The sequence below is a fragment of the Nonomuraea solani genome, from assembly GCF_900108335.1.
In the GTDB taxonomy this organism is placed as follows: Bacteria; Actinomycetota; Actinomycetes; order Streptosporangiales; family Streptosporangiaceae; genus Nonomuraea; species Nonomuraea solani.
Genome location: NZ_FNVT01000028.1, coordinates 76,719 through 118,554 on the forward strand (window position 1 = coordinate 76,719; position 41,836 = coordinate 118,554).

The window sequence follows — 41,836 nt, forward strand, 5'->3', positions numbered from 1 at the left end:
TGGTCAACGGCACCCTGGCCGAGCTCAAGCAACTGCTCCCGCCCGCCAAGGTCGAATACGTCGAAAAGCAGCCGACCCTCGAAGACGTCTTCCTCACCCTCGTCGGCACCAAGGCTTAAGGAATCACGATGAGCAAGCATTTCTTCGGTGACACCACCGTTCTGTTAGGACGATCGCTGCGCCACATCATCCGCAGCCCGGACACCATCATCACGACCGCGGTCATGCCGATCGCCATGATGCTGCTGTTCGTCTACGTGTTCGGCGGCGCGATCAACACCGGGTCCGAGTCGTATGTGAGCTACATGCTGCCCGGCATCCTGCTCATCACGATCGCCTCGGGCATCGCCTACACCGCGTACCGGCTGTTCGTGGACATGAAGGGCGGCATCTTCGAACGCTTCCAGTCCATGCCGATCGCCCGCTCGTCCGTGCTGTGGGCGCACGTGCTGACCTCGCTGGTCGCCAACCTCATCTCGCTCGTGGTCGTCGCGCTGGTCGCCCTGCTCATAGGTTTCCGCTCCGGGGCGGGGCCGCTGGCGTGGCTCGCGGTCGCCGGCATCCTCATGCTGTTCACCCTGGCGCTGACCTGGATCGCCGTCATCCCCGGTCTCACGGCCAAGACCATGGAGGGCGCGAGCGCGTTCTCCTACCCGCTCATGTTCCTGCCGTTCCTCAGCTCGGCGTTCGTGCCGACCGACACCATGCCGGGGCCGCTGCGCGTCTTCGCCGAGAACCAGCCGGTGACCTCCATCGTCAACGCCATTCGCGCCCTGTTCACCGAGCAGCCGGTCGGCACCGACCTCTGGATCGCGCTGGCCTGGTGCGTCGGGATCATCGTCGTCGCGTACGCCCTCGCCATGAACACCTACCGCCGCAAGATCTCCTAAGGGAACACCATGGAATTCACCACGCTGCCCACCGCGCGCCGGCCCGGCTGCCCCTTCGACCCGCCGGCCGAGCTGATCGAAGCCCGCGAACACGGCCCCATCAGCCGTTTTCCGTTCCCCGACGGGCACGAGGGCTGGATGGTCACCGGCTACGACCTGATCCGGTCGATCCTGGCCGACCCGCGCTTCAGCTCCCGCAAGGAGCTCATGAACCACCACCCGCTGATGGACCTCAGCGAGATCGAGATCCCGCCGGCGCCGCCCGGCGAGTTCCTGCTCATGGACGACCCGCGGCACAGCCGCTACCGCAAGCCGCTGGTCGGCAAGTTCACCGTCCGCCGCATGCGGCTGCTCACCGAGCGGGTCGAGCAGGTCACCGCCGAGCACCTGGACGCCATGGAGAAGGCGGGAACGTCGGCTGACCTGGTGACCGCGTTCGCCAAGCCCATCCCCGCCGTCATCATCTGTGAGCTGCTCGGGGTGCCGTACGAGGACCGGGACCGCTTCCAGGAGAACATCGACAAGTTCCTCGGCGGCGAGGTCGGCGACGAGGAGCTGATCGCGGCCTACCTCGCGACCCAGCAGTACCTCGCCGAGCTGGTGGCCGCCAAGCGCGCCAATCCCACCGACGACGTGCTCTCCGACCTGCTCGACAGCGATCTCACCGACGAGGAGCTGAAGGGCATGGCCCTGATCCTGCTGTCGGCCGGTTTCGACACCACCGCCAACATGCTCGCCCTGGGCACCTTCGCGCTGCTGCGGAACCCGGAGCAACTGGCCGCGCTGCGCGCCGACCCCACGCTCACCGACGGAGCCGTGGAGGAGCTGCTGAGATATCTGACCGTCGCCAAGACCTCCTTCCGTACGGCGCTGGAGGACGTCGAGGTGGGCGGCCACACCATCAAGGCCGGTGCGATGATCTTCCTGTCGCTCTCCACCGCCAACCGCGACCCCGAGCGCTTCACCAACCCCCACACCCTCGACATCCAGCGTCAGGAGGGCGGTCACCTGGCCTTCAGCCACGGCATCCACCAGTGCCTGGGCCAGCAGCTCGCCCGCGTCGAGCTGCGCGTCGCGCTCCCCGCCCTGCTCGACCGCTTCCCGACGCTGCGCCTGGCCGTACCGGCCGACGAGGTCAGCCTGCGCCCGGAGACCGCCGACATCTACGGTGTCAAGAGCCTCCCGGTCACCTGGGACGCCTGACCGCGACCGTCTCGGATGTGTCACGAGGGTGTCAAACGGCACATCAAAGATCACACTGGTCGCATGATCGAATCGCGCACCGCCGTCTTATCCCGGCCATGGCGGCTACCCCTGATGGCACTCACCCTCCTGCTCACGATGCTCGTCTCCGTTCCCGAGGCTGCGGCCGCCCGGGTCGACGACCCGGCCGCCCAGGCCCTCGACCGGTTGATCGGGACGGCGCGCGCCGAGCAGGTCACCCTGCGCGCGATCGACAGGGGCACGGGACGGGACCGTTTCGAGGTGTCGGCCGAGAACGGCCGCCTCGTCGTCGCCGGTACGACGCCCGCCGTGCGACTGACCGGCTTCGGCTACTACCTGCGCCACGTGGCCCACGCCGACATCTCGATCAACGGCTCCCAGACCGACTTGCCGGAGCGGCTTCCGCTCCCCGCGGCGCCCATCGCCAAGGACTCCTCGGTGGATCACCGCTTCGCGCTCAACGACACCAACCAGGGGTACGCGGGGCCGTACCTGAGCTGGGAGGAATGGCAGCGACGGATCGACGTCATGGCGCTGCACGGCATCAACGAGGTGCTCGTCTACGAGGGCCAGGAGGCGGTCTACCAGCGCACGTTCACCCAGTTCGGCTACTCGGACCAGGAGATGCGCGCCTGGATCCCGCAGCCGGGCCACCAGGCGTGGTGGCTGCTGCAGAACATGTGCTGCACCGACGGCCCGGTCTCCCAGCAGCTCATCGACCAGCGGGTCGAGCTCGGCCGCAAGATGACCGACCGTCTGCGTTCGCTCGGCATGGTGCCCGTGCTGCCCGGCTACTTCGGCACCGTGCCCGCCGACTTCAAGTCCCGTAACCCGACGGCCAACACGGTCGCGCAGGGCACCTGGAACAAGCTGGCCCGCCCCCACTGGCTCGACCCGACGAACGCCGTGTTCGCGCGCGTCGCGGCCAGGTTCTACCAGGTGCAGACCGAACTGTTCGGCGACAGCACGATGTACAAGATGGACCTGCTGCACGAGGGCGGCACCGCCGGGACGGTCGACGTCGCCAAGGCCTCGCAGGCCGTGCAGCGGGCCCTGAACACCGCCCACCCGCAGGCGCTGTGGACGATCCTGGGCTGGCAGAAGAACCCGCTGCCGGCGACGCTGCAGGCGATCGACCGCGGCAAGATGTTCATCGTCGACGGCATCAGCGAGGAGCCCGGCATCACCGACCGGGACAAGGACTTCCTCGGCACCGGCTACGCGTTCGGCACCATCTGGAACTTCGGCGGCCATTTCAACCTCGGCGCCCGGCTGACGGTGTGGAACGAGAAGTTCCACGCCTGGCGCGCCAAGGCCGGGACGGCGATGAACGGCATCGCGCTGATGCCCGAGGCCATCGACAACAACCCGGCCGCGGTCGCGTTCTTCGCCGACATGCCGTGGCAGGACGGCCCCGCCGACATGCGCGCCTGGTTCGACGACTACGCCACCGCCCGGTACGGCGGCGACGATCCGCACGCCAAGGCGGCCTGGCGCGTTCTGCTCGACACCGTCTACAGCTGGCCGGCCGGCGCCGACAGCCGGCACGTGACCGGCCTGTACGACGACGAACCCGGCCTGGCGAACACCGGCTACCCGCTGCCGTACGACATCGCCGCCTTCGACAAGGCGCTCGACGAGCTGCTCCAGGTTGACCAGAGCCTGCGCGGCTCCGGCGCCTACCGCTACGACCTCGTGGACGTCGCGCGGCAGGTGATGGCCAACCACAGCCGGCTGCTGCTGCCCAAGATCCGCGCCGCGTACCACGCCAAGGACATCGGCCGTTTCGAGCGCCTCACCGGCCAGTGGGCGGACTGGACGCGACTGCTGGACCGGCTGCTCGGCACCGACCCGAACTTCCTGCTCGGCGCCTGGCAGGCCGAAGCCCACCGGCAGGCCGCCACCCCGGCCGAGGCGGCGACCCTGGACTACAACCTGAAGTCGCTGGTCACGCTCTGGGCCACCGGCACCGACCTGCAGGACTATGCCCGCAGGGAGATGAACGGCCTCGTCGGGCAGTATTACGCCAAGCGGTGGGAGCTGTTCTTCGACAGCCTGGCGGCCGCGCTGCGCTCGGGCAAGGAATATCCCCAGCCGATCGACTGGCAGGCCGTCGCCCAGGACTGGTCCAAGGCAGGCACCGAGCTGGCCGCGGAGCCCAGCGGCGACGCCTACGCCGAGGCGAGCCGGGTGGCCCGGCTGCCGTACGGTTCGGTGAGCGTCGGAGTCGACCACAAGGGCGTCAAGCCGGGCGGCACGGTGAAGGTCACCGCCACGTTCACCAACGACAACACCCTGCGGCCCGCCGACCAGGTCGCGCTCCGGCTCGACGCCCCGGAGGGCTACCAGGTGGCGCCCACCTCCCCGACCGGCAGCGACCAGGTGGCCGCGCGCGGCACGTTCTCGGCGACCTGGACGGTAACCGTTCCGGCCGGTCAGACCCCGGGTCACACACCGGCGCTGGACGTCACCGCCTCCTGGGGGGCCGGCGACGTTTCACAGGACAGTGCCTCCGTGAGCCTGCTGATCGCCGGCGCCGCCCCCGCGTCGTACAAGACCATGACCAGCACGCGGGCCGAGTTCGCCCCCGTCAGCGGCGGCGTCGCGATCGCGGCGGGTGGCGCGGACCTGTGGCGGGCGACCAACGAGCTGGCCACCGCCTACCGCAAGGACGCCCTGGCCAACGCCCGGCAGCTCACCAGCACGGTGCGGCGGCAGGACGGCGCGGCCGACTGGACCCGGGCCGGGCTGGTGGTGAGCAACAACCTGGCCGCCACCGGGTCCGCCGGTTACGCGAACATCGCCGTCACCCCTGGGCGCGGCTGCGTCTTCGGCTGGGATTCCGACAGTGACGGGCAGCTCGACTCCTACAGCGAGGTGGGAGGGTTCACCCCGCCCGTACGGGTGCGCATCGGCAAGTCCGGCGACCGGCTCACCGGCTCCTGCAGCGGCGACGGCAAGAACTGGTCGGTGGTCGGGTCGGCCCGCGTGCCCGGCGCGGAGGCCACGCTCGACGCCGGCCTGTTCCTCAGCGCGGCCAACCGCCACACCGGCCAGGAGGCGATCGCGATGCTGACCGATCCGGTGGCGGCCCCGTCGACCGCCCGCGACAGCACGGGTGACACGCTGCGCAGTCTCCGCAAGCCGGTCAAGGCGCTGAGCTGGGAACCGAACCGGAACCCGGAACACGCGGTCGACGGCGACCGGGACAACTCACCGTACTTCGCCAGCCAGATGGACTGGGGCGCCACCTGGTGGCAGGTCGACCTGGGAGCGGTCAACAACCTCTCACGCGTCAACGTGCGCAACTACGTCGCCGGCGAGCGGTACTACGAGTACCGGCTGGAGGGCAGCCTCGACGGCACCACCTGGTACACCATCGGCGGCCGCCGCGGCACCCAGCCCGCGACCGACGCGGGGGACACGCTGAACATGGAGGCCAAGGCTCGGTATGTGAGGGTCCTGGGCACGTACAACAACGCGAACCTGGCGTTCCACCTCACCGAGGTCAGTGTGTACGGCAAGCAATGAACCGTGTTCTTCCCCCGGAACCGCCCGGTTCCGGGGGAAGTCATGGCAAGATCATCCCCCAGACGTGGTGAAAGGGGCCGGCATGCGGATGCTCGTCGCGGGGGCGATCGTCGTCTCATCGCTCGGAGGTGGGCCCGCCGCGGCGGAGGCGGACCCGGCCTGCGCGGGCGGCATGCTGAACGCCGTCACCGACGCGGGCGCGAAGGGCGACGGGCAGAGCGACGACACCGCCAGCGTGCAGAACGCGATCACCACGGCGTACGCCTCGGGACGCTGTGTCTACCTGCCGCGCGGGGTCTACCGGATCACCGGCGGCCTCGACTGGAGCAGGCCCGCCTCGATCGTCGGCGACCCCGGCGCGCCCGCGATCCTGCGCAGCCCGGCGAACGCGGCGCTGGCCGACACCGTGTACGCCAACCGCTGGGACCGTACGCCGGTGCTGGACAACGTGGTGTTCGACGGGTTACGCGTGGACGTCAACGGCCCCTACAAGAGCGGGCCGGTGATCCGGCGCAGCGTGTTCGTCAACCGGCTCGGCGAGGGCGAGACGCCCGCCGGCGGCGACCAGCAGACCACGACCCCGGCGCAGGTCGCCGTCGCGCTCACCAACGTGCGCGGCGCGCAGGTGCTCGACTCGGTGTTCCTGTCGGACCGGCGCGTGGACGGCGGCGCCCCGCTGTTCACCTACCGCACCCAGGACCTCACCGTCAGCGGCAACATCCTGGGCGCGGACCTGTCGTCGCTGTCCTGGCTGAGCGCGTGGGCCGGCCGCGGCTCCTGGAGCCAGGACCCCGCCGCCCGCCTCACCGAGGTGCGCGCCCGCACCGGCCTGCCCGCCGCCCTCGGGCACCTCCAGCGGGGCATCAGCCTGAAACTGGACGTCAACGCCACCGTCTCCGGCAACGTCGTCAACCGCGACCCGCGCAGCCAGGCCAAGAGCGACCACGCCGTGTACGCCTGGGGCTTCAGCGGCCTGCGGGTCACCGGCAACTGGACGCGCGGCTGGCCGCAGGACGCCAGGGGCGGGCTCAAGGTGCGCAACGGCACCGGCGCGACCATCGCCGGCAACCTGCTGAACGGCACGGCGGTGCTGCTCTACACCTACGACGTGACCAACGCCCCCAAGGTCTTCCAGGACGTCGTCGTCTGCGGCAACGTCTACGACATTCGCGGCCACACCCCCGCCGCGGACCACAGCGGGATCATGTACTGGCGCAACTTCCCCGGCACGGGGGCCGAGCTGGCGATCGCCGTCTTCGGCAACCGCTTCCTCGACCCGCGGGCGGGCGCGGCGGGCCGCCCAGACATCTCCCAGGTCGCCGGTGACGCCGCGGCCTTCACCGCCTCCGGCAACACCTACGCCGACGGCCGCGCCGTCCCCGTCTCCGGCATGCGCGAGGCCGCGCCCACCGCCGCCCAGCGCGCCCGCTGCGCCGGCGCCACCGTCCCGGCGCTCTCCATCCCCGGCTATCAGGGCTGACGACGGTGGGCGGCGCCCGGGTGGGTGGCGGGGAGGCGGTGGACGCCCGGCCCGAGGAGGCGTTCGCGCAACGTCGAGTCCTCGTACGACGTGCGGTAGCGGCCACGGCGCTGCAGCTCGGGCACGACCAGCTCGATGAAGTCCTCGGCGGTGCCCGGTGACAGGTACTGCATGAGGTTGAAGCCGGTGGCGCCGGTCTCGTCGGCCCAGCGCTCGATCTCGTCCGCCACGCGCTCGGGTGTGCCGGCCACGAAGAACGGGCCGCCCTGGCCGACCCGGCCGACGGAGTCGAGCACGTCACGCACCCGCAGCCCCCGGCCGGCCAGCGGGCGAATGGCGCGCTCGGTGAAGTCACCGCCGCGCGCCACGATGTCGTCGATCAGCTCGCCGGGGTCGTAGGCGGCCAGGTCGATGCCGCTCCCCCGCTGCGCCAGGAAGCCTTCTGGCCGGATGTGCCGCTGCAGGTCGGCGAGCTTGGCGTCCACTTCGAACTGGGTCCGCGCCACGATCACCGACGCGCTGGGGAAGAACGTGATGTGCTCCGGGTTCCGCCCGTACGCGGCGGCGCGGCGCCGGGTGTCGGCGATGTCCTCGCGCACCGCCTCCAGCGAGAACGCGCCGGTGAAGACCGCCTCGGCGTGCCTGGCCGCGAACTCCTTGCCCCGCTCGGAGTTGCCCGCCTGGTAGATGACGGGCGTGCGCTGCGGCGACGGCTCCGACAGGTGCGGCCCGGCGACCCTGAAGTGCTTGCCGACGTGGTCGATGGGGTGCACCTTGGCGGGGTCGGTGTAGACGTGGCGGTCCCGGTCGCGGAGCACGGCGCCGTCCTCCCAGCTCCCCTCCCACAGCTTGTAGAGCACTTCTAGATACTCCTCGGCGATCTCGTACCGCCGGTCGTGCTCGATCTCGTCGTCCAGCCCGAAGTTGCGGGCGGCGCTGCGCAGGTAGGAGGTGACGACGTTCCAGGCGACCCGGCCCTTGGTGAGGTGGTCGAGGGTGGACATGCGGCGGGCGTGCGCGAACGGCGGCTCGTACGTGGTGGAGAACGTCACCGCGAACCCCAGGTGCCGGGTCACGGCCGCCATGGCGGGCACCACGAGCAGCGGGTCGTTGGCCGGGATCTGCACGGCCTCGCGGATCGCGGTCTCGGGACCACCCCGGAAGCGGTCGTAGGCGCCGACCACGTCGGCCAGGAAGACGGCGTCGAACAGGCCGCGTTCGAGCAGTTTCGCCAGGTCGGTCCAGTAGTCCAGGTCGGTGTAGCGGTGGCGGTTGTTGGCGGGGTGCGTCCACAGGCCGTGCTGGATGTGTCCGACGCAGTTCATCTCGAACAGGTTGAAGTGGATGATGCCGCTCATCGCGGATAGCTCCTGGGGGCGATGCCGTTGAGGTGGTAGTTGCCGACGTCGTGCACTTTGGCGCGCCGCGGGTCGTGGACGGTGTGGGTGCGGGCGTTGCGCCAGTGCCGGTCCAGGTTGAGCGGGCGCAGCGCGGCACTGGCCCCGGCCAGCTCGAACCACTCGCCGGTCACCCGGTTGGCGGCCCGGTCGGCCTGCGCGCGGGCCGCGGCCATCGCGACGGCGGCCTCGCCGGCCAGACGCTCGAACTCCTCCGCGGCCGCCGCGCGGGCTCGGTCCACGGCGTCGCCCGCGCTCTCCAGCAGCGCCCTGGCGGCCCTGACCTGTACGGACAGCTCGCCGAAGAGCTGCACCACGACCGGGTCGTCGACGACCTTCTCCGCCTCGTTGCCCGGCCAGCCGCCCTTCCGGTACCCGCGCAGGAAGGCGGCGGCCTCGGCCAGCGCGCCCTCGGCGATGCCGGTGTCGATGGCGGCGTGGATGAGCAGCCCGAAGCTCCGGAACGTGCTCACCCCGTCCCGCCGCACCCGCATCACCCGGCCGGCGGGCACGTACACGTCGTCGAGCAGGACCGTGCCGCTGGCCGTCGTACGCTGCCCGATGCCGTCCCAGTCGTCCACGACGGTCAGCCCGGGCGCGTCGCGCGGCACGAAGGCGACACTGTGGGAGTCCTCGTCGAGCGCGGTCACCGGGATCCAGTGCGCGAACAGCGCGCCGGTCGAGTAGACCTTGCGCCCGGAGATCAGGTATCCGCCGGCGTGCGGGCGCAGCACCGCGCGCGAGCGGGTGCCGTCCGGCTCACGGGCGTCCACGGCGGCGTTGCCCAGGCGCCGTCCCTCCAGCACCTCCCGGTAGAAGAACGCCCGCAGCTCGGGGGTGCCGTGTTCGCGGAGCGAGTCGACGTACCAGAAGTGGTTCTGCGGGATCTGCCCGATGCTGCCGTCGGCCGCCGACAGCTCCCTGATCACGGCGCCGAGCGTGGCGGTGCGCACGCCCGCGCCGCCGTGCGCGGCGGGGACGGTGATGGCGAGCAGGCCGCTCTCCGACAGTGCCTCGATCTCGGCGACCGGCAGGATCCGCCCGGCGTCGCGGCGGGCCGCGCCCTCGGCGAAGCTCCGGGCCAGCTCGCGGGCGGCCTCGACGGCCTCCTCATCGGTCTTGATCACATGTGTCACGTCAGACCGCCGCCAATCTCGGGACCGCCGCCACCAGTTCCCGCGTGTACGGGTGCGCGGGCTCCTGGAAGACCGTCCCGACCGGGCCCTCCTCGACCACGCGGCCGTCCTTCATCACCAGGACCCGGTCGCACAGGTGGTGGACCACGCCCAGGTCGTGCGAGATGAACAGGTAGGCCACGCCCGTCTCCCGCTGCACGTCCTCCAGCAGGTCGAGCACCTGGGCCTGGACGGACACGTCGAGCGCGGAGACCGGCTCGTCGCAGACGATCACCGACGGCCCGGGGGCCAGCGCCCGCGCGATGGCGACCCGCTGCCGCTGCCCGCCGGACAGCCGCAGCGGCCGCCGGGCCAGATGCTCCTCGCCGAGCCCGACCAGTTCGAGCAGCTCGACGGAGCGCGCCCGCCGCCGCTCGCGCGGCACGTCAGCCACGGACAGCGCCTCGGCGAGCACCTTGGCCACGGTGTAGCGGGGGTCGAACGAGGCGAGGGTGTCCTGGTAGACGACCTGGACGTCCCGCTTCCGCCCGTTCACCGCCACGGTCCCGGTGTCGGGCGCCGTCAGTCCGAGCGCGATCCTGGCCGTGGTCGTCTTGCCCGAGCCCGACTCGCCGACGATGCCGAGGGTCTCGGCCGCGCGCAGGGTGAACGACACGTCCTGTACGGCGGCCCGGCCACCGAAGGACTTGCCGATCCCCTCGGCCCGGACGACGACCTCGCCGGGAGCGCGCCGGGGCCCGGCCGGAGCGGCGCCGGAGAGCCTGGTGCCCTTGGTGTGCTCGGCCGGGATCGCCCGGAGCAACTGCTTGGTGTAGTCGTGCTCGGGCTCGGCCAGCACCCGCCGGGTGGGCCCGTGCTCGACGATCACGCCGTCCTTCATCACCGCCACCCGGTCGGCCAGCCGGGCGACCACCGCGAGGTCGTGGCTGATCACCAGCAGCGACCTGCCCTGGCCCTTGATCGAGGCGAGCAGGTCCAGCACCTGCGCCTGGATCGTGACGTCCAGGGCGGTGGTGGGCTCGTCGGCGACGACCAGCTCGGGATCGGCGGCGAGCGCGGTGGCGATCAGCGCCCGCTGGCGCAGCCCGCCGGACAGCTCGTGCGGAAGCTGCGCGGCCCGCAGCTCGGGCTCCGGCACGCCGGCTGAGGCGAGCAGTTCGATCACCCGGGCCCGGCGGGAGGGTCCGGAAAGGCCGGTGTGGGCGGCCAGGACCTCCTCGATCTCCTTGCCGACCTTGCGCAGCGGGTCCAGCGACACCAGGGCGTCCTGGAGCACGAACCCGATCCTGCCGCCGCGCAGCCGCCGCCAGGCGCGCTCGCGCAGCCCGGTCAGGTCCTGCCCGGCGAAGGTCAGCTCACCGGCGCTGACTCGCGCGCCCTCGCCGGTGAGGCCGACCAGTGTGCGGGCGGTGACGCTCTTGCCCGAGCCGGACTCTCCGACCAGGGCCAGGCACTCCCCCGCCCCGATCTCGAACGACACTCCGCGCACGACCTGCGCCGCCCCGAAGGCGACGCGCAGGTCGTCCACCTTGACGACGCTCACCAGGTCCTCCCTTCCGATCGCAATCTGAGTGCCCGGCCGACCACGGTCACACTGATCACCGTCAGCGTGATCGCCGCGCCCGGGAAGACGCCGTACCACCAGGCACGCGAGATGAAGTTGCGGGCGGTGGACAACATGGAGCCCCATTCGGGTTCCGGCGGCGGTGTGCCGAGCCCGAGGAAGCTCAGCGCGGAGCCCGCCACGAGGGCGGTGCCGACGCCGATGGTGGCCAGGATCAGCACCGGTTTGACCGCGTTCGGCAGCACGTGCCGCAGGATCACGCGGGGCGCGGACAGCCCCAGCGCGTACGCCGCCTCGACGTAGCTCGACCTGCGCACCGCGAGCGTCTGCGCGCGCACCAGGCGGGCGTAGCCGGGGATGTTGGCCACGCCGATGGCGATCACGGCGTTCGTGGTGCCGCCGCCGGCCACGGTGATGACCACGAGCGCCAGCAGCAGTTCGGGGAAGGCGAGCCCGATGTCGGACAGCCGCATGATGACGTTCTCGACGATCCGGTTGCCCAGCCCGGCGGCCAGTCCCAGCAGCCCGCCGAAGAGCAGCGCGACGGCGATCGCGCCGAAGCCGAGGAGCAGCGAGGTCCGGGTCCCGTGCACGATGCGGGCCAGCACGTCCCTGCCGTTCTCGTCGGTGCCCAGCAGGTGCTCGGCGCTGGGCGGCCGGAGCGTCTGCCCGCTGTCCACGGCCAGCGGATCGTGGCCGCTCAGCAGACCGGGTACGAGGGCGGCCAGCACGAGCACGGCCAGGACGGCGACGGCCAGGTAGAGGCCGAGACGCTTCACGCGGCCTCCTTCAGCCGGGGATCGATGACCAGGTAGAGCAGGTCCACCACGAGGTTGACCAGCACGTAGACCAGGGCGGACAGCAGCACGACGCCGAGCACGACCGGCAGGTCCTTGGCGTTGACCGCGGAGACCAGCAGGCGGCCGATGCCCTGCCGGGTGAAGAGCGTCTCGGTGATGACGGCGCCGCCGAGCAGCGCGCCCACCCAGTAGCCGGTCATGGTGACGAGCGGGGTCAGGGCGTGCCGGAGCGCGTGCCGCAGCCGTACGGTCGTCTCGCCCAGCCCGCGGGCGCGGGCGCTGACGATGAACGGCTCGTCCAGCACCTCCTCCAGCGCCTCGCGCAGCACGTGGCCGAGCACGCCCGCGATCGGCAGCGCCAGGCAGAGCGCGGGCAGCACCAGGGAGGCCAGGCCGTGGCTGCCGGTCGCCGGGAACAGCCGCAGCCCGAAGGAGAAGACGGTCAGCAGCACGATGCCCAGCCAGAACGTCGGCGTCGAGGCGACCAGCAACTCCGCCCCCGAGGCCAGGCCGCGTAGCCAGCGCCGCCGCTTGGCGGTGGCCAGCGCGACGGTGACGGCCAGGACGAGCCCGACCACGGCGGCGGCCAGCGCCAGTTCGAGGGTGGCGGCGGCCTGCTCGCCGATGGCCTGGGTGACCGGGGTGTGCAGGCGGTAGGAGGTGCCGAAGTCGCCGGTCACGATGCGGCCCAGGTGGGCCGCGTACTGGACGTACCAGGGCCGGTCGAGGCCGTATTCGGCGGTGACCTGGGCGAGCACCTCGGGGGTGGGCGCGGCGCCCTCCCCGCCGATGATGGCGTCGGCGGGGTCGCCCGGCGTGAAGTGCACCACCAGGAAGGTCAGGGTGGCCGCGCCCCACAGCACGCCGGCCCCGGCCAGCAGCCGCCAGCCGATGAATCTCAGGGTCGTCATTCGTCCAGCCAGGTGTCGTAGAAGTACGGCGACGGGTAGGCGGGCGTGAAGGCCAGGTCACGGACCTTCTTCTGGTACGAGACGGGCCGCGGGTCGTCGTAGAACGGGATGGCGGGCGCCAGCTCCAGCAGCCTGGCCTGCGCCTGGTTGTACAGCTCCGCCGGCTCCGCGGACTCCCTGGCCCGCTCCAGCAGGTCGTCGAGCCTGGGGTCGGACAGGCGGGCGACGTTCTGGCCGCGCCGCTTGTCGGTGGTGATGTTCTTCGAGGAGTACTGGATCCACAGCACGTCGGGCGTGTTGGTGGCCCAGAGGCCGGAGGTCAGGTCGTAGTCGCCCTTGACGTTCCGGTCGGTGAGCTCCTGCTCGGGCGGCGTCTGGATCTGGATGTCCAGGCCGATCTTCCGGGCGGCGGCCTGCGTCTGGACGGCGATCTGCATGCGCTGGGCGGGGAAGTTCGCCGCGATGGGGAAGTACGCGGTCAGCCTCTTGCCGTTCTTGAGCCGGATGCCGTCCTTGTCCTTCTCCATCCAGCCGGCCTCGTCCAGCAATTTGCTCGCCTTCGCCGGATCGTGGGCGATGGTGCCCGCCAGGCCCTTGGCGTAGCCGGGTGTGGAGGTGGTGACGAAGCCCTGCGCCACCTGGTACTGGCCGAACGAGATGCCCTTGATGATCGACTCGCGGTCCACGGCGGCCAGCAGCGCCTGGCGCACCTTGACGTCGTCGAACGGGGCGCGCGAGGTGTTCAGCCAGAACGCCATCGGGTGTCCCGGCCTGACCACGCTGAGGAAGCCGAGGTCGGGGTTGGCCTTGACGTCCTCGACGTTCTGCGGCGGCGTGAAGTCGATCGCGTGCACCTCGCCGGCGGCCAGCGCGTTGTAGCGGGTGGCGTCCTCGGTGAGGAAGCGGATCTCCAGCTTCTCCAGATACGCGGGCCCGGTGTGCTTGGCGCTCTTCGGGCCCCAGTTGTAGTCGGGGTTGCGGTGGTAGGTGACGCTCTGGCCCTTGGTCCACTTGTCGAAGATGAACGGGCCGGAGCCGATCGGGTGCTCGCAGATGCTCTGCGGGGCCTCCTTGATCTGCTTGGGCGAGATCATGCCGAGGTAGCCCTGGGCGAGGATGTCGAGGAACGGCGCGTACGGCGACGACAGCCGGACTTCGAGCGTGTGGTCGTCGACGACCTTGGCGTCCTTGTACGGCGCGATGTACGCCGCCGCCAGCGGTGACTTGGTCGCCGGGTCCTTCATGTGCTCGAAGTTGACCTTCAGCGCCTCGGCGTTCCAGACCGCCCCGTCATGAAATTTCACGCCCTGCCGCAGCTTGAACGTATATTTCAGGCCATCGTCGGAGATCTTCCAACTGTCCGCCAGCCACGGCTGGATCGTGCCGTCGGCGTCGAACCACACCAGCGAGTCGGCCACCGGCACCGTCGTCACCGGGCCGTCGGAGCTGGAGTTGCCGTGCGGGTCGAGGCACGGCGGCTCCTGCCCGTTCTCGCCCAGGACCAGCGTTCCGCCGGACTTGGTGGCGCGGGTGCTCGCGGGCGCCGTACCGCATCCGGCGAGCAGCAGCGCGGCGGCGAGAACGGCGAGTGTCTTCGTCATGTGTCAGCTCACCCAGGTGTCGTGGAAGGTGACCGCGCCATAGGCGTAGTCCCAGGTCAGGCCGTGCACCGTCTTCTGCGAGGAGACGAGGCTGGGGCGGTTGTAGAGCGGGATGGCGGGCGCGAGCTCGATCAGCCGTTCCTGCGCCCGGCCGTAGATGGCGGCGCGTTCGGTGGCGTCGGTGCTCTTCCTGGCCTGTTCCAGCAGCTTGTCGATCTGGTCGTCGTCGAGCCTGGTGGTGTTCTGGCCGCGCCGCTCGGCGGTGGTGATGTTGCCGGAGGCGTACTGGATCCACAGCACGTCGGCCGTGTTGGTGGTCCAGATGCCGGCGGACACGTCGAAGTCGCCCTTCGACGTGCGGTCGGACGAGACCTGCGCCGTGACGTTCTCGATCTTGAGCTCGATGCCCGCCTTGGCGGCGGCGGCCTGGGCCTGGACCAGGATCTGCGTGTTCTGGGGGTTCACTCCCGTGTCGAGGGCGGTGGCGGTCAGCCGTTCGCCGTTCTTGACGCGGATGCCGTCCTTGTCCTTGGCCGTCCAGCCGGCCTCGTCCAGGAGCGTGTTCGCCTTGGCGGGGTCGTAGGAGATCCGGCCCGCTTCGGCGTGGTCGGGGGTAGAGGGGGTGACGAAGCCGGTGGCGAGCTTCCACTGGCCGAACGAGACGCTGTCGATGATCGCCTTGCGGTCCACGGCGAGCGTGAGCGCCTGGCGGACCTTCGCGTCGCCGAAGGGGGCGCGGCCGGTGTTGAGCCACACCGAGAACGGGTGGCCTGGCCGGTCGATGGTGGCGAAGGCCAGGTCGGGGTTGGCCTTGACGTCCTCGACGCTGGCCGGCGGGGTGTTGTCGATCACGTTGACCTCGCCGGAGAGCAGCGCGTTGTAGCGGGTCGCGTCCTCGGCCAGGAACCGGATCTCCAGGCGGTCCAGGTAGGCCGGCCCTGAGCGTCCGGCCGGCCCCCAGGCGTAGCCGGGGTTCTTGCGGTAGGTGATGCTCTGGCCCTTGGTCCACTTGTCGAACACGAACGGCCCGGAGCCGACCGGGTGCTCGCAGGTGCTCGCCGGGCTCTCCTTGAGCTGCTTGGGCGAGATCATGGCCAGGTACGACTGCGCGAGCACGTTCAGAAACGCCGAATACGGCGAGGTCAGGCGCACTTCGAGGGTCCTGGCGTCCACGACCTTGGCGTCCTTGTACGGCGCGATGTAGGCGGCGGCCAGCGGCGACTTGGTGGCCGGGTCGCGCATGTGGTCGAGGTTGGCCTTGAGCGCCTCGGCGTCCCACACCGCCCCGTCGTGGAACGTCACGCCCTCGCGCAGGGTGAACGTGTAGGTCAGGCCGTCGTCCGAGACCTTCCACGCGGACGCCAGCCAGGGCTTGAGATCGCCCTCGGCGTCCTGCCACAGCAGCGAGTCGAAGATCGGGCGGCCCACGACCGTGGTGTTGGTGGTCGAGAGCTGGTGCGGGTCGAGGCAGGCGGGCTCGTCGCCGTTCTCGCCCAGCACGAGCGTGCCTCCGGACTTGGGCGTACCGGTCGCGGCGGGGGTGCCCACGGTGTCAGAACCGCAGGCGACCAGCGCGAACGTTGACAGGGCCAAGACCGTGGCGAGCGGCAGTTTCGAGCGGTTGAGCATGGAAGTCCTCTAAACAGGTATTGCCTACCGACATTGTAGGGATTACGGTGAACCATAACGTAACACGCAGAACGGACGAAACACATGACCCACGTGATCGCCGACGACGCCGAGGCGTTGACGGCGGCCCGCGACCTCGCCGGTGAGCTCGCGGCCGAGGCGGCGATCCGCGACGCCGAGCGCCGCCTGCCCGGCCCGGAGCTGGACCGGCTGTCGGCAGGCGGCCTGCTCGCGATCACCGTCCCCCGCGAGTACGGCGGCGCCGACGTCTCGGCGCGCACCGTCGCCGAGGTGTTCAGGCTGCTGGCCGCCGCCGACCCCAACATCGCGCAGATCCCGCAGAGCCACTTCGTGTACATCAACGTGCTGCGCCGGCAGGGCACGCCTGACCAGCGCACATTCTTCTTCGCCGAGGTCCTGGACGGCAGGCGGTTCGGCAACGCGCAGTCGGAGGCGGGCACCAGGCACGTCCAGGACTACCGGACGTCGCTGGTCGCCGCCCCCGGCGGCGGATTCCTGCTGAACGGCGTCAAGCACTACAGCACCGGCGCCCTGTTCGCCGACTGGATCCCGGTCCTGGCCCGGCGCGAGGACGAGACGCTGCACGTGGCGTACGTGCCGCGCGACGCCCCCGGCCTGACGGTCGTCGACGACTGGAACGGCATGGGCCAGCGCACCACCGCCAGCGGCACCGTCCGCCTGGAAGACGTCGCCGTGCCCGCGGACCGGGTGGTCCCGCACCACCTGACGTTCCAGGGGCCGCAGTTGCACGGCGCGTTCGCGCAGCTCCTGCACGCGGCGATCGACGTGGGCATCGCCGGAGGCGCCCTGGAGGAGGCCGTCGCCTTCGTGCGTACCAAGGCCAGGCCGTGGTTCGAGAGCGGGCAGGAGCGCGCGGCCGACGACCCGCTCGTCCTCCAGCGGGCCGGGGAGCTGGCCGTCAAGGTGCGGGCCGCCGAGGCGCTGCTCGACGCGGCGGGCGCGGCCGTGGACGCCGCCCGCGCGGACCTGACCGACGAGTCGGCCGCCGCCGCCTCGATCGCGGTGGCCACCGCCAAGGCGTTCGCCGACCCGGTGGCCGTCGAGCTGGGCAACGCGATCTTCGAGCTGGGCGGCACCCGTTCCAGCCTCGACGGGCTCAACCTGCACCGCCACTGGCGTAACGCCCGTACCCACACCCTGCACGACCCGGCCCGCTGGAAGATCCAGCACATCGGCCGCTACGTACTGAACGGCCAGCCGCCGCCCCGGCACGGCCTGCTTTAGGAGAAACGATGAGTCTCACGTTCCACTGGTTCCTGCCCACGTACGGCGACAGCCGCGACGTGGTGGGCGGCGGCCACGGGCTGCCCGCGGGCGCGGCGAGCGGAGCCCGGCCGGCCACGCTGCCCTACCTGCGCCAGATCGTGCACGCGGCCGAGCAGCTCGGCTTCGTCGGCGCGCTCACGCCCACCGGCGCCTGGTGCGAGGACGCCTGGCTGACCACCGCTCTGCTGGCCGGCACCACCGAACGGCTGAAGTTCCTGGTGGCCTTCCGTCCCGGCCTGGTCTCCCCCACGCTCGCCGCGCAGATGGCGGCCACCTTCCAGTGGCATTCGCGCGGCCGGCTGCTGCTCAACGTGGTCACCGGCGGGGAGAGCCACGAGCAGCGCGCCTACGGCGACTTCCTGGACAAGGACGCCCGCTACGCGCGTACCGACGAGTTCCTGCACGTCGTGCGGTCGCTCTGGCGGGGCGAGACGGTGAGCTTCACCGGCGAGCACCTCCGGGTCGAGGAGGCCCGGCTCAACCGGCTGCCCGACCCGGTGCCCGACGTGTACTTCGGCGGCTCCTCGCCCGCCGCGGGCCGGGTGGCGGCCCGGCACGTGGACGCGTACCTGACCTGGGGCGAGCCGCCGGAGGCGGTGGCCGCGAAGATCGCCTGGGCGAACGAGCTGGCCGCCGCCGAGAGCCGTACCCTCAGGCACGGCATCAGGCTGCACGTGATCACCCGCGACACGAGCGAGCAGGCGTGGGCGCAGGCCCGCAGGCTGCTCGACGGCATCGACCCGGCCACGGTCGAGAAGGTGCAGGCGGGCCTGGGCCGCGGCGAGTCGGAGGGGCAGAAGCGGATGCTCGCCCTGCACGGTGGCAGGCGCGACGACCTGGAGATCTACCCGAACCTGTGGGCCGGCGTCGGGCTGGTGCGCGGCGGGGCGGGAACGGCGCTGGTCGGCAGCCACGCCGAGGTCGCCGACCGCATCGAGGAGTATCACCGGCTCGGCCTCACCGAGTTCGTCCTGTCCGGATATCCGCACCTGGAGGAGGCGTACTGGTTCGGCGAGGGCGTCCTGCCGATCCTGCGCGAGCGCGGCCTGTGGCGGCACCCGGACGCGCCCGCCGCCGGCGAATCCGCCGGCGAATCCGTCGGCATCCCGTTCGCCGCGGCGGGAGCCCGATGACCACCCTCGGCGAACTGCGGCGGCGCGCCGCGGACGTCCTTCCCGAACTGGCGGCCGGGGCGGCGGAGCGGGAGCTGGCCCGCGAGCTCCCGCGCGCGCAGGTCCGCGCCCTGGCCGCCGCCGGCCTGTTCACCTTCCGGATTCCGGCGGCGTACGGCGGGGCCGGCTCAAGCGTCGAGGAGGTGTTCGCCTTCATCGTCGACCTCGCCGCCGCCGACTCCAACGTCGCGCAGGCGGTCCGCTCCAGCTTCGGCCGGGTCGAGCACCTGCTGACCGCCGCCGAGCCGGAGCGGGAGCGCTGGTTCCCGCGCTTTCTCGCCGGGGACGTCTTCGGCAACGCCGGCTGGGAGGTCGGCGGCCCGAACGGGGCGGTGCGCACCCGCATCAGCCGCGACGGGACGGTGAACGGCAGCAAGTACTACAGCACCGGCGCGCTCTACGCCGACTGGATCAGCCTGGTGGCGGTGGACGACGACGGCGAGAGGGTGTTCTTCACACTGCCGCGCGACCGCGAGGGGCTGGAGCTGCTCGACGACTTCGACGGCATCGGGCAGCGGCTCACCGCCAGCGGCACCACCCGGCTGACCGGCGTCCAGGTGCGGCCCGACGAGTTCGTCAAGCGGCCGGGCGGTGGTGAGCGGCCGGGTGGCGCCGTCCGATCTCCGGTCAGCCCGTTCATGCAGCTCTACCTGGCCGCCGTCGAGGCCGGGATCGCCCGTAGCGCGCTCGCCGACGCCGTGGCCTTCGCGCGCGAGCGTGCCCGGCCCATCGAGCACAGTGACGCCGGGCGGTCGGTGGACGACCCGTACGTGCGGCACGCCGTGGGCGAGATCTCCGCGCGGGCGTACGCGGCCGAGGCCGCGGTGTTGCGCGCCGCCGCCGCCATCGACCGGGCCTGGGCCGGTGGACTCACGTCCGAGCTGCTCGACGAGGCGTCCGCCGAGGTGGCCCAGGCGCAGTTCGCCGCCGTGGAGTCGGCGCTCAAGGCGGCCGAGCTGGTGTTCGACGTGGGCGGCGGCTCGGCCGTGGCCCGCCGGCACAACCTGGACCGGCACTGGCGCAACGCCAGGACCGTCGCCAACCACAACCCGCGCGCCTGGAAGGCGAGCGTGGTCGGCGCCTACCGGCTCAACGGCACCCCGCCCCCGCTCAACGGCCTGTTCTGACGGAGCGACCACTGTGACCTCTTCACCCCCCACCACCCTCCCCGTGCGGGAGCCCCTCGATCCCCCGCCCGCGCGACGGCCTGCCGGGACGCGGGCGGCCCGGCGGGTGGGTGTGCGCGTGCTCGCCGCCCTGGCGCTGCTCGGCCTGTGGCAGCTCGCCGCCACCGCGGCGGACAACCCGTCGTTCGTGCCGGCGCCCGCCGCGGTATGGGATCAGCTCGTACGGTTGTCCACGACGCACGACGGCGTCCGCGGCTACAGCGGCGGCCTGCTCATCGAGCACCTCGGGGTGAGCCTCCGGCGCATCCTCATCGGGTCGGTGATCGGCGTGGCGGGCGGGCTGGTGCTGGGCGTCGTCCTCGGCACCGTGCCGTGGATCCGCGTCGTGGCCGAGCCGGTGGTCACGTTCGTGCGGGCGCTGCCGCCGCTTGCGTACTTCAGCCTGCTCATCATCTGGTTCGGCATCGACGAGACGCCCAAGCTGTGGCTGCTCGCCATCGCGGCGCTGCCGCCGGTCGCCGTGGCCACCGCGGCCGCCGTGCACGGCGCGCCCGCCCACCTGGTGGAGGCGGCCAGAGCGCTCGGCGGCTCGCGGTGGGACGTCATCAGGGACGTGGTGCTGCCCAGCGCGCTGCCGGAGATCTTCACCGGGGTACGCCTGGCCGTCGGCCTCGCGTACTCGTCCGTGGTCGCCGCGGAGACCGTGAACGGGGTGCCGGGCATCGGCGGCATGGTCCGTGACGCCCAGCGTTATCTGCAGACCGACGTCGTCGTGCTGGGACTGTTCGCCATCGGCCTCTCCGGCCTGCTCATCGACGGCCTGCTGCGGGCCGCCGAGAAGCGGTTCATCCCCTGGAGGGGCCGCTCATGACCTCGACAAGAAAGGCCGCCATGCGCCTCAGACTCCTGCTGCCTCTGGTGCTGACCTTCGCCCTGGCCGCCTGCGGCAACGGCACCGCCTCGGGCGGCGGCGGTACGGCCACCAAGAGCATCCGCATCGCCTACCAGGCGTTCCCCAGCGGCGACCTCATCGTGAAGAACAAGAAATGGCTGGAGCAGGCGCTTCCCGGCTACAGCATCCAGTGGACCAAGTTCGACTCCGGCGCCAGCATCAACACCGCCTTCGTGGCCAAGAGCGTGGACATCGCCGCCATCGGGTCGAGCCCGGTGGCGCGCGGGCTCTCGGCTCCGCTGAACATCCCGTACCAGGTGGCGTTCGTGCTGGACGTGGCCGGCGACAACGAGGCCCTGGTCGCCAGGAACGGCACCGGCATCGAGAAGATCGAGGACCTGCGCGGCAAGAAGGTCGCCACATCGTTCGCCTCCACCTCCCACTACAGCCTGCTCGCCGCCCTGAGCCAGGCGAAGATCCCCGAATCCGCGGTGACCCTCGTCGACCTCGAACCACAGGACATCCTCGCGTCCTGGACGCGCGGCGACATCGACGCCGCCTACACCTGGCTGCCGACGCTGAAGGAGCTGAAGAAGGGCGGCAAGACGCTGATCAGCAGCCGCCAGTTGGCGACGGCGGGCAAGCCCACGCTGGACCTCGGCGTGGTCTCCACCGCGTTCGTCCAGGCGCACCCGGACGCCGTGGACGCCTGGCGCAAAGCCGAGGCCAGAGCCCTTCACCTGATCGCCGACAACCCCGACGAAGCGGCCACGGCGGTGGCCGCCGAGCTGAACCTCGCCAAGGACGACGCCAAGGACCAGCTCAGCCAGGGCGTCTTCCTCAAGCCCGCCGACCTGGCCTCCGCCGAATGGCTCGGCACCCCGGACGCCCCCGGCGGGCTGGCACAGAACCTGGTCAGCGCCGCCCAGTTCCTCAAGGACCAGCGGAAGATCGACGCCGTGCCCGACCTGGAGACCGTGCGGCGGGCCATCTACACCAAGGGGCTGCCCGGTGTCCTCGACTCCTGACGCGGTCCACGCCTCTGAGGTCGAGCACGTGTACGGCCGGGGCGCCGACGCCGTGACCGCCCTCGGGCCCGTCTCACTCGATGTGCCCCAGGGATCGTTCCTCGTGATCGTCGGCGCGTCCGGCTGCGGCAAGAGCACGCTGCTGCGCCTGATCGCGGGCTTCGAGCGGCCCACCTCCGGCACCGTGCTCACCAACGGCGGCCGCCCCACGCCAGGGAAGGGCGCCGGGATCGTCTTCCAGCAGCCCAGGTTGTTCCCGTGGAAGAGCGTGGGCGGCAACGTGGAGCTCGCCCTGCGCTACGCGGGCGTGCCCCGCGATGAGCGTGCCCGCAGGGTCCGGGAGCTGCTGGAGCGCGTCGGTCTGCGCGACGTCGCCCACCGCCGGATCTGGCAGCTCTCCGGCGGTCAGCAGCAGCGGGTGGCCATCGCCAGGGCGCTGGCGGCCGACGACCCGCTGCTCCTGCTCGACGAGCCGTTCGCCGCTCTGGACGCGCTCACCCGGGAGCGGCTGCAGGAGGATTTGCGGCTGGTGAGCGTACAAACCGGCCGGACCTCGGTGTTCGTCACCCACAGCGTCGAGGAGGCCGTGTTCCTCGGCAGCCGGGTCGTGGTGCTCACCAAGCGGCCCGGCCGGGTCGCGCTCGACCTCGACATCCCCCTGCCGCGTACCGGCCTCGAACCGGACGAGCTACGCGCCCTGCCCGAATACGCCGCCCTGCGCGCCACGGTCAGCCAGGCCGTACGCGCCGCCGCCTGATCGTCAAGGAGCCCCACATGTCCGCCTCGCTCACTCTTGACCCGCTCGGACCACACTTCGGCGCCCGGGTCGAAGGGCTCGACCTGGCCACCGCCCACGACGACGACCTGGTCGCGGTACGAGCCGCGCTCATCGACAGGAAAGTGCTCTTCTTCTCCGGGCAGACCCTCGACCCCGACGGCCAGATCGCCCTGGGGCGGCGGCTCGGCGAACTGACCGCCTCCCATCCCGTCGTCGGCGGAGTGGACGAGGCGCACCCGGAGATCTACGCGCTCGACAGCGCCGACAACGGCTTCGCCGACGTGTGGCACACCGACGTCACGTTCATGCCCCGCCCGCCGCTCGGATCGATCCTGCGCGCCGTGACCCTGCCTCCCAGCGGCGGCGACACGAGCTGGGCCGACAGCCAGCTCGCCTACGACTCCCTGTCCGCGCCGGTACGCGACCTGGCCGACCGGCTCACCGCCGTGCACGACGGCAACCGCGAGTTCGGCTACTACCTGGCCCAGCGGCGCGGCGGCAAGGGCAGCGTCTGGGACGGCGAGGTCGTGACCCGGCTGGACCCGGTGGAGCACCCCGTCATCCGCGTCCACCCCGAGACCGGCCGCAAGGGCATCTTCGTCAACCCCGGCTTCACCTCCCACATCGTCGGCGTCTCGGAGGCCGAGAGCCGCGCCATCCTCGACCTGCTGTACGCGCACCTCACCAAGCCCGAGCACATCGTCCGCCACCGCTGGAAGGAAGGGGACGTCGCCATGTGGGACAACCGCTCGACGGCCCACTACGCCAACCGCGACTACGGCACCGCGCACCGGGTCATGCACCGCATCACCCTGCGCGGCGACCGCCCGCTGGGCCCGACGGCCTCTGGCTGATCTCGCGCCCGAGATCGGCCGGACCGAGATCGGCCGGACCGAGATCGGCCGGACCGAGATCGGCCGGACCGGGACCGGCCGGCCGAAGGGCCGCTCAGGCCGCCGCGTGCAGCCAGGATCCGGCGACCTGGGCAAGCACGGTGCGGGACAGGGCGTCGGCCTGCCGCAGCAGTTCCGCCGGGCCACCGGGGCTGTCGAAGCCGGCGGCGCCGCCGAGGGTCCAGGAGCCCAGGGCGAACCGGCGGCCGTGCGCGGCGCCGGTCCGGCTCACCAGCCGGCGGTCCGGGAGACGTACGTCCAGCAGGCCCGCCGTCTCCCGGCACTCGCCCCTGGCGTACAGGCCGGCGATCAGCGGGTCGGAGCCGCCGGGCGGGTCGGCTTCCACGAGCGTGCGCGCCACCGTGGAGCCGGGTACGGTCGGGCTGGTCGCGCGCCACATTCCGGACTCCTCGTCCTGGCGGACGCGCAGGTCGGCGCCCAGGAAGGTGACGACGCCCGCGCGGGCGAGCGCGCGCAGTTCGGCCTGGCGGGCGAGCGACGGACCGTCTGCGAGGAGGCCGGCCAGCCCTTGGAGCCAGGGGTCGTCCGCCCGGACGGTGCGCGCGGACAGCAGCCAGTGGATCATCGCCAGGTCGGCGCTGAAGGCCGGGTCGGCGCCCCGCTCCAGGTCGGCGGCGAGGTAGCCGTGCATCCACCGCTGCAGCCCGGCGAGGTCGCCGAAGCGCATGCCGTGCAGCGGGCGTTCCAGCCGGTCGAGGCGCAGGCGGTCGGCGAAGCGCGGCACCGCCTTCGTGATCAGGGCGCGCATCTCCTTGCCACCCCACTCGGCCGCCTCGAAGGCGCTCTCGAACGCCTGCCACGTCGTCCGGGTGCGGGTCGAGTGCCGGGTGAACAGCTCGTGATAGTACGCGTACGCCAGCCCCTTGGCCTCCGCGTGTCCGTCCACGCTTGGAGGTGGGCCCGCGAGGCGGTAACCGGGGCGGGCGTGGTGCGGGACGCCGTGTCGTGAGCCCGCGTACAGCAGCGGCTCCGCACCGCTCGGCCGGTAGACCGGCTCGCCCCGCCGCCCCTCGATGAACCGGCCACCGCGCCCGACGGTGAGCAGGGCCACCAGGTCGGCGAACGACCGTCCGGTGCCACGCACCAGCACCGGCCGGCCCGCTGGAACGGCGTCCAGATCCAGGCCGTCGGTCAGGTAGGCGGGCCCGTGCGGGCCGGCGGGCCGGTCGGCGGACGCGTAGGCGAGCCCGTGCCGGTCGGCGGTCAGGTAGGTGAGCCCGTGCCGGTCGGCGAAGGCGATCTCCGCTGTGGGCGGGGGCGCCTTGGGGCGTCCGTGCGCCAGCACCACCGCGTCGGCCTCCAGCGACCCGCCGGTGGACAACGCCACCCGTTGCCTGCCCGCCGCCCCAGTGAGACCGACCGCCCTGGCCTCGTGCACGCGCACCCGGACGTCGCGGGGCGCGAGGCGTACCGTGCGCTCGAACGCGTACCGCAGATATTCGCCCACCTGGGACCGCGAGGCCGGCTGCCCCGGCCCGCCGCCCAGCCAGTCCGCCAGCGACGGCCCCTCGCCGTCGCGGAAGACGGTGAGCTCCTCGGCCGCCGAGCCGGCCCGCAGCGCGTCGGACTGCCCGCTCCGCCATAAGCGGCCCCCACCCGGCGGGTACGGGTCCACCACGTGCAGGTCCAGCACTCGTCCCCCGCCGATCCGGGCGTTGGCGCAGATCCGCTCCACCAGGGACGTTCCGGACGGACCGGCTCCCACCACCACGACCGCGCTCATGCGCGTCCTCCCCGCGTATGTCGTTTTCCGCTGCCACTCAGGTCGTGCGGGTCAGCGACATTGCGCGCTGGCGACGCGCACGAGGTCCACGTGCGGGCGCGTCGTCAGGAGAAGGCCGTGGATCATGAACCCCAAGCTACACACCGGCCGCCAAATAAGCAATATTACCTACTGGCTATACATGAAATCACAGGCGCCTTGCGCGGCAAGCAACTGGGACCGCATGCCATTAGAGGGATATTCATCCGACCTACTGGCGGACATGGCGGGCCGATCGTGCCGCAACGCACCCCCCACCGCCCACCCGGCCAGGAAATCCTTGACCACATCCGATGTTTCCTCTACGTTACGGGGCATATTGAAGTTGCGAAAGATTTCGCAACTACATCCCTTCGTTTGAGGTATGGAGTGCCGCATGCCCTCCCCCCACCGTTGCCTGGCCGGCGCTGATCCTCTTCCTGTACTTCAAGTACATCCCGATGGCCCAGGGCATGTGGCTGAGCTTCTTCAAGGTGCAGCCGTTCCTGGGCAACGAGTGGCTGGGGCTGGAGAACTACCGCAGGGTCTTCGCCGAGGAGGCCTTCCGCGACGCGACCGCGCACACGCTGATCTACTCGGTCGGCCAGACCGTGGGCTCGATCCTGGTCGGGTTCGGGCTCGCGCTGCTGCTGGAGGGCAAGGCCAGGACGTTGTGGTTCGTCCGTACGGCCGCCTTCCTGCCGGTGGTCACGGCGACCGCGGTGGTGGCGGAGGTGTGGCGGCTGCTGTACTTCCCGGGCGACGAGGGCATGCTCAACACCCTGCTGAGCTGGTTCGGCAGCGACACGCGGCGCTTCCTCGACGATCCGGACGGCGCGCTCGGCTGGGTGGTCCTGGTCGGGATCTGGAAGGGCGCGCCGTACGACATGATGATCATCCTGGCCGGGCTGGCGGGCATCGACCGGCAGCTCTACCACGCGGCCGCCATCGACGGCGCGGGCCTGCTGCAGCGGATCCGGTACGTCACCATCCCCGCGCTCAGGCCCGTCGTGACGATCCTCATCATCCTGGCCTGCGTCCGCAGCCTGCGGGTGTTCACCGAGATCTACGTGCTCACCGGCGGCGGCCCGGCGGGCGCCACGGACGTGATCATGACGCGGATCTTCGCCACCGGCTTCCGCAACGGCGACATGGGCTTCGCCACCGCCGCGTCGGTCGTGCTGTTCATGGCGACGCTGCTGCTCACGGCCGTGGTCACGCTCTACCGCAGACGGAAGGAGCGCAATGTTTGAGACCACGCTCAACTGGTCCTGGGGCCGCAAGCACCCGCTGGCCTCCGCCGCCCGCATCCTCGTGTACGCCGTCGTCCTGCTCGTCTTCTGCGGGCCGCTGCTGGCGATCTTCACGGGCGCCTTCGACCGGAGCAGCGACCCCAGCCGGATGTCGTTGTTCCCGTCGAACCCGACGCTGGTGAACTTCGAGGTGGCCGCCGATCAGGGCCTGTGGCGGTTCTTCACGAACTCGCTGGTCATCACCGGCGGCGGGCTGCTGCTCCAGGTGACCGTGAGCGTTTTCGCGGGTTACGCGCTGGCCCGAAAGAAGTTTCGGGGCCAGGCCGCGGTGCTGGTCGCCGTCCTGGCCACGATGATGATCTCCGACGAGGTCATCGCGATCCCGCTCTCGCTGGTGCTGAACGACCTGCCGCTGCTGGGCGTCTCGCTGCGCGGCTCCCTGCTCGGCATGATCGTGCCGCTGGGCGCGTGGGGCTTCTCGATCTTCGTGATCAGCGAGTTCATGAAGGAGATCCCGGCCGAGCTCGAAGAGGCCGCCCGCGTGGACGGCGCCGGCGAGCTGCGCATCTTCCTGCAGATCATCCTGCCGCTGTGCCGCCCGGCACTCGGCGTGATCACGATCTTCGGCTTCAACATGGTCTGGGACCAGTACCTGCTGCCGCTGATCGTGGCTCAGAGCCCCGACAACTATCCGATCGGCGTCGGGCTGTCGATGCTGCGCACCAACCCGGAGATCGGGCCGGGCCCGCTGCTCGCCGGGGCGCTCGTCGCCATGCTTCCCAGCCTGATCGTCTATCTGGCCTTCCAACGTACGTTCCTGTCCGGCCTGGTCGCCGGCGCCGTGAAGGGGTAGCACGACATGACACACGATCTCAGCCGCCGTTCCCTGCTGGCGGGCGCCGGTGGCGCGCTCGCCCTGAGCCTCACCCCGTCCCCCGCGTACGCCGACGCGTGGCGTTCGACCCTCGTCTACCGCAGGGGCGAACGCCTCGTCTACGGCCAGGACGCCGAGCACAACCGCGTCCCCGACTTCAGCCACGCCGGCTACCAGGGCGGCGAACGACCGATCCCGCACCTGCCGGTCGTCAAGACGATCGGCCCGGTCGAGGGCGACAACACCGCGCACATCCAGGCCGCGCTCGACGAGGTCGCGGCGCTGCCGATCCGCAGGCGGGGCGCGCTGCTGCTGCGGCCGGGCCGCTACCCGGTGTCGGGCACGATCTACGTACGCTCCAGCCGGACCGTGCTGCGCGGCTCAGGGGACGGCGACGATCCCGCGTTCAACACCGTCATCCTGGCGACGGCGGCCGGGCCTGCCGACCGGACGGTGATCGTCGCCGGTGGCGGGGGCCCGATCGACTGGGCGGCCTGGCGCGGCGAGGTGCCGGGCACGCGTACCGACATCACCTCCGACTTCGTGCAGGTGGGCGCGCGCTCCTTCGAGGTCGCGAACGCCGGCGGGCTGCGGCCCGGCGACAACGTCGTCGTCTTCCACCCGTGCTCCGACGCCTGGCTGCGGGCCATCGACTACGGCGGCCATGACACGGGCCGGCCGTGGAACGTGGACGAGGAGCCCATTCTCTACAACCGGTTCGTCACCGACGTCTCGGGCAACCGGGTCACCGTGGACGCCCCGGTCTTCAACCACCTCGACCGGTCGCTGTCGCAGTCGTACGTCTACAAGACCGACGGCGCCGGCGTGGTCACCGAGGTCGGCGTGGAGCGGCTGCGGGTGGACGTCGAGTTCGACGGCGACCCGTTCGCGGCGAAGTCGGTGATGCAGAACGCGATCCGTATCTTCCGCGCCCGCGACGCCTGGATCCGCACGTGCACCGCGCTGCGGTTCTGGCAGGTGGGCATGGAGGCGTGGGAGGCGACCCGGGTCACGATCGAGGACTGCCGCGCGCTGGAGCCGACCGGCTCGACCTCGACGGGCGGCAACCGGTACAACTTCTGCGCGCACCCGTTCGCGCAGAACGTGCTGTTCAAGGACTGTCACGCCTCGAAGGCCAGGCACGCGTTCATCGACAACGGCGCCGCCTCCTCCTCGGGCATCGTGTTCCTGCGCGGGCTCTCCGAGGAGACGTACAACACCAGCGAGGGCCACCGGCGCTGGAACACCGGCCTGCTCTTCGACGGCCACCGGGAGCTGAACCCGCACCGCGCGCTGACGCTGGGCCTGTACAACCGGGGCTGGTGGGGTACCTCCCACGGCTGGTCGGCGGCCCATTCCGTGGCGTGGGGGTGCGACATGGGCGGCAGCCAGATCGTCGTGCAGAAGCCGCCCACGGCGCAGAACTACGTCGTCGGTGCCAGGAGCGCCACGGTGAACGCCAACGGCCCGTTCGCGCAGCCGGTCGGCCACATCGAGGGCACAGGCGAGACCCGGTTGGAGATTCCGTCCCTGTACGTCGCTCAACTGCGCCAAAGAGGTTTCCAGAATGCCTAGGATCGACGCCTTCAGGGAGCGACGGTTCGGGCTGTTCGTCGATCCTGGTCGTTTCGGAGCTGTCCGCCGAGCAGGGGCGCATGGGCATCCCGTTCATCATCGTGCGGCCTTCGGAGAACGAGCCCCGACAGCTCGACGAGCCGGCAGGGCGGCTTGTCGGCCATCCGCCACCTCATCGAGCTGGGCCACGAGAGAATCGCGATGATCACCGGTCCGGCCGGGCGGCCGACCTCGCGGGTGCGCCTGGACGGCTACCGCGCGGCCCTCGACCGGGCCGGGATCACCCCGGACCTGGGGGGCTGATCCGGCACGGCGGCTACTCCCACGAGCCCGCCTACCAGGCGTCGCTGGAGCTGCTGCGACTGCCCGGCCGGCTCATCAACGGCGCGGAGCCGGAGACGCCGCGCGTCGACCTGGCCACCCGTCTGGTCGTACGCGAAAGCACCGGCCCGGTGCCCTGATCGCTCAGGACGGGACGCGCACGCTGCGCCCCTGCCCGATGTCCACGGGACCGGCCCCTGGCCTGACCACCCGGACGACGGTGCCGGTGCAGCCCGGCTCCTGGAAGACGGCGACCGAGACGTCGGTCCTGTTGGTGATGCTGGTGAAGACGGGTTCGGGAGAAATGCATCCCGCCTTGGGGTTGGGAATGGCGGCGTCGGGCCCGTCGGGGAAGTGCAGGATCAGGGAACCCGTCGCGGCATTGGCGGTCGCCATATTGACCGACCAGGCCATTCCGGTCAGCGCGAGTGCGGCTATGAACATTCTGGCAAGCTTCATGGAACGCTCCTTCTTGTGGATGGTTTTCGTCGCGTTCAGCATTCGACGATTTAGCCCCGGCCTGGCCGCGCTCAGTATGGGCAGATGAAAACCAGCCGAGCAAGAGCGATTTTCCCGCCGCGACACTCTGAGTCTGAGGTTTTGTCCGGCTCATCGCTCAACGATCCCGCGCTGTGACCAGCAGAATCACCGCCACGCCAGTGCGCGCCCGCTCCTCGCGTTTCCCGCCTGCACAGGCCGATTTTGTGCTAATCGAGGGCGACGACATGCTACCCGGAGCGACGAGACTCGACTTAGGTTTGACACCACCGGCCGGCACTTTGGAGGACTCATGCCACCTTAAAAGGGCCGTTCAATCCCACCACACCACGACCGAAAGACCTCGCGACGCGGCTCCTTCATAGAAGTCCCTCAGCGCGCTGAAGTGACCCGTCAGATATTCGGCCGGATCACCGGTGAACCCCGTGCCGATCAGCCCGCTCACATCCGCTTGATCATCGGACAAGGCCACCCGCAATGCCCCCGCGTCCATTGTCCGAAGTCCTCGCACGATATCCACGACGGCGCTGGAGCTCAGGGCCATCACCGGGCCGTAGGCTCCGGCGCCGATCCGCACCTCTCCGTCCAGCGCCCGCTTGACCGCGCTCAACGGGGCCGGCCCGGGATCGAGGTGTTCGCACGTCCGCAGCAGCGGCAGTCGCGCCCAATCCAGGTCCAGGTGGTCGCCCGGCCGGCCGGTCTCGAACGACAGAATCCGCTCCAGCCACTCGGGCGTCGAGTGGACCTCGGCGAATTCGATATCCGGAACTCGGGCGAGCTGCTGCGTCACGGCCATGATCGGAGTTTGCCGGCTCGCTCAGGGCATGGGCGACTGCTTTCGGTGGAGGGTCGCTCGTGCGCGGAACGTCGTCACCGAGTCCAGTTCGGGCGGGCGAGCGCTCGCGGTGCGGAGGTGATCGAGGAAGTCACCGGTCGGGGCCAGGCCGTGTTCGCGGAGGTAGTAGGCGAGGGCATCCGACCAGATCCATGCCCCGTCCGTACGGAAGTTCCAGGGGACGGTGGCGCGGCGTGCGGGGTCGACGATGTCGTCGCGGAGCACGTCGTTCGCCCGCACGAGGGTCGCCGAGGTGAGGTAGCCGGTCAGCCTCTCGCGCAGGTAAATGTCGGTCAGGAGTGGATGGTCGGGGGCGAAGCGGGGGCCCGTGCCGGGGTCGATGGTGTCGTACACGGGCGCGCGGTGGATGAGGTGCGGCGGGGTCGAGGCCCACAGGAGGGATGACCAGGCGCGGGCGGTTCGCTGGTAGAGAGGGAGGGGGGATCCGCTGGCATAGGTCTCGATCTGGGGGCTGATCTCTCCTTGGTCGCTCAGCGCCACCTGGGCGCGGAGGGCCAGCATGGAGGGGTCGGTCCGGGGGGTCACCTCGATGAGATAGACCCGGCGGCCGGGCGAGCCGGTGGGCGGGAAGCGCCATGTTCGCCACAGGCCCAGGCATCCGGGCCTGCCGGCCACCAGGTCGATCATGGTCCGGTCGCGGTCGTCGAGCAGGTCGGGCGAGATCGTCAGGTCCTGGTCGTCGGTGAGGTCGAGGCAGCGTCCGATCCGGTCGCCGCCGGTGCGCAGCGCGGTCAGGGGGGCGGGGGCGAAATCCCAGGTGGGAACGGGTTCTGTTGCCTGGCGTGGCACTCTGGACAACGGACCGGCGTCGAGGCCGCAGCCTGTCAGGACGCCGGCGAGGAGGTCGGCGTCGCGGTCGGTCAGCGGGACGCCGCGCTCGACGACCGCCAGGCTGACGGTCCTGGCCAGGCTCTGCAGGTCCTCGGCGACGAGCCGGTCTCTGGCCTCGCTGATCAGCCCGTCCGGTATCCAGCCGGAGAGCCGGAGCAGCATCGCGTGACACTCCGCGACAAGCCGCGGAAATCGGTAGGAATATTGGTTCACCCTGCTCTCCTTTCTCATCGCTCGGAGTCTTCGCGGGCCGGGTTCATGCCGGCGGCTATGTCGGCGAGGGTTTCCAGCGGGACAATGCGCCGGTAGAGGTCGATGGCATCGCGGTACGGCATATTCGGGTCGCCGAACAAGTGGGGTGACGCCACTTCGATGCCCCGGACGATCTCATACACCGAATGGTCTTCCATGGAGAGCATCCAGCCCAGAAGAGCACGGGTGAAGTGTTCCTCGGTGACGCCCTCAGGACGTATCCAGAGGAAAAGCGAATGCAGCCGGGCGGCCGTACCCGATATTCCGGCGACAAGGGGCAGGTTGCTTTCGCCGGAGACCTCGCGGACCCATGGGTGGTCGGTGTGCATTCCGTAACGGCCGGTGCCCAGCAACCATTCGAGTGGGGCATGCGGGTCGGGGGCGTCATTGTGCGAGTCCGTGAGCCGGGACCAGTCTTCCCCATCGGCCGGGTCGTCGAACCGGTTGCTTACGTCCTCGGTGCGCGGTGGTTCCGCGGCCGGGGGCTCCGGCACTGGGTCTTCGTACTGTGATCTCAGGTGGCGTTGGTGCGCGTCGATCTCGAGGGCGTGCATGGGGATGTCGCGGTTCACGAAATCCTGGGGCGTCACGCGGAACGCCTCCCGATCCTCGACGGTACGTGTCCATCGGGCCGCCTGGCTCTCCTCGAACTCCGCCACGGCGCGATCGGTCTCGCGCGAGTGCGTGCCCAGGTTGGGGACCTCGAAGATGTCCCTGGAGATGGTGAGGTCGCCTTCCAGGGCGGGCGCCAGGCGAGAGACGTCCAGGCCGGCGCGGTCGGCGATGGCGGGCCAGTCGGGGTGCGTACGCAACTCGAACAGGGTTCCCTGCACGGCGAGGTCGTCCTTGCTGAAGAACGCGGCGTTGTAGATCGCGGTCATCAGCATCCGCAGGTTGCCGTCCCGGCGCAGGTCGGCCAGGGAGATCGTGTCCCGGCCGACCTGTCCTGGGCTGGTCGGGTCGTCCTTGAAGAACGTCCGTTCGGTACGGGCCTCCGGGGCCTGGTAGAGCTCCTCGTGCAGGGAGATGAGGACCTCGCGCAGGCGGCCGATCATCCGGTCGGCGGCGACGCGGGCCTCGGGGTCGTTGGACAGGAAGTCCCCGATTCTGCGCTCGAATTCTCTCGATCTCTGCGGCGACCAGTCGGTGGCGTCGGGCGTCATCCCGAGGATATCGCGGAGGTAGTCTCCGGCTCCGTCGTGACTGAGCCACGGCTCGGCCATGGCCGCCACCTCGTCGGCCTCCCGGGACAGGCGATCGTAGGTCGCGGCGTCCTCGGGATGCTGCTGCCGCTGGTGTTCGAGCAGGGCGCGCAGGTTGTTCAGGCGGCGGGTGAACTCGGCCCGTTCGGCCGCCGTCCAGGGGCGTTCGCGTTCCGCGCGGAGGGCTTCCTGGGCGCCGGTCGTCCCCGTCCATTCTCCGTCGGGGCCGCGTTCGTTGACGAAGACGGCCTCGCCGTCGCGGAGCCGGATTCGTACCGCGTCGACCGTGGCCGGCGGGTCGGCCGACTCCAGGCTGCCGATCACCTCGGCGGATCCGAAGAATCGGACGTCGTGGTCGCCGCCCGGCACCAGGCGGCCGGCGCCTTCGCTGATCTTCTCGCTCAGATAGCGGGTGAGGAGCGACAACCGGCTCTGCGCGCGGGCGGTCGCGACGAGTTCCGTCTCGATGCGGTAGCCGTGCTCCTGGAAGAGGCGGATGAACGCGGCGGCGTCCTTGGGGTTGCCCAGAGTGGCTTCGACGATCACGTTGTAGCCGTTGGCGATGGCGTAGTCGAAGGCCATCGACTGCCACTTCTTGGCGATGGGCTGGACGATGTTGTTGGTCTCGATGTCGTTCCAGGCCCTTAGCTGGTCGTAGTCGGGATAGAAGCGTTTGTACTCGTCCATGATGATCTGCAGGATGCCGCCGCGGTCCCGGAATCCCTCGTGCAGGCGGGCGATCGTGGTCGACTTGCCCGCGCCTGGCTGGCCACCGACGACGATCATGGTGGGTTCCGGGGAACGGGTGGCGCCGGTGAGCATCTCGGGGATGATCACGTCTTCGAAGATCGTCCGGAGTTCCTCGTCGGTGGGGGTGCGGTGGAAGGCGGGTGGCCGGGTGTCCAGGCTTGCGGGATGATCTTGGACTCCGCCGGTTTCGGCTGTACGTCCTGGGCCGCTCGGAGAGCCTGCGGGCGAGGCCGGATCCGCCGTGCCGCCGGGTCGTTCCGGGGGTGTGGCCCGTACGGGTTCGGCGGCGGTGACGGTCGTGTCCGGACGTGCGCCTTCGGCCGGGCGTTCGGGCGCATGGGCGGGCGTATTGGCGGGCGTATTGGCGGGCGCGTGGGTAGGGCCGGTGTCCGGTCGTGCCTGGGTGGTGTCGTGGTTGAGGAGCCGTTCGATGCGGCTGATGGGAGGCTGTCCGGGTTCCTGGCGGGTTGGGGTGGGATCTGGCCGGTCTGGGTGGCGGAGGGTGGGGGTGGCACCCGGGTCCTGGGGCGTGGAGCGGCTCTGAGCCAAGGCCTCCGCGATGGGGCCGCCCCTCGCGGCGGCGCCCTGGTTGGGAGACGGGTGGGCCGGCGCGGTCGCAGGAGAATGGGTGCTCGGCTGGGCCGGGTGCTCGGGGCTCGCCTGCGGTGGTGGGGCCTGGTGAGCGGTTTGGTGGGCGGGGTCCGCGACGTGGCCGGGGGCCTGGCTCAGCGTCGTGTCGCGCGACTCGTTCGACGAGACCCGGGTGCCGTCGCCGTCAGCGGCTCGCGAGGCACCGCCGTCAAGAGATGAGCCACGGTCGGGAGACAGGCCGCCGTCCGGGGGCGGGCCACCGTCTGGGGACGGGCCACCATCGACAGACGGGCTACCGTCTGGGGACGGAGCACCGTCTGGGGATGAGCCGCCGTTGGTGGACGAGCCGCCTTCGGGGGACGGGCCGCCGTTGGTGGACGAGCCGCCGTCCGGGGGTGGGCTGCCCGCTGGGCTCGGGCCGTTGGCTGAGCCGCCATGGGGCAGGGACGTGGTCAGGTGCTGGCCGTCGGCGCCGAGGGCGCTGGAGGTGATGCCCTTGGCCAGCATCTCCCAGCTGAAGTTGCCCTCCGCCAGCAGGGCACCGGCCGTCGCCATGCCGCCGGTCACCGCGTACTGGGCGGCCTGACCGTACAGAGAGGAACTGGCGGCGGCCAGGAGCTTCTCGGCCACGCTCATCTCCGCCCGGGTGAGCCCCGCGCGCAGCGCCGGCGTCGCCAGGCGGGTCAGGCCGCCGGACAGGACGCCCATGAGGCCGCCCATCGCCCCGCCGGTCAGCGCGGAGACGCCGAGCTGGCGCAGGTCGATCTCGTCCCTGCGCCCCTGGACCAGCTGCAGCAACTGGACACCGCCGTCCATGGCGGCCACGATCGCGGCGAAGAGGGCGATGTTGCGCAGGGTCTGCCTGGCGATCTGGGCGACGGTCAGGCGGGCGAGCCGCACGCGGGGCGGGATGAGCGCCAGGCTGGCCCCGGAGCTGGCCAGCGCGGCCGCCGTCAGGTAGAGGATCTGCCCGGCCAGCAGCCAGACCGTGACCTCGATCATGTACTTGGCGTACTGGATCTGCACGCCGACGTTGTTCAGCGCGACCGCGGTGTTGACCAGCCGGTTGACCAGGTCGGCCACCTTGCCGCCGACGGCCGTGGTGACGTGCTCAGCGAAGGCCAGATGGGCGTCGCCCTCCCAGTCGGCACCGATCTTGGCGGCGTTCCACGGCTGGTCGGCCGGTGTCCCCTCGACCAGCCGGTACGCGGCCGTCACGCACGCGTCCGCTAATCGGAAGCAGCCGGTTTCGTCCCCTTCCGGCCAGTCCATGCCCACGACCCAGCCGATGTACGGCTTGACGCAGTCGGGCACCAGAAACCCATCGAACCCCATGGACGATCAGGCCCTGTCGGCCTCTCCGTAGTTGCCCTGGCTCCTGTGCAGGCCGGAGGAGACGCCGTCCAGGTCGTCGATGTAGTTCTTCAGCGCGGTGAAGATGCCCTCCTCGATGGCGGGCATCTGCTTCTCCAGCTCGGCGCCGTACTCGTCGCCCCCGAGCGCGCGCCGGTCCCGGTCGAACGCCTCGCGCAGGATGTCGCGGATCTCGGTGACGTCGAGCTTGTGCGCCCCGTAGACGGCGGCCTGGCTGCGCAGCGCCGACCGGCGGACGCGATAGCCGTCGTGCTCGCTCACATCGACGGTTCCACCGGACGGGGCAGGAACGCCTCCAGTGTGGCGTTCTCCCCGAAAGTCTGCTCGAACGGCAGATCGGCCGGCATCAGCGGCTGCATGAGCCGCCTGGTCTGTTCGGCGACGTCCCCCGTGGCCGCGGCGACCTGCTCCATGATCGCCTGGGCCAGCTCGGAGGGCGACAACTTGCGGTAGGCGCGCGGGTCCAGCTTGAGAGAGCGAAGCTGACCGTTCTGCCCGACCGTCACCTCCACCATTCCGTCCTTGGAGCGTGCCACGGCCCGCAGCCGGCCGAGCGCTCCGTACGCCTCCTTGACCCGCTGGACCTGCTGGTTGTACTCCCCTGCGAGTTCCTCGATCGTTGCCCGTAACGCGTCCGTCACACCTGCGCCTTTCGCCACTGTCTGCGTGGAGACGGACAAAATACCGCAAGGTAGATCAAGTTGACTCGCAGATGAACGAACTACAACGTCAGCGGACGGTCCCGTCCCACTGCCAGTGGTCCCGGCGGCCGTGACCGGGAAGATCGGCGCGGCCGGTGCACCACAGAAGGATCTCGGTCGCGTCCTCGCCGTCCGGAGCCTCAGGGAAGAGGCGCCGCACCGCGGGGGCGCACAAGTGCTCCGGTGGCCGCCAGTCGAGTCCGAGAGCGCGGCTGATGTCCGTACCGTGGACGAGCAGTTCGACGATCCCCATGGCGGCGAAGCCGGGGCCGTCGGAGTGGCCCCACGGATGCCAGGCGCGTACGTCATCGCCGGCCTCGCGGACGGCGGAGGCCAGGATGTGCGCCGCGATGCCGATCCCCTCCAGGCAGTCGCCGATGGGAGCCTGCGGGTCGAGCGAGGCGAAGAGGGTGATGTACCGGTCGGCCGGGCGGGCGATCAGCAGGCCGGCATAGCCGACGACGCCCAGGGCGAGGTGGTCGAGCGTGGTCCGGCAGGTCCACTCCAGCCCGGCGGCGTTGCGCGTCCAGTCCTGGCCGGCGCCCTTGTCCAGAATCGCGGTGGTTTCGCGGGCCGCCTCGACGACGAGGGCGGCCCAGGACGTGGCGGTCAGAGGGCCGTTCATGCCGCCGGAGCCCTGAAGTGGTCGATGATGCGGGCGTAGCTGTCGAGGGCGTGGCCGCGGCCGATCGCCTCGGTGAGGAGTTTCTCGGTGTACTCGGCCATGGTCGCGTCGATGCCCCGCATGCGGCTCTCGTGGATGAGGTGCCGGACCGGCGGGACCTGGGTCTCCAGCGTGGCGTCCTCGGCGGCGTGGGCGTCCTCGTCGATCTGGTGCGCGTACGCCGTCAGGAAAGACGCCACGCCCTTGAGCCAGTCGGTGGCCATCGGCACGAAGTCGGTGGCCGCGATCTTCTCGGTGCCCATGAGCGCCGCCGCGTGCATGAACCCGTTGAACGTCGACCACATGATCCCGAGCAGCGCGACGTCGTACAGCGACGGCAGTCCGGCGTCGGAGCTGATCAGCGTGGTGCCGCCGCCCAGCACCGCGAGGGTCTTCTCGTGCGCCTCGAACAGCGACGGCGGCCCTCCGTAGAGAATGACCGTCTCCGGCGCGCCGATGCCGGGCGGGGTCATCATGATCGCTCCGTCCAGGTATTCGGCTCCGCGCTCCGCCGCCCACGCGGCCATCGCGCGCGCCTCGTCGGACGCGCCCGACGTGAGGTTGACCAGGAGGCGGCCGGCCAGCGCCGTTTCGGCGGGGGCGAGCAGCTCGCGTACGGCGTCGTAGTCCCGCACGCAGATGATCACCAGCGGGGCGGCCTCGACGGCGGCGAGGGCCGTCGGGGCCACGCTCGCACCGGCCTCGGCCAGCGCCTCCGCCCGGCCCGGGGTGCGGTTGAAGACGGTCGTGGGGTGGCCGGCGTTCATGAAGGCGGTGGCCAGCGCCCGGCCCATCATCCCGAGGCCGATGACCGTGACGGGGGTTCCTGCCATGTCTGTCTCTTTCCTGTCCGTTTCGGTGGTGACGGTCCACCACGATGGCAGCGGGCGACGGCGGCCGACACTGGCAGGAGTGCCGATATTCACCAAATTAGTGCCATAGAGTACGTCTCATGAGTGCTGGTTCCGTCGCGCTGGTCGTGATCGACGACACCATTTCGATGTGGGACATGTACGAGCTGGGCATCGCCACGGCGGTCTTCGGCGTGGCGCACACCGATCTCGCGAACCCCTGGTACGACCTGCGGCTGTGCGGGCCGCGCCCGGGGACCTCCTCGTCGGTGCCGGGGTTCACGCTGAACGCGCCGTACGGGCTGGACGAGCTGGAGAAGGTCGACACGGTGATCGTGCCGGTCGTGCCGGAGTCGTACATGCGGGGCGACCGCGCGCTGCCCGAGGAGCTGATCGGCGCTCTCCAGCGGGCCGGCGCCAGAGGGGCGCGCATGGTCTCGCTCTGCAACGGCGTGTTCGCGCTCGCCGCCGCGGGCCTCCTCGACGGCCGCCCCGCCACCGCGCACTGGGAGCACACCCGCGAGCTGGCCGAGTGGTATCCGCAGGTGAAGGTGGACGACTCGGTCCTGTACGTCGATGACGGCGACGTGCTCACCAGCGCCGGGCTCAGCGGCGGGCTCGACCTGTGCCTGCACATCGTCCGCCGCGACCTCGGCGCGCGGGTGGCCAACCAGCTCGCCCGCCGCCTCGTGGTCCCCGCGCACCGGCCGGGCGGGCAGGCCCAGTTCGTGGAACGCCCCGTCACCGTGACGACCGACGACGGGATCGCCCCCGTCCTGCACTGGGCCCTGGAGCGCCTCGACCGCCCGCTCACCGTCGACGACCTGGCCACCCGCGCCGGGATGAGCGTCCGCAGCTTCCACCGCAACCTCCGGGCGGCGACCGGCACGAGCCCGATGAAGTGGCTGCTCCACCAGCGCCTCGCCCGCGCGCAACTCCTCCTGGAGACCACCGATCTGCCCATCGACCAGATCGGCGAACGCAGCGGGCTCGGCAGCGCGAACAACCTCCGCCACCATTTCGCCGGCCACCTCGGCGTGACGCCCACCGAATACCGGCGGGCCTTCGGGGAGACGTAGCCCGGCGCGCCAGAAGTTCGCCGGAAAGGTCAAGATCGAAAAGTTGGCGTTCACCGGAACGTCAGCATCGCTCTGTACCAAGATCACATGAAGATCAAGAGCAAGTTGGTCGCCGCCACCGCGATCGCCCTCAGCACCGTCGCCACCGTCTCCGCGCAGCCGGCCGCCGCGGCGGTCTGCCCGACCGGTTACGTGTGCCTGCAGCCGAGCGCGGCGTCGGCCCGGCCCGTGCTGGTCAAGGAGGGGGACAGCCGGTCCTTCTCCAGCGGACTCAAGGTCGGACAGGTGTCCAACCAGACCAGCGTGGCGTACTGCGTCACCAGCACGCCCTACAGCTACGCCCTGTCCGCCAGGCAGGCGGCGACCCGCGCGCACACCGTCCTGTCGGTCCGGCCCGGTCGCGTCTGCCCGGCCTGATCCAGGAGAAACGCCGGCGTATGGGGTGACCTCACCACCACTGTGATGTGAGGAGCCCCGGCATGACGTTTGACCGGCGTGCGTTTCTGCGCGGGCGGGCCTGACCGCGGCCGCGGGCCGGCTCGGGCAGGCGGCGGCCCCGGCGATGACCGGAGCCGCCGCCGATCCCGGCTCGCCGTTCAAGGCGGGCCGGTTCGCTCACCCGTGCCCTGCACGCTGGGCAGCCTCGGCGACTACGGGCCGCGCATGGTGACCGTCGGCACCGGCGGCATCGGCGTCGGCCTGGACACCACGCTGGAGATCGCCGAACGCGTGGTCGGCATCACGGTGGACCACGACCATCCGGGGGCCAAGGTTTACACGATCACGGCCGACCGGATCAGCCTGGGCAGCGCGGTCGGGCGCAACGTGCCCGGTCACGTGGCCGACAAGGTCTTCCCCGGCTTCCCGGGGCCGGGCCAGTGGGCGCAGTTCGGGTTCGCCCTCATCTCCAACTTCACGCACGAGTTCTTCAAGCCCTTCGCATCACCTTCGACCACACCCGCATGCGACTCGTTACGAACTGATATGTAACGCATGCTACATTCGCCAGTATGTGGCTGATCTTGGTGATCAAACTGCCCGCGGAGCCGTCCCGGCATCGGGTGGCGGTGTGGCGGGAGTTGCGCAAGGCCGGAGCCCTGTCGCTCGGGCAGGGCATCTGGGCCGTACCGGAGGTGCCGGTCTTCGCCGACGGCGTGCGGCGCGCCCTGGCCCTCACCGAAGGCGCCGGCGGGCAGGGCGTGACGCTCCAGGCGTCCGGCCGCACCGCGGAGGACGCCGCCCGGTTCCAGGAGATGTTCACCGCGGCGCGCTCTGAGGACTGGGCGGAGTTCCTGGCGGACTGCGGCAAGTTCGAGGAAGAGATCGCCAAGGAGATCCGTATCGGCAAGTTCACGCTGGCCGAGCTGGAGGAAGAGGAGCAGAGCCTGGAGCGGTTGCGGCGCTGGCACCGCGACCTGACCGCCCGCGACGTGTTCGGCGCGCCCGAGGCGGCCGAGGCCGCGACGCGGCTCAAACGGTGCGAAGCCGTCTGCGAGGACTACGCCGAGCGCGTCTTCGCCGCGCTGCACACCACCTCGTGACCGCCTCCCGGCGGGCCATGTGGCCGCTGTACGCGGCCGGGTTCACCACCGCCTTCGGAGCGCACGGCGTCGCCGCCAACCTGGGCGGGTTCTCGGAGGACGCCGTCACCTCGCTGATCGTCCTGGGCGGGCTGCTCGCTCTGTACGACGGCGCCGAGGTCGTGCTCAAGCCGGTCTTCGGCTCGCTGGCCGACCGGATCGGCGGCAAGCCGGTCCTCCTGGGCGGCCTGGTCGCCTTCGCCGCGGCCTCCGCGCTCTACGCGATCGCGGACAGCCCCGGCTGGCTGTGGGCGGCCCGCCTCGGTCAGGGCGCCGCCGCCTCCGCGTTCTCACCCGCCGCCTCCGCCATGGTCGCCCGCCTCAACCCGGCGGCCAGGCGTGGCCGCGCCTTCGGAAGTTACGGCTTCTACAAGTCGATCGGCTACACCCTGGGCCCGCTGCTCGGCGGTGTCCTGGTGTGGGCCGGTGGCCTGCGCCTGCTGTTCGCGGTGATGGCCGGGTGCGCAGTGGCCGTGGCGCTGTGGGCCGTGGTCGCGGTGCCCGCCGTGCCGCCGCTGCCGCGCAGGCGGCAGACCGTCGCCGATCTCGCCCGGCGCCTGGCCGACCGCTCCTTCCTCGCCCCCACCGCCTGCCTGGCCGCCGCCACCGCCGCGCTCTCCGTCGGCGTCGGCTTCCTGCCCGTCTCCGGCGCGGCGGCCGGGCTCGGCACGGTCGCGACCGGCGCCGCCGTCTCCGTCCTGGCCGCCACCGCCGCCATCGTCCAGCCCCAGGCAGGCCGCGCCCTCGACGGCGGCCGGCTGACCACCCGCACCGGACTGCTCGCCGGGCTGCTCATCACCGCGGCCGGCCTCGCCGCCGCGATGCTGCCCGGCCTCGCCGGCGTGCTGGCCGCCGCCGCCCTCATCGGCACGGGCACCGGGCTGATCACCCCGCTCGGCTTCGCCGCCCTCGCCGCCGCCACCCCGGAGGAGCGCATGGGCCAGACCATGGGCTCCGCCGAGCTCGGCCGCGAACTCGGCGACGCGGGCGGCCCACTCCTCGTCGCCGGGGTGGCCACGGTCTCCACCCTCACTTTCGGGTACGGGGCCCTCGCCGTGGTCCTGCTCGCGGGCGCGCTCGCCGTATCTAGGGCAGCAGGATCGTGCCGATGCCGAGCAGGGCGCAGATGCCGATGATGCGCAGCATCGGCCATTTCAGGACGAACGTCATCACGAGCGCGGCCACGGTGATCGCCGCGGCGACGGGGCTGAGCGTGCCCAGATCGGGGAGCGGGAGGTTGAAGGGGCCCCACGTCCAGGTGAAGGTGCGCCCGAACAGGGTGTGCTCGGCGAAGTAGAGCGCCAGGTTGGCGATGACGCCCACCACCGAGGCGGTGATGCCGGTCAGCGCCGCGCTGATGGCCGCGTTGTGCCGCAGCTTTTCGACGTACGGGGCGCCGAGAAAGATGAACAGGAAGCACGGCACGAACGTCACCCACGTGGTCAGCAACGCTCCCAGCAG

General features: G+C 71.0%; 38 protein-coding genes. 20 read left to right on the top strand and 18 right to left on the bottom strand.

Annotation, left to right across the window (positions count from 1 at the left end; genetic code table 11):
- Positions 1-128: 128 nt before the first annotated feature.
- The 4 genes from C4V41_RS52875 to C4V41_RS52890 all read left to right on the top strand — a co-directional run bounded on the left by C4V41_RS52875 (position 129) and on the right by C4V41_RS52890 (position 7,125).
- A complete protein-coding gene (locus C4V41_RS52875; protein WP_103963664.1) occupies positions 129-890 on the top strand; it encodes an ABC transporter permease in 762 nt (253 codons plus the stop codon).
- Between the two features lie 9 nt (positions 891-899).
- Positions 900-2,093, top strand: coding sequence for a cytochrome P450 (locus C4V41_RS52880; RefSeq protein ID WP_103963665.1), 1,194 nt, complete (start codon positions 900-902; stop codon positions 2,091-2,093).
- A 63-nt stretch (positions 2,094-2,156) separates the two neighbouring features.
- Entirely contained in the window at positions 2,157-5,645 is a 3,489-nt protein-coding gene (locus tag C4V41_RS52885) for an alpha-N-acetylglucosaminidase TIM-barrel domain-containing protein (protein ID WP_103963666.1), read from the top strand.
- A gap of 82 nt (positions 5,646-5,727) precedes the next feature.
- On the top strand, positions 5,728-7,125 hold the full coding sequence (locus C4V41_RS52890) for a glycosyl hydrolase family 28-related protein (RefSeq protein WP_146104152.1): 1,398 nt from the start codon (positions 5,728-5,730) through the stop codon (positions 7,123-7,125).
- Here C4V41_RS52890 and C4V41_RS52895 read toward each other — a convergent pair.
- From C4V41_RS52895 to C4V41_RS52925, 7 genes are read right to left on the bottom strand one after another with little or no spacing between them, the layout of a single operon-like run.
- Positions 7,116-8,483 carry an LLM class flavin-dependent oxidoreductase gene (locus C4V41_RS52895; RefSeq protein WP_103963668.1) on the bottom strand — a complete coding sequence of 456 codons (1,368 nt, stop codon included), beginning with the start codon at positions 8,481-8,483 and terminating at the stop codon, positions 7,116-7,118. The genes C4V41_RS52890 and C4V41_RS52895 overlap by 10 nt on opposite strands.
- A complete protein-coding gene (locus C4V41_RS52900) occupies positions 8,480-9,649 on the bottom strand; it encodes an SfnB family sulfur acquisition oxidoreductase (RefSeq protein ID WP_235030940.1) in 1,170 nt (389 codons plus the stop codon). Before C4V41_RS52900 ends, C4V41_RS52895 begins: the two co-directional genes overlap by 4 nt.
- Before the next feature lie 10 nt (positions 9,650-9,659).
- On the bottom strand, positions 9,660-11,201 hold the full coding sequence (locus C4V41_RS52905; protein ID WP_103963670.1) for a dipeptide ABC transporter ATP-binding protein: 1,542 nt from the start codon (positions 11,199-11,201) through the stop codon (positions 9,660-9,662).
- A complete protein-coding gene (locus C4V41_RS64940; protein WP_103963671.1) occupies positions 11,198-12,001 on the bottom strand; it encodes an ABC transporter permease in 804 nt (267 codons plus the stop codon). The genes C4V41_RS52905 and C4V41_RS64940 overlap by 4 nt, the downstream gene beginning before the upstream one ends.
- Positions 11,998-12,933, bottom strand: coding sequence for an ABC transporter permease (locus tag C4V41_RS52915; protein WP_103963672.1), 936 nt, complete (start codon positions 12,931-12,933; stop codon positions 11,998-12,000). The genes C4V41_RS64940 and C4V41_RS52915 overlap by 4 nt, the downstream gene beginning before the upstream one ends.
- On the bottom strand, positions 12,930-14,534 hold the full coding sequence (locus C4V41_RS52920) for an ABC transporter substrate-binding protein (RefSeq protein WP_103963673.1): 1,605 nt from the start codon (positions 14,532-14,534) through the stop codon (positions 12,930-12,932). The genes C4V41_RS52915 and C4V41_RS52920 overlap by 4 nt, the downstream gene beginning before the upstream one ends.
- 3 nt (positions 14,535-14,537) lie before the next feature.
- A complete protein-coding gene (locus tag C4V41_RS52925; protein WP_103963674.1) occupies positions 14,538-16,163 on the bottom strand; it encodes an ABC transporter substrate-binding protein in 1,626 nt (541 codons plus the stop codon).
- Positions 16,164-16,247: 84 nt separating this feature from the next.
- On the opposite strand from C4V41_RS52925, the gene C4V41_RS52930 reads away from it, so the two are divergent.
- The 7 genes from C4V41_RS52930 to C4V41_RS52960 are packed head-to-tail and all read left to right on the top strand — an operon-like array spanning position 16,248 to position 23,322.
- Positions 16,248-17,429, top strand: a complete 1,182-nt coding sequence (locus tag C4V41_RS52930; protein WP_103963675.1) for an SfnB family sulfur acquisition oxidoreductase — start codon at positions 16,248-16,250, stop codon at positions 17,427-17,429.
- An 8-nt stretch (positions 17,430-17,437) separates the two neighbouring features.
- A complete protein-coding gene (locus C4V41_RS52935; RefSeq protein ID WP_103963676.1) occupies positions 17,438-18,604 on the top strand; it encodes an LLM class flavin-dependent oxidoreductase in 1,167 nt (388 codons plus the stop codon).
- Positions 18,601-19,770, top strand: coding sequence for an acyl-CoA dehydrogenase family protein (locus C4V41_RS52940; RefSeq protein ID WP_103963677.1), 1,170 nt, complete (start codon positions 18,601-18,603; stop codon positions 19,768-19,770). The genes C4V41_RS52935 and C4V41_RS52940 overlap by 4 nt, the downstream gene beginning before the upstream one ends.
- A 13-nt stretch (positions 19,771-19,783) precedes the next feature.
- Complete coding sequence (locus tag C4V41_RS52945) at positions 19,784-20,641, top strand: ABC transporter permease (protein WP_103963678.1); 858 nt, start codon at positions 19,784-19,786, stop codon at positions 20,639-20,641.
- Positions 20,638-21,690: a taurine ABC transporter substrate-binding protein gene (locus C4V41_RS52950; RefSeq protein WP_235030941.1), complete on the top strand. Its 1,053-nt coding sequence runs from the start codon at positions 20,638-20,640 to the stop codon at positions 21,688-21,690. The genes C4V41_RS52945 and C4V41_RS52950 overlap by 4 nt, the downstream gene beginning before the upstream one ends.
- On the top strand, positions 21,674-22,447 hold the full coding sequence (locus C4V41_RS52955) for an ABC transporter ATP-binding protein (protein ID WP_103963680.1): 774 nt from the start codon (positions 21,674-21,676) through the stop codon (positions 22,445-22,447). Before C4V41_RS52950 ends, C4V41_RS52955 begins: the two co-directional genes overlap by 17 nt.
- A gap of 17 nt (positions 22,448-22,464) precedes the next feature.
- A complete protein-coding gene (locus C4V41_RS52960) occupies positions 22,465-23,322 on the top strand; it encodes a TauD/TfdA dioxygenase family protein (RefSeq protein WP_103963681.1) in 858 nt (285 codons plus the stop codon).
- Positions 23,323-23,416: 94 nt separating this feature from the next.
- Here C4V41_RS52960 and C4V41_RS52965 read toward each other — a convergent pair whose 3' ends face one another.
- The gene (locus C4V41_RS52965) at positions 23,417-25,105 is read right to left on the bottom strand and encodes an FAD/NAD(P)-binding protein (RefSeq protein WP_200824868.1); all 1,689 of its coding nucleotides are present in this window, start codon (positions 25,103-25,105) and stop codon (positions 23,417-23,419) included.
- A gap of 51 nt (positions 25,106-25,156) precedes the next feature.
- On the bottom strand, positions 25,157-25,231 hold the full coding sequence (locus C4V41_RS66315) for a putative leader peptide (RefSeq protein WP_407670168.1): 75 nt from the start codon (positions 25,229-25,231) through the stop codon (positions 25,157-25,159).
- A gap of 353 nt (positions 25,232-25,584) precedes the next feature.
- On the opposite strand from C4V41_RS66315, the gene C4V41_RS52970 reads away from it, so the two are divergent.
- From C4V41_RS52970 to C4V41_RS61330, 4 genes are all read left to right on the top strand, one after another.
- On the top strand, positions 25,585-26,376 hold the full coding sequence (locus C4V41_RS52970) for a carbohydrate ABC transporter permease (protein WP_103963682.1): 792 nt from the start codon (positions 25,585-25,587) through the stop codon (positions 26,374-26,376).
- A complete protein-coding gene (locus tag C4V41_RS52975; RefSeq protein WP_103963683.1) occupies positions 26,369-27,229 on the top strand; it encodes a carbohydrate ABC transporter permease in 861 nt (286 codons plus the stop codon). Before C4V41_RS52970 ends, C4V41_RS52975 begins: the two co-directional genes overlap by 8 nt.
- A gap of 6 nt (positions 27,230-27,235) precedes the next feature.
- The gene (locus C4V41_RS52980; protein ID WP_103963684.1) at positions 27,236-28,825 is read left to right on the top strand and encodes a peptidoglycan-binding protein; all 1,590 of its coding nucleotides are present in this window, start codon (positions 27,236-27,238) and stop codon (positions 28,823-28,825) included.
- Positions 28,826-28,978: 153 nt separating this feature from the next.
- Entirely contained in the window at positions 28,979-29,128 is a 150-nt protein-coding gene (locus C4V41_RS61330; RefSeq protein WP_146104153.1) for a substrate-binding domain-containing protein, read from the top strand.
- 162 nt (positions 29,129-29,290) lie between these two features.
- Here the strand turns inward: C4V41_RS61330 and C4V41_RS52985 are convergent, their stop codons facing one another.
- From C4V41_RS52985 to C4V41_RS53020, 8 genes are all read right to left on the bottom strand, one after another.
- Complete coding sequence (locus C4V41_RS52985) at positions 29,291-29,605, bottom strand: hypothetical protein (RefSeq protein ID WP_146104154.1); 315 nt, start codon at positions 29,603-29,605, stop codon at positions 29,291-29,293.
- Positions 29,606-29,957: 352 nt separating this feature from the next.
- Positions 29,958-30,440, bottom strand: a complete 483-nt coding sequence (locus C4V41_RS52990) for a DUF1877 family protein (RefSeq protein ID WP_103963686.1) — start codon at positions 30,438-30,440, stop codon at positions 29,958-29,960.
- A gap of 21 nt (positions 30,441-30,461) precedes the next feature.
- A complete protein-coding gene (locus C4V41_RS52995) occupies positions 30,462-31,544 on the bottom strand; it encodes a hypothetical protein (protein WP_146104155.1) in 1,083 nt (360 codons plus the stop codon).
- A gap of 14 nt (positions 31,545-31,558) precedes the next feature.
- A complete protein-coding gene (locus C4V41_RS53000) occupies positions 31,559-35,440 on the bottom strand; it encodes a zeta toxin family protein (protein ID WP_146104156.1) in 3,882 nt (1,293 codons plus the stop codon).
- Between the two features lie 27 nt (positions 35,441-35,467).
- Positions 35,468-35,761 carry a hypothetical protein gene (locus tag C4V41_RS53005; protein ID WP_103963689.1) on the bottom strand — a complete coding sequence of 98 codons (294 nt, stop codon included), beginning with the start codon at positions 35,759-35,761 and terminating at the stop codon, positions 35,468-35,470.
- Positions 35,758-36,141, bottom strand: a complete 384-nt coding sequence (locus tag C4V41_RS53010) for a YbaB/EbfC family nucleoid-associated protein (protein WP_103963690.1) — start codon at positions 36,139-36,141, stop codon at positions 35,758-35,760. The genes C4V41_RS53005 and C4V41_RS53010 overlap by 4 nt, the downstream gene beginning before the upstream one ends.
- A gap of 88 nt (positions 36,142-36,229) precedes the next feature.
- Positions 36,230-36,826 carry a maleylpyruvate isomerase N-terminal domain-containing protein gene (locus tag C4V41_RS53015; RefSeq protein ID WP_103963691.1) on the bottom strand — a complete coding sequence of 199 codons (597 nt, stop codon included), beginning with the start codon at positions 36,824-36,826 and terminating at the stop codon, positions 36,230-36,232.
- Positions 36,823-37,698, bottom strand: a complete 876-nt coding sequence (locus C4V41_RS53020; protein WP_103963692.1) for an NAD(P)-dependent oxidoreductase — start codon at positions 37,696-37,698, stop codon at positions 36,823-36,825. The genes C4V41_RS53015 and C4V41_RS53020 overlap by 4 nt, the downstream gene beginning before the upstream one ends.
- A gap of 119 nt (positions 37,699-37,817) precedes the next feature.
- On the opposite strand from C4V41_RS53020, the gene C4V41_RS53025 reads away from it, so the two are divergent.
- From C4V41_RS53025 to C4V41_RS53045, 5 genes are all read left to right on the top strand, one after another.
- Positions 37,818-38,795, top strand: a complete 978-nt coding sequence (locus C4V41_RS53025) for a GlxA family transcriptional regulator (protein ID WP_103963693.1) — start codon at positions 37,818-37,820, stop codon at positions 38,793-38,795.
- A gap of 87 nt (positions 38,796-38,882) precedes the next feature.
- Entirely contained in the window at positions 38,883-39,212 is a 330-nt protein-coding gene (locus tag C4V41_RS53030; protein WP_103963694.1) for a hypothetical protein, read from the top strand.
- Between the two features lie 204 nt (positions 39,213-39,416).
- A complete protein-coding gene (locus C4V41_RS53035; protein ID WP_103963695.1) occupies positions 39,417-39,785 on the top strand; it encodes a hypothetical protein in 369 nt (122 codons plus the stop codon).
- Between the two features lie 20 nt (positions 39,786-39,805).
- Positions 39,806-40,336: a Chromate resistance protein ChrB gene (locus C4V41_RS53040; protein WP_103963696.1), complete on the top strand. Its 531-nt coding sequence runs from the start codon at positions 39,806-39,808 to the stop codon at positions 40,334-40,336.
- Entirely contained in the window at positions 40,333-41,511 is a 1,179-nt protein-coding gene (locus C4V41_RS53045; protein WP_235030942.1) for an MFS transporter, read from the top strand. The genes C4V41_RS53040 and C4V41_RS53045 overlap by 4 nt, the downstream gene beginning before the upstream one ends.
- Here the strand turns inward: C4V41_RS53045 and C4V41_RS53050 are convergent.
- Positions 41,462-41,836 (bottom strand): chromate transporter (locus tag C4V41_RS53050; RefSeq protein ID WP_146104157.1); only part of this gene is annotated, 375 nt, incomplete at its 5' end. The genes C4V41_RS53045 and C4V41_RS53050 overlap by 50 nt on opposite strands.

Excerpts from the sequence above, each read along its gene's own strand:
- C4V41_RS52875 (WP_103963664.1), top strand. The coding sequence starts at position 129 with ATGAGCAAGCATTTCTTCGGTGACACCACCGTTCTGTTAGGACGATCG.
- C4V41_RS52880 (WP_103963665.1), top strand. The coding sequence starts at position 900 with ATGGAATTCACCACGCTGCCCACCGCGCGCCGGCCCGGCTGCCCCTTC.
- C4V41_RS52885 (WP_103963666.1), top strand. The coding sequence starts at position 2,157 with ATGATCGAATCGCGCACCGCCGTCTTATCCCGGCCATGGCGGCTACCC.
- C4V41_RS52890 (WP_146104152.1), top strand. The coding sequence starts at position 5,728 with ATGCGGATGCTCGTCGCGGGGGCGATCGTCGTCTCATCGCTCGGAGGT.
- C4V41_RS52895 (WP_103963668.1), bottom strand. The coding sequence starts at position 8,483 with ATGAGCGGCATCATCCACTTCAACCTGTTCGAGATGAACTGCGTCGGA.
- C4V41_RS52915 (WP_103963672.1), bottom strand. The coding sequence starts at position 12,933 with ATGACGACCCTGAGATTCATCGGCTGGCGGCTGCTGGCCGGGGCCGGC.
- C4V41_RS52920 (WP_103963673.1), bottom strand. The coding sequence starts at position 14,534 with ATGACGAAGACACTCGCCGTTCTCGCCGCCGCGCTGCTGCTCGCCGGA.
- C4V41_RS52925 (WP_103963674.1), bottom strand. The coding sequence starts at position 16,163 with ATGCTCAACCGCTCGAAACTGCCGCTCGCCACGGTCTTGGCCCTGTCA.
- C4V41_RS52930 (WP_103963675.1), top strand. The coding sequence starts at position 16,248 with ATGACCCACGTGATCGCCGACGACGCCGAGGCGTTGACGGCGGCCCGC.
- C4V41_RS52935 (WP_103963676.1), top strand. The coding sequence starts at position 17,438 with ATGAGTCTCACGTTCCACTGGTTCCTGCCCACGTACGGCGACAGCCGC.
- C4V41_RS52940 (WP_103963677.1), top strand. The coding sequence starts at position 18,601 with ATGACCACCCTCGGCGAACTGCGGCGGCGCGCCGCGGACGTCCTTCCC.
- C4V41_RS52950 (WP_235030941.1), top strand. The coding sequence starts at position 20,638 with ATGACCTCGACAAGAAAGGCCGCCATGCGCCTCAGACTCCTGCTGCCT.
- C4V41_RS52960 (WP_103963681.1), top strand. The coding sequence starts at position 22,465 with ATGTCCGCCTCGCTCACTCTTGACCCGCTCGGACCACACTTCGGCGCC.
- C4V41_RS52965 (WP_200824868.1), bottom strand. The coding sequence starts at position 25,105 with ATGAGCGCGGTCGTGGTGGTGGGAGCCGGTCCGTCCGGAACGTCCCTG.
- C4V41_RS52970 (WP_103963682.1), top strand. The coding sequence starts at position 25,585 with ATGGCCCAGGGCATGTGGCTGAGCTTCTTCAAGGTGCAGCCGTTCCTG.
- C4V41_RS52975 (WP_103963683.1), top strand. The coding sequence starts at position 26,369 with ATGTTTGAGACCACGCTCAACTGGTCCTGGGGCCGCAAGCACCCGCTG.
- C4V41_RS52980 (WP_103963684.1), top strand. The coding sequence starts at position 27,236 with ATGACACACGATCTCAGCCGCCGTTCCCTGCTGGCGGGCGCCGGTGGC.
- C4V41_RS52985 (WP_146104154.1), bottom strand. The coding sequence starts at position 29,605 with ATGAAGCTTGCCAGAATGTTCATAGCCGCACTCGCGCTGACCGGAATG.
- C4V41_RS52990 (WP_103963686.1), bottom strand. The coding sequence starts at position 30,440 with ATGGCCGTGACGCAGCAGCTCGCCCGAGTTCCGGATATCGAATTCGCC.
- C4V41_RS53015 (WP_103963691.1), bottom strand. The coding sequence starts at position 36,826 with ATGAACGGCCCTCTGACCGCCACGTCCTGGGCCGCCCTCGTCGTCGAG.
- C4V41_RS53020 (WP_103963692.1), bottom strand. The coding sequence starts at position 37,698 with ATGGCAGGAACCCCCGTCACGGTCATCGGCCTCGGGATGATGGGCCGG.
- C4V41_RS53025 (WP_103963693.1), top strand. The coding sequence starts at position 37,818 with ATGAGTGCTGGTTCCGTCGCGCTGGTCGTGATCGACGACACCATTTCG.
- C4V41_RS53030 (WP_103963694.1), top strand. The coding sequence starts at position 38,883 with ATGAAGATCAAGAGCAAGTTGGTCGCCGCCACCGCGATCGCCCTCAGC.
- C4V41_RS53040 (WP_103963696.1), top strand. The coding sequence starts at position 39,806 with ATGTGGCTGATCTTGGTGATCAAACTGCCCGCGGAGCCGTCCCGGCAT.